Below are 56,403 nucleotides of genomic sequence, written 5' to 3'. Positions count from 1 at the left end.
ACCCGGGCGCGGACCTCGATGCCGTCGTCGGCGGCCTGCACGCCGACGACCAGCGTGCCCTTGACCTGCGGCAGCGCGACCGGATCGGCGGGGAGGTCCTCCTCGTCCAGGCCTTCGTCCTCCAGCGCGGAGGCAATGAACGCCTGCTGCAGCACGGTGGCGCGGGCCAGGTCGGCCCAGGTGAGGCCGGGCTGGCCGGCGGGCAGCTTCGCCACCGCCGAGGTGAACGCGGGCTCCTTCGACAGCGGGGCCTTCTTCGCGGCGGCGGCCGCCGCGGTGGCGACCTGCTGGAGGTCCTCGCCGCCGAATGCGAGCAGGACGTGCCCGTCGCCGGCGACGAAGCCGATCCTGTCGGTGCCGGCCCTGCGCTGGGCCGCGTCGAGCGCCGTGCGGGCCTTCTTGTCGTCGCGCGAGGACAGCACGGCGAGGGTGACGGCATTGCCGTCGCGGTCCGGGTCGGCCCACAGGGCGACGCCGGCCCGGTCGTCGAACCAGGCGGCGACGTCGTCGTAGCCGATCGGCGCGCCGAGGTCGGCGAAGATGTCGCGTTTCGTCTGGTCGAACGACGTGGGGGCGTTGCCGCCGGCCTTGCGCAGCAGGGCCTCCACCTTGACCCGCTGGCCGATGCCGGGGGAGAGGTCGATGCGGGCGAACGCGGCGACCGAGCCGGGCACGAGGTCCTCCGGCAGCGTGCCGACCGGGCCGTTCCACATCCGGGCCAGGGCGAACGCGCCGCCGCCGAGCAGGACCGCCAGCACCACCGCCACGGCGGTCAGTACGGCGGCGAGCGGACGGCGCGACCGCGGCGGCGACTCGATCACGTCACCGTCCGCGGCGGGCCCCTCCACCGCCGGATCCGCGTCCGCCAACCGGTCCGCCTCGACGGACAGTGCGACGGGTTCTGGTGCGAATTCTGGTGCGAATTCCGGCGCCGGTGCCGGCGTGCCGGTGCCGTCTGGCGGCAGGGTGCTTTCGGACATGGTTGACGGTCCTCCCCGTGAATGCTGGCGGCATCCTACGGGTCACGACGTCCTGCGCGGTGCCCTCCGGTCGCGCCGGAGGGCACCCGCGCCGGGTCAGAGCTGCGTTGCGATGCCGAGCAGCACGGCGAGCAGCATGAACACGCCGAGCACCATGCTCATGCAGCCGCCCCTTCCGCCGGCCGGGGCCGGATCGGCCGGCACGGTCGGTGCCGTGGGGGGCGTCGGCGGCGCGGGGCGCTGCGGGCCGTCGGGGCTGGGCGAGCCGGGGCCGTGCGTCGGCTTGTCGGGTGCGCCCGACGGGGCTTCGCCGACGCCGGACGCCTCACCCACGGGGGTTTCGGGTGCCTCGGAGATGCCGTCGTCAATCGGTTCCGGAGCGGCTGGGGTGGATTCAGGCACTGGCGTTCCCTCCAGTCAAGCGGGCTCGATGTGCCGCACGCTACAGGCCGGAGAGGCGTTGTCCAGCCCGCACCACGGCCATCGCGTGGCGGTCGCCGGGGCGCCGGCCGAGACGCTCGATGGGGCCCGAGACGCTGATGGCGGCGATGACCCGGCCGGTGCGGTCGCGGATGGGGGCGGAGACGCTGGCCACGCCGGCCTCGCGCTCGGCGACGCTCTGCGCCCAGCCGCGGCGACGGACCTCGGCGAGGGTGCGTCCGGTGAACTTGCAGCGGGGCAGGAGCGGCATGACGGCCTCCGGCGGCTCCCACGCGAGGAGCACCTGCGCGGCGGAGCCGGCGGTCATCGGCAGCACCGAGCCGATCGGCACCGTGTCGCGCAGGCCGCTGGCCCGCTCGGCGGCGGCCACGCAGAGCCGCTCGTCGGCGCGGCGGAGGTAGAGCTGCGCGCTCTCGCCGGTCGCGTCGCGCAGTGCGGTGAGCATCGGCTCGGCCGCGGTCAGCAGAACGTCGGGTGCCGCGTTGGCGAGTTCGCCGAGACGCGGGCCCGGCCGCCATCGCCCTTGCGCGTCACGAACGAGTAAGCGGTGGATTTCCAGGGCCTGTGCGAGCCGGTGCGCCGTTGCCCGGGGAAGCTTGGTCCGGTCCACCAGTTCGGCCAGGCTGGCGCCGTCGACACACGCGGCCAGAATGACCACCGCCTTGTCGAGCACGCCAACACCGCTCATACTGTGTCCCACAGACCGAAACATACCTCCCAAACTTTAGGATGTCCAGATGGTGGGAGAAGCACAACAACCGCGGACGCTCGCAGAGAAGGTGTGGGACGCGCACGTCGTGCGCGCCGCCGCCGGCGAGCCGGATCTGCTGTACATCGACCTGCACCTGGTGCACGAGGTCACCAGCCCGCAGGCGTTCGACGGGCTGCGGCTGAGTGGTCGTCCGGTGCGCCGTCCCGAGCTGACGATCGCGACGGAGGACCACAACACGCCGACCGACAACCTGCTGACGATCAGCGACCCGGTGTCGCGCACCCAGATCGAGACGCTGCGGCGCAACTGCGACGAGTTCGGCGTGCGCCGCCACTCGCTCGGCGACGCGCAGCAGGGCGTCGTCCACGTCATGGGACCGCAGCTGGGACTGACCCAGCCGGGCATGACGATCGTGTGCGGCGACTCGCACACCTCCACGCACGGCGCGTTCGGCGCGCTCGCGTTCGGCATCGGCACCAGTGAGGTCGAGCACGTCCTGGCGACCCAGACGCTGCCGCAGCCGCACCTCAAGACGATGGCGGTCAACGTCGTCGGCGAGCTCGCCCCGGGCGTCACGGCGAAGGACCTGGTGCTGGCGCTCATCACCCAGGTCGGCACCGGCGGCGGCCGCGGCCACGTGGTCGAATACCGCGGACCCGCGATCGAGAAGATGTCGATGGAGGGCCGCATGACGGTCTCCAACATGTCGATCGAGTGGGGCGCCAAGGCCGGCATGATCGCGCCGGACGAGACCACGTTCGCGTATGTCGAGGGCCGCGAGTACGCGCCGAAGGGCGAGGCCTGGGACCGCGCGAAGGCCTACTGGACCTCCCTGCGCACCGACGAGGGCGCGAAGTTCGACACCGAGGTCACCCTCGACATCACCCACCTCACGCCGTTCGTCACCTGGGGCACCAACCCGGGCCAGGGCGCGCCGCTGGGCGCGAGCGTGCCGGACCCGGCCGACTTCGCCGAGGACGCGGACCGGGTCGCCGCGCAGAAGGCCCTGGAATACATGGCGCTGACGCCGGGCACGCCGCTGCGCGACGTCGCGGTCGACGTGGTCTTCCTCGGTTCGTGCACGAACGGCCGGCTCGAGGACCTGCGGGCCGCCGCCGACGTGCTGCGCGGGCGCAAGGTCGCCGACTCCGTGCGCATGCTCGTCGTGCCCGGATCCGCGTCGGTCCGCGCCGCCGCCGAGGAGGAGGGGCTCAACGAGGTCTTCACCGCGGCCGGCGCCGAGTGGCGCTTCGCGGGCTGCTCGATGTGCCTGGGCATGAACCCGGACACGCTGAAGCCGGGCGAGCGCTCCGCCTCGACGTCCAACCGCAACTTCGAGGGCCGGCAGGGCCGTGGCGGCCGCACCCACCTGGTGTCGCCGCAGGTCGCCGCCGCCACCGCCGTCGTCGGCCGCCTCGCGGCCCCCGCGGACCTGAACTAGTCGAAGCCCGAAGCGAAGACAGGCAGAATCTGACATGGAGAAGTTCACCGTCCACACGGGCACGGCCGTCCCGCTGCGCCGGTCCAACGTGGACACCGACCAGATCATCCCCGCCGTGTATCTCAAGCGCGTCACCCGCACCGGGTTCGAGGACGGGCTGTTCAACGCATGGCGCTCGGATCCCGCATTCGTGCTCAACAATCCCGCCTACGCGGGCGCCTCGGTGCTCGTGGCCGGACCCGACTTCGGCACCGGATCGTCGCGCGAGCACGCCGTGTGGGCGTTGCAGAACTACGGCTTCAAGGCCGTCGTCGCCCCGCGTTTCGGCGACATCTTCCGGGGAAACGCGCTCAAGGCCGGGCTCCTGCCGATCGAGTTGGACCTGAAAGTCGTCGAGGAACTCTGGGCCGCGATCGAAGCGGATCCGCAGTTGTCGGTAACGGTCGATCTGCAGGACCGCCAGTTGCGTGCGGGGGCCGGCGAATGGGCCTTCCCGATCGACGATTTCAGCCGTTGGCGCCTGCTGGAGGGCCTGGACGACATCGGCCTGACACTGCGCCACGAGGAGTCCATCACGGCCTTCGAACAAGGCCGTCCGGAGTGGACACCCGTCGTTCACTAGGCACTAGCTGGGCGTCTCGATGGGCCTCCAGTCGGATCCGTTGCTCCACAACGATTTCTTTTCCGTCATATGTTTGTATCCTGTGTGCGTTGGGATACCTTGCCCACAGGGACTTCATTTCTGGTACGGGAGGAAACAACGTGAACAAGGCCGAGCTCATCGAGGCGCTCAGCGCTCGCCTGGGCGACAAGAAGTCGGCAAACGCGGCGCTGGACGCGGTGCTGGCCGAGATCCAGGCCGCCGTGACCAAGGGCGACAAGGTTGCCATCACTGGTTTCGGTGTCTTCGAGAAGCGCGTCCGCGGTGCGAGAACCGCCCGCAACCCGCGCACCGGTGAGGCCGTCAAGGTGAAGAAGACGTCGGTGCCCGCGTTCCGGGCCGGCGCCAGCTTCCGCGAGATGGTCGCCGCCGGCAAGGTGCCGAAGGTCGCGCCGGCCAAGAAGGCCGCCGCCGCCACCAAGACCGCCGCCGCGAAGGCGACGACCGCCAAGGCCACCACGGCCAAGGCCACCACCGCCAAGGCGACCACGGCCAAGGCCACCACCGCCAAGGCCACGACGGCGAAGGCCGCTCCGGCCAAGGCCGCCACGAAGGCGACCGCCACGAAGGCGACGGCGAAGGCCGCTCCGGCCAAGGCCGCCGCGACGAAGGCCGCCCCCGCCAAGAAGGCCGCCGCGAAGACCACGCGCGCCGCCGCCTCGACGACCGCGCGCAAGACCACCACGGCGTCCACCACGACGGCCGCCGCCAAGAAGGCGCCCGCCAAGAAGGCCGCCACCGCCAAGTGAGCCGGCCGCAAAGCCGGTAGGGCAACGCCGGCGGCACAACGCCGGTGAGGCAACGGAAAAGGGGCGGCGCCGCGAGTCATCGCGGCGCCGCCCCTTTCTGTCTGCCTAAACGGAAAGCGGGTGCAGCGGATCCCAGCCGAGGAGCCGGTCACCGCTGAAGGTGAGGATCCACCCGCTGCCCTTGCGGGTGTGGAAGTCCACATTGGTGCGACCGGTCAATGCGATCAGCAGCGGCGGCATCAGCTTGCCCTGGCTGCACACGACGCTCGTGCCACCCCGCGCCGCCATGCCCCGCAGGGCGTCCGCGGCGACGGCGGGCGGCCGTCCTTCGTCGAAGGCGCTGTCCAGGTCGTACGGCAGCCCCAGCGGCTCCACCGTCTGCCGGCACCGCAAGGGGGTGGCCGACACCACCCGCTCCGGCCGCAGCAGCCGCAGGAGGCCGCTGAGCGCCTCCGCGTCACGCGCGCCGGTGGCGTCCAGCGGCCGGGCCTCGTCCGGGCCGGCCCAGTCCTTGCGCTTGCCGGCGCGGGCGTGCCGCACCAGCGCCACCACCGCGGTCACCGGCGGCAGGTCCAGGAACGCCTTCACCACGCCCCGGTCGTGCGCGTAGCTCAGCAGCGCCGCTGCCTGCGTCACCGGCACCCACCGGGCCTCCTCGATCTCGTCGTCGGCCGGCCGGTCCTGCCATACCAGGGCCCGCATCGACCAGAACTCGACGACCTTCTCCACGCCCGGCGCGCCGGTCAGGTACCGGATCGAGGGCAGCCGCGTCTGCGGGACACCGTGCACGAGGGTCTCCTCGTGGACCTCCCGCACCGCCGCCGCCAGCTCGTGCTCGCCGGGGTCGACCTTGCCCTTGGGCAGGGACCAGTCGTCATACCGCGGGCGGTGCACCAGCACGATCTCGATGCCGTCCCTGGTCGGGCGCCACACCACCCCGCCCGCCGCGCGGACGACCGTGTTCACTTCAGCCATACTGTGGTGTTCTCCTCGACGACCGCGGCCCACACCGCCGGGAACGCGGCCCGTGCCCGGGTGACAGCCGCCCGCTCCCGTTCGAACAGTCTGCCCGCGGTCACGGCGAGACGGTGGTCGCCACGGTCGAGGAATCTCGCGACGAACAACCACGTGTCGGCGGCGGTCGCGGCGTCCTGGTGCTCGCCGAGGACCTTCTGCGCCTTCGCGATCCGCTTCGCCAGCACGGTTGCGTCGGGACCGACGATCCAGGCGACGGCGTCGGCGGCGTACCGGGCGCGCTTGGCCAGCTTCCGCACCTCGTGCCAGTCGTCGTCGGGCAGCCCCGGGGTCAGCGCCTCCGCGCCGGCCACGAGCTGGCGCCACGGCTTGCGGACCAGACCCGGCAGCACCCGGACGGCCGGGGCCGCGTGCCGGCCGGCCAGCCTCGGCGGCCGCACCAGCGCGTCGAGCAGCGGGACGTAGCGGGGGGAGCGCAGCGCCTCGTCGAGGGCCGACAGCGCCGTCTCCTGCCGCCCGGCAAGCGCGGCGTCGATGCGGCCCACGGCGTCCGCGTCCACCGGCACCAGGGGATCGGCGGCGGCGGTGACGTGCAGCCGCTCCCGCAGCACCTCGACGTCCCTGGCGCCGCCGAGCGCGCCGGCCAGCCGGCCCAGCTCCGTGCGCAGCGGCCGGCTCCAGGCGGGATCGAGCATCGCCTGGAACGTCTGCAGGTCGCTGCGCAGCCGCCGGGTGCCGACCCGCATCTGGTGCACCGGGGTGTCGCCGTTGGGCATCGTCTCGCGCAGCCGCGCGAAGGCGTCGTGCCGCAGGATCCGCGCGACCCCGGCCCGCAGCGCCCCGGCGACCACCGCGCCGGCGCTGCCCTCGGCATCGGCACCGCCGGAAGCACCGGCGGACCCGGACGCGGCCGGGTCGGGCACGGCACCGGCGGCGACCAGGTCGTCGGCGATGCGGGCGAGGTCGCCGGGCGCACCGTCGACCAGCGACACCTCGACGGCGCGAGGACGTCGGCCAGTCTCGCGCGCGGACAGGACGCGGACCTCCGCCAGTACACCACCGGCCGCGGAAAGCACGTGGACGGCCGCGCGGACCGTCCGCACCGCGGCCAGATCGTCGCCCCGGGCGAATGCGGTCACGGCGTCGAGCAGGTCCGGCGGGACGACCCCGGCGCCGGCGGCGGGGCGGTGCAGCTCGCGCCCGCGCCCCGGCAGCAGCAGCGACCAGGTGCCGTCGTGGTGCTGGCGCAGCGACACCCCGGCATGCGCGAGCGCGGTGTCCGGGGTGTCGTGGAAGGTCGCGTCGAGTGGGATGACGCTGCCCGGCCCGGCGAGGTCGGGCAGCGTGAAGCCGTCCTGGACGAGAAATCTCACGTGTTCGGCTCCGCCCGGTCCACCATCCGCCGCAGGAGCGCCTCCTGCGGGTTCTTGCCCGGCCGGCGGTGCCAGGTGCCGTCGCCGGCCAGCTCGAACGCGCCGGTCTCGTCGCTCATCATCAGCTTCAGCATCCGGTCGAGCTCGCCCGCCGCGGCCGGGTCGGTGACCTTGACGAGTGCTTCGACCCGCCGGTCGAGGTTGCGGTGCATGAGGTCGGCGGAGCCGATCCAGTATTCGGCGTCGGCGTCGCGGCCGAACCGGAACACCCGCGAGTGCTCCAGGAACCGGCCCAGCACCGAGCGGACCCGGATGTTGTCCGACAGGTCCGGCACGCCGGGACGCAGGGCGCAGATGCCGCGCACGATCAGGTCGACGCTCACCCCGGCCTGGCCGGCCCGGTAGAGCGAGTCGATGATCTCCTCGTCGACCAGCGAGTTGACCTTCAGCTGGATCAGGCCGCGCTCGCCGAGCGTGATCTCCCGGTCGATCCGGTCGATGATGCCGCGCCGCACCCCGTGCGGAGCGACCAGCAGCCTGCGGTAGGAGGTCTGGCGGCTGTACCCGGTCAGCACGTTGAACAGGTCGGTGAGATCCGCGCCGACCTCCGGGTCCGCGGTCAGCAGGCCGTAGTCCTCATACAGCCGGGCGGTCTTCGGGTGATAGTTACCGGTGCCGACGTGGCAGTACCGCCGGATGTGGTTACCCTCCTGCCGCACGACCAGCGCGGTCTTCGTGTGGGTCTTGAGCCCGACGAGCCCGTAGACGACATGGCAGCCGGCCCGCTCCAGGGTCCTGGCCCAGCCGATGTTGGCCTTCTCGTCGAACCGCGCCTTCACCTCGACCAGCACGACCACCTGCTTGCCGGCCTCGGCCGCGTCGACCAGGGCGTCCACGATCGGGGAGTCGCCGCTGGTCCGGTAGAGCGTGAGCTTGATGGCCAGCACGTTGGGGTCGGCGGCGGCCTGCTCGACGAAGCGCTGCACGCTGGTGGAGAAGGAGTGGTACGGGTGGTGCACCAGGATGTCGTGGTCGCGCAGGCGGGCGAAGACGCTGCGTGGGGTCTCACCCTCGGCGAAGTGCGGGTGGGTCGCCGGCACGAACGGCGGGTCCTTCAGCGCCGGGCGGTCGACGCCGTTGTAGATCTCCCACAGGGCGGTCAGGTCCAGCAGCCCCGGCACCCGCAGCACGTCGTGGGAGTCCATGTCCAGCTCGCGGACCAGCAGCTCCAGGACGTGGTCGGAGATCGAGGCGGCGACCTCCAGGCGCACCGGCGGGCCGAAGCGGCGCCGGGCCAGCTCCCGCTCCAGGGCCTGCAGCAGGTCCTCGTCACGGTCCTCGTCGAGCTCGACCTCGGCGTTGCGGGTCACCCGGAACAGATGGTGCTCCAGCACCTGCATGCCGGAGAACAGCTGCCCCAGGTGTGCCGCGATCAGCTCCTCGACCGGCAGGAACCGGACCGTGCGGACGCCGTCGCGGGTGACCCGGTCCAGCGCGTAGAAGCGCGGCACGTTGTTGGGCACCTTGATCCGGGCGAACAGCTCCGGGCCGCCGTCGCGCTCGCGGACCACGACCGCCAGGTTGAGCGACAGGCCGGAGATGTAGGGGAACGGGTGCGCCGGGTCGACCGCGAGTGGGGTCAGCACCGGGAAGATCTGCTCCCGGAACGACGTGCGCATCCGCTCCCGCTCGGCCGGGTCGAGCTCGCTCCAGCGCACGATGTGGATGTGCTCCTCGGCCATCGCCGGGGCGATCTCCTCGGCGAACACCCGCGACTGGCGCGACATCAGCGCGGTGGTGCGCTCCGCGATCTGCTCCAGCTGCTCCGTCGGCGGCAGGACTCCGGGGCGGCGCACCGGGATGCCGGTCTGCAGGCGCCGCTTCAGGCCGGCGACACGGACCATGTAGAACTCGTCGAGGTTGCTGGCGAAGATGGCGAGGAACTTCGCCCGCTCCAGCAGCGGCGTGCCCGCGTCCTCGGCCAGGGTCAGCACGCGGGCGTTGAAGTCGAGCCAGGACAGCTCGCGGTTGAGATAGCGGTCCTCCGGCAGCGGCTTCTCACTCGGCACGACCAGCGCGTCGTGCTCGGCGGACGGCTCGGCCGGCGGCTCAGCGGGGGACTTCTGGGTGGGGACCAGTGGGGTCTGCTCCGTCACCGCTTCGCTCATGGTGACCTCCTCGGGCTCGGCCTGGCTCGCCTGGGTGTCTTCACCGGTTGCTGGTGCCGCGGCCTTCGTCGCCCGCCGGACACGTGGCGTCGCACCCGCTGCCGGAGCAGCCCGCCGCGGCGCCGCCTTGCGCGGGGCGGCCTTGGGAGGCGCGCTCTGCGGGTCGGGGCGTTGTGCGGCGTTGCGGGGGCGGCTGCGACCGGTAGGCGTTTCGTCCACCGGATCATCATGGCCCGTTTGTGCCGGTCTGAACATGAACTTCCCGCTGCTTGGCCGCTACCGGAACGTCGGCAGTGTGACCTTCACGACGGTCCCGTCCTGATCATGTTCGATGCGGACCCGCTGGCCCAGACGGAGGTGTCGCAGCCCCGACGCGTCGAACGCGGCGGCGGGGAACTGCAGTTGTGCCCCGTCGTCGAGCAGCACCGTCCCGGTGCGGGTGTCCTCGTCGAACGTCGCCACGGTCCCCTGCATCAGTCCACGCTACCGCGCGTCGATGTCCCGACGTGTTTCGCGTGACTGCGTCCCCGCGTCATGTCTGTTACGCGCGGGTGCACAGGACCTCGCCGGTGTGCGCGCCGAGGCCGAGGTCGGCGGCGGCGTCCAGGTCGGCGGCGGTGTCCACGTCGCGGCGCAGGCTCGGCCAGTCGCCGTCGAGCCGGGCCGCGCCGGAGCGCAGGTGCGCCGCCGCGGAGCCGGGCCCGAAGTGCGGGTCGAGCGGCACCCCGGCGGGGGCGGCGAGCAGCACGGTGCCGCTGCCCTCCAGGTCCGGCACGAACACCCGGCGGCCCAGGCGGGCCGCCTCGGCCAGGACGACGGCCAGGTCTGCGGGGCGCATCGCCGGCAGGTCGGCGGTCAGCGCGACCACCGGAGCGCCGCCCGCGCCCCTCGCGCCGAAGGTCAGGGCGGCGTTGAGGCCATCGGCCGGGGTGTCGGGCAGGCAGGTGGCGCCGGCGGCGAGCAGCGCCGCCCGCACGAGCGGGTCGTCGCAGACCGCGACGACCCTGGCCACGGCCGGGCAGGCGAGCACCGCCGCGACCGTGTCACGGGCCATGGCCAGCACCAGCCCGGGGTGCGACGGCTGCGGGACAGCGCCGCGCAGCCGCGTCTTCGCCACACTGAGCGGCTTGACCGGCACCACGGCCACCCAGGTGCTGAGCATGACCCATCCTGACACGGCGCCACGGCGCCCGGCAGTGGCATGATTCGCAGCAGAACCGTGAGGGGAGGGTGAGATGACGCGCCGGAGGCTCGGATTTTGGCGGCGTTTCGCCGTCGCGACCGTGAAGCCCACGATGCAGGTGCTGACCCGCCGCACCTGGACGGGCATGGAGCACATCCCGGCCGAGGGCGGGGTGATCATCGTGGTCAACCACATCTCCCACGCCGACCCCCTTGCCGTCGCGCACTACATCTACGACGCCGGACGCTGGCCGTCGTTCCTGGCCAAGGCGAGCCTGTTCAGCGTGCCGGTCCTCGGCTACCTGCTGCGGGCCAACCACCAGATCCCGGTCCACCGCGGCACCACCGACGCGGTGAAGGCCCTGGAGTCCGCGCGGGCCGGCGTCCGCGACGGCGAGGCCGTGGTCATCTACCCCGAGGGCACCACCACCCGCGAGCCCGACCTGTGGCCGATGCGGGGCAAGACCGGCGCCGCGCGCCTATGGCTGGACACGCGCGCGCCGATGGTCCCGATCGTCATGTGGGGCCCCGAGCGGATCTACGATCCACGCACCAGCAAACTGCGGCTGCTGCCGCGCGCCGACGTGACGATCGTCGCGGGCGACCCGATCGACCTGTCCGCCTGGGACGACGCGCAGCCGAGCGCCCAGACGCTCAACGAGATCACCGACCACATCATGCTGCACCTCCGCGACATGCTCGTGGAGATCCGCGGGGGGACCCCGCCGCCGTTGTGGACACCGCGCAAGACGCTCGCATGAGTGATACGGAGAGCACATGAGCATTCGACGCGCCGCCGTGCTCGGGGCCGGTTCGTGGGGCACGGTCTTCGCGAAGCTGCTCGCCGACGCGGGCACGCCCGAGGTCACCGTCTGGGCCCGCCGCCCCGACGTGGCCGAGGCGATCCGCGAGCGGCACGTGAACCCGGACTACCTGCCCAACACCTGGCTGCCCCCGACGGTCACCGCGACCGGCGACGCCGCCGAGGCGATCGACGGCGCCGACCTGGTCGTGCTCGCCGTGCCATCGCAGACGCTGCGCGACAACCTGGGCGCCTGGGCCGGGGCGATCGGCTCCGACGCCACACTCGTGAGCCTGATGAAAGGCATCGAGCTGGGCACGTTGAAGCGGATGAGCGAGGTGATCGTCGACACCGCCGGCGTCGAGCCCGACCGCATCGCCGTCGTGACCGGCCCCAACCTGGCCCCGGAGATCGCCGCGGAGCAACCGGCGGCGACGGTCGTGGCGTGCACCGACATCCGCCGGGCCGAGCTCGTGCAGCGCGCGATCAGCACGCGGTACCTGCGGCCGTACACCAACGACGACGTCATCGGATGCGAGCTCGGCGGCGCGGTCAAGAACGCGATCGCGCTCGCCTACGGCATGGCCTCGGCGCTCGGCTTCGGCGACAACACCCGGGCGACGCTGATCACCCGTGGCCTCGCGGAGACCACCCGCCTCGGTGGGGCGCTCGGCGCCAACCTGATGACGTTCGCCGGGCTGGCCGGCCTCGGCGACCTGGTCGCGACCTGCTCATCGCCGCTGTCGCGCAACCGCACGTTCGGTGAGCACCTCGGCCGCGGCGAGACCCTGGAGCAGGCACAGGCCGCGACCAGGCAGACCGCCGAAGGGGTCAAGAGCTGCCTGTCGATCCGCGACCTGGCGCACAGCGTCGGCGTCGAGATGCCGATCACCGAGCAGGTCGAGCTGGTCTGCCACGAGGGCGTCGACCCGCTCAAGGCGCTCGCCGCGCTGATGGCCCGCGAGACGAAGCCCGAGCGGCCCGGCGTGCCGTCGACGGGGGAGCATCAGTAGGGTTTTTGGCATGACTGGTGATGGCACGCGGGTTGTGCACGCCGGCGTGCCGTTGGCTGTGCCGGGCCGCCCGTTCCTGCCGGGACCCGGCTTCGGTGCGCCGTACCATCTCGATCCGGTCCTCGGGCCGCAGCCCGGCGTCGACGGCTACGGGCGCACCGACAACGCGACCTGGCGCGCGCTGGAAGCGGCGATCGGCGGCCTCGAAGGCGGCGAGTGTGTGACCTTCGCCTCCGGCATGGCCGCGGTCAGCGCGGTGCTGCTCAGCGTCCTGCGCCCCGGCGACACCGTCGTGGTCCCCGCCGACGGCTACTACAAGACCAGGGCCTTCGCGTCCTCGCACCTCGCCGAGCGCGGCGTCACGGTGCTCGAGGCGCCGACCGCGGGACCCTATCCGGCGCTCGAAACCGTCCGGCTGCTGCTGCTCGAGACGCCGGCCAACCCGGGCCTGGACGTGTGCGACATCGCCGCGCTGGCCGCGCGGGTCCACGCCGGCGGCGGGCTCGTCGCCGTCGACAACACCACCGCGACCCCGCTCGGGCAGCGCCCCCTCGACCTGGGCGCCGACATCTCCGTCGCCTCCGGCACGAAGGCCCTGACCGGCCACTCCGACATCCTGCTCGGCTACGCGTGCACCCGTGACCCGGAGCTGGCCGCGGCCCTCACGGCGTGGCGGGGCTCCACCGGCGCCGTGCTCGGCCCGTTCGAGGCGTGGCTCGCACACCGTTCGATCGGCACGCTCGACCTGCGCCTGGCCCGGCAGACCACCAACGCCACGGCCGTCGCCGCGCTGCTCGCGGCGCACCCCGCGGTCTCCTCGGTGCGCTGGCCCGGGCGGCCGGAGGATCCGGCGTATGCCGTCGCGTCCCGGCAGATGCGGCGCGTCCCCGGCGTCGTGACCTTCACCCTCGCCGACAAGGCCGCCGTCGACCGGTTCCTGGAGGCCGCCGAGCTGGTGTTCGCGGCCACGTCCTTCGGCGGCTTGCACAGCTCCGCCGACCGGCGGGCGCAGTGGGGCGACGACACCCCCGACGGCCTGATCCGCTTCTCGTGCGGCATCGAGGACACCGATGACCTGGTCGCCGACGTGCGGCGGGCACTGGACGCGGTCGTCGCCTGACGCAGCGTGGGCGTGCCGACCGGCCGACAGCGCCCGCTTGACCGTGCGGTTAGGGTCGGCGCGTGGAAACGCCAGAAAAGACCCGGGTCGCCGTCGTGTTCGGCGGCGGCAGCACCGAGCACGCGGTGTCCAGCGTCGGCGCCGCCGACCTCCTTGACGCCCTCGACACCGACGAGTTCGAGATCGTGCCGATCGGGGTGACCCGGGAGGGTCGCTGGGTGCTCAGCGGGGCAGCGCGATCCGACGGGCCGTCCGCTGATCTGGTGCCGTCCGGCGCTGCCGTCACCGTCGTCGACGCCCGCGACGGGGTGGCCCGGCTCGGCGGCATCGACGTCGTCTTCCCCGTCCTGCAGGGCGTGTTCGGTGACGAGGGGACCCTCCAGGGTCTGCTAGAGATGGCCGACCTGCCGTATGTCGGCTCGGGGGTTCTCGCCGCCTCCGTCGCCATGGACCACGACTTCTCCCGCAAGCTCGTCGCCGCCGCGGGCCTGCCCGTCGCCCCGTATGTCGTGCTCAGTGGCACGCCGGACGTCGTCGCGGCCGACCGGGCGCGGCTCGGCCTGCCCGTCGTGGTCCGCCCCGCCCGCGGCACCGGTGGCATGACCGAGGTCACGGACTGGGCGGCGCTGCCGGAGGCGGTCGCCGCGGCCCGCGCCGTCGACGCGAAGGTCGTCGTCGCCGCCGCACCCGCCGGCCGGCGCATCACCGTCGGTGTCCTGGACACGGGCGCCACCGACGGCCCGGGTGCCACCGGCGGCTCAAGTGCCACCGGCGGCTCGGGCGCCACCGGGCGGCCGGAGGCCAGCGTGCCCGGCGAGGTCGGCGGCGACCGGGTCGTCGCGCCCGCCGACCTCGACCACGCGGTTGAGCGCCGGGTCCGGGACCTGGCCGTGGAGGCGTTCGTCACCCTCGACTGCGCCGGGCTGGCCATGGTCGAGTGCACCGTCACCCCGGACGGCGAGGTCTTCTTCGACAGGATCGACACGATGCCCGGCTTCGACCCCGGCGCGCCGTTCCCTGTGGTGTGGCAGGCCAGCGGCGTGGCGTACCAGATGCTGATCTCGAGACTGGTCAAGGCGGCCGTGCGGCGTGGGACCGGCCTGCACTAGCCGCTGTGCAGCTGCCCGCGCAGTGCGCCGTCGGGATAGGCCGAGGAGTGCACGTTGACGTAGTAGCGGCCGGGGTCCTCCCGCAGCCGCCGGGCGAGCCTGCCGCTGAGCTGGGTGCACGTGGCGACCGACCCGGACCAGGTCGGCGCCGTCAGCGCGACGCTGACCGGCCCGTTCTTCCCCGGTCGGCCGGTGTGGATGTGCGCGGCGTCGATGGCGCCGTCCACGTCGCGGACGCGGATCACGTAGCAGAGCCGGCCGTCGCGGTGCAGTTGGAGCAGCGCGACCCCGGTGGCGTCCGGGTCGCCCTTGCCCTTCGGGACCTCCTGCTTCCCGGTCAGGTAGGTGCCCAGGGACAGCGTCCGGGGTGCGGGAGCCGAGGCCGCCGGAGTGGCGAACGTCGTGGCACCGGCGATCAGGGCCGCCGTGGCGGCCAGCAGGGTACGCATGGATCTCCTCCTCGTTCGGGTGGTGCTACCGAGGGGAGATCGGTGTCTAGCAGTGGGTGGTGCCCGGATCGGCGAACGGCACGGTCGCGACGATCGGTGCCGAGAGGTTGACCAGCCACGCGCCGTCGGCCTTCGCCGGCACCACGACCCGCAGCGGGACCTGGCGGTCCACCGTCGTCCAGACGGTCTCGTCGCCTCGCTCCTCCGGATACCAACATACGTCCGACAGGCCCAGCAGCTGGGCGTCTTGCGGAATCGCCCGCTTGCCGACGGTTCCGCAGGACAGCACGATCGCCGGGTCGCCGAACGCCGCGTGCTGCTCGGCGCCCGCGCTGACGGGACGCCGGTGCAGCCCGCCGAGCGAGTCCGGCAGGCGCGCCACCAGCGCGCGGCAGGTTGCCGCCGTGGCTTCGTCCATCGGCGCCGCGTCGGTGTGCACCGTGCCGGTCGCCTCAGCCTTCGGGAAGCCTCCGAGCAGCCAGAACGCCAGGACGCCGACCACCAGCGCAGCGGGGAGCGCGGTGATGGTGGCGATCCTGGCGGGGCTCGTCGCCATCTATAAGTGCACCACCGAGCAGGTCAGCGTGCGGGTGATGCCCGGCACCAGCTGCACGTTGCTGACGATCAGCTTGCCCAGTTCGTCGACGCTCCGCGCCTCCGTGAGCACCACCACGTCATACGGCCCGGTGACGGCGTCGACCCGGACGACCCCGGCGAGCTCCTGGATGGCGGTCGCCACATCGCGTGCCTTGCCCACCTCTGTTTGGATCAGGATGTATGCCTGTACCACGACACGACTCCTTCCTGCGCCGCGCGAGCGCTGATCAGCGCTGAACCTACCGCACCATGGGAGGCAGCGAACCAGCAGCCGTGCGTGATCGTGCCACAACACGCTGCGTCAACCGCAACATCGCGCAATCAGTGTTCAATTTTTGGAGGACGGGTGACCGTTGCAACCGCCGGGGAGTTCGGGCTCATCTCACGGGTGACAGCTCGGCTCGGGGCGGCGTCGCCCCTGGTCCTGCTCGGACCCGGCGACGACGCGGCCCTGGTCGCGACGCCTGACGGCCGGGTCGTGGCCAGCACCGACGTGCTCGTGGACGGCCGGCACTTCCGCCGCGACTGGTCGACCGCCCGCGACGTCGGCCATCGGGCCGCCGCCGCCAATCTCGCCGACATCGCCGCCATGGGGGCCCGCCCGACGGCGCTGCTGGTAGCGCTCTGTACCCCCGCGGACCTTGAGATCACCTGGGCGGAGGAACTCGCGGACGGTCTCGCCGCCGAAGCGGGCAAGGTCGGGGCGATCGTCGTCGGCGGCGACATGTCCGCCAGCCCCACCCTGACCATCGCGGTGACCGCGCTGGGCAACCTGGAGGGGCGGGCGCCGCTGGTGCGCACCGGGGCGCGCCCCGGCGACGTCGTGGCAGTCTGCGGGCGGATCGGGTACGCGGCGGCCGGGTACACGATCCTCTCCCGTGGCTTCCGCTCCCCGAAACTGCTGGTGGAGGCACACCGCCGGCCGCAGGTGCCCTACGCCGCCGGCCCGTCCGGCGCCCGGCTCGGCGCCACCTCCATGATCGACGTGTCGGACGGCCTGCTGGCCGACCTCGGACACATCGCGACCGCCAGCGGCGTCGGGATCGACCTGCACCGCTCGGCGTTCGTGGTGCCCGAACAGATGCGCGACGCGGCGACCGCCCTGGGCGTCGACCCTTACGGCTGGATCCTGGCCGGCGGCGACGACCACGCGCTCGTGGCCACCTTCCCGCCCTCGATCGAGCTGCCGGACGACTGGCGGGTCGTCGGGGAGGTCCTGCCGGCCAGCCTGTTCACCGCCGGTGACGGTGTGACTGTGGACGGTCGCCGGTACACCGGTGGAGCCCCAGGATGGGACCACTTCCGGTAACGAGTGATCGTCTCTATACCCTTTACGCGTGACTGAGCTCGACATCCGACTGACCCGCTACGGCTCGCGGGTCGCCACCGAACTGATCAGCGCCACGCTCGCCGACCTGAGCCAGCGCTACGGCGGGGCGGGGGACACCACCCCCATCCAGCCGGGAGAGTTCGACCCGCCGCTGGGCGGCTTCTTCGTCGCCTACGTCGACCACGTGCCCGCCGGGTGCTGCGGCTGGCGGACCTTCGCCGACGACGAGAGCACCGCGGAGCTCAAGCGGCTCTACGTGGCGCCCTCGTTTCGCGGGCAAGGGGTCGCTCGGCGCCTGCTCGCGGCGGTGGAGGGGGCGGCGCGCGACGCCGGTCGGGAGCGGATCTGGCTGGAGACCGGCACCGCCCAGCCCGAGGCGATCGCCCTGTACGAGAACGCCGGCTACTCGCTGATCCCCGACTTCGGCCACTACAAGGGCTATCCGAGCGTGCGGTCGTTCGGCCGGACGCTCTAGGTGTTACGAAAGCCCCGCGACGATGCGTCGCGGGGCTTTCGCAATGCTGTGCTGGATGCAGGCGATCAGCCGCGAACGACCTTGCCGGCCTTGAGGCAGGAGGTGCATGCTTGCACCTTCCGCGTGGTGCCGCCACCGGCAGGGGTGCGCACCGTCTGAATGTTGGGGTTCCAACGGCGGTTGGTCCGCCGGTGCGAGTGGGACACGTTGTGGCCGAAGCCCGGTCCCTTGCCGCAGACGTCGCACACGCTAGCCACGGGGATCTCCTGGGATTGATTGCGTCTCGGGCTGGAGCCCTCCACCGGACGTGCCGGGGGCGGATTCCAGGTGTCACCGGCCGGCGAACCGGCGGGCAACCCCGCAAGGTTACCTGATGGGACCCGCCGACTCCCAATCGGCCCTTGTCGGGGTCCTGTCGGGGTCCAGTCGGGTCTGCTGCTTCTTCGGCGCGGTGACGCGCCGGTTCTACGGCGCGGTGGCGCGCGAGGAAAATGTCGGTGGTCGCCGATAGGCTCTGGCGCGTGCCAGAGAGTGGGGACGGTGCCGTCGTTCGCCGGTGGTGTGCCGCCGGTCTCGACGCGCTGCGTCGGCACCGGTCAGAGATCGACGCCCTCAATGTCTATCCCGTGCCCGACGGTGACACCGGGACCAACCTGGCGCTGACGATGGCGGCGGCGGTCTCCGCCGTGGACGCCGCGCCCGGCACGGCCGGCGCCGCGGAGCTGCTGGCGGTCGCCGCGAGGGGCGCGCTGCTGGGTGCCCGGGGCAATTCGGGGATCATCCTGGCGCAGCTGCTCAAGGGACTGGCCACCTCGCTGGCCTCGGTGCCGGTCGTGGGCGGCGCGGAGCTCGCGGTGGCCCTCGAGGGCGCCGCCAAGTCGGCGTATACGGCGGTGGCCGCCCCGGTGGAGGGCACGGTCCTGTCCGTCGCCACCGCCGCGGCGCGGGCCGCTTCGTCCGCTGTGGCGGAGGGCGCTTCCTCCGCTGCGGCGGAGACCGTTTCGTCTGTTGTGGCGGAGGGCGCTTCGTCCGCTGTGGTGGAGGCCGTTTCGTCTGCTGTCGCGGGGGGTGCTTCGTCTGCTGTGGCGGAGGCTTTCGCCGACGGCGACGGGGGGCCGGTGGGTGTGGTCGCGGTGGCGCGGGCGGCGGCCGAGGGGGCCCGGGTCGCGCTGGCCCGCACGCCGGAGCAACTGCCGGCGCTGGCGCGGGCGGGTGTCGTCGACGCCGGTGGGCGCGGGCTGGTCGTGCTGCTGGAGGCGTTCGTGACCTCGCTGACCGGGGAGGCGCCGCCGGTCTCCGGCCCGGTGCCCGCTGCTGCCGTCGCCGTGCCCGGTGGGGTCATGGAGCGCGAGGCCGGGTCGGTCGAGTTCGGCTATGAGGTGCAGTTCCTGCTCGACGCCCCGGAGTCGGCGATCGGGCCGCTGCGGGACACGCTCGGCGCGCTCGGCGACTCCCTCGTCGTCGTCGGCGACGATCCGACCTGGCACGTCCACGTGCACGTCAACGACGTCGGCGCGGCGATCGAGGCGGGGATCGTGGCGGGGCGGCCCAGCAGGATCGCCGTGACGAGGTTCGCCGAGCAGATCGCGGAGCGGCATTCGGCCGGCGCGCCCGACCCGGCCGACGTGTCGTCCGACCTCTGGGGCGGCGTGGCGCCGCCCGTCGCGGAGGCCCTCAGCTCGGGTGTGGTCGTCGTGTGCAGCGGCCGGGGGATCAGCGAGCTGCTCGCCGCCGAGGGTGCCACGGTGCTGACCGGCACGCCGTCGACGGGGGAGGTGCTCGCCGCGATCCAGGCGACCGGCGCGCCCAGGGTGGTGGTCCTGCCCAACGACGCCAACGTGCTGGCCGTCGCCAACACCGCCGCGGCCGAGGCCCGGGCCGCCGGGATCCGGGCCGGGGTCGTGCCGACGCGGTCGCCCGTGCAGGCCCTCGCCGCGATGGCCGTGCGGGACACCGGCCGGCGGTTCGAGGACGACGTGATCGCGATGGCGGAGGCCGCGGCCCGGTGCCGGTCGGCGGAGCTGACCGTCGCGGCCCGTGAGGCGCTCACCGTCGCCGGGCGATGCCAGCGGGGCGACGTGCTGGCGATCGTCGACGGGGAGGTCAACCTGATCGGGCAGGACCTGGAGCGCACCGCGTGCCTGCTGCTCGACCGGATGCTGCTGGCCGGCGGGGAGCTGGTCACCCTCATCGCCGGGCAGGGGGCGCCCGCGGGGCTGGGGGAGACGCTGCGCGGGCATGTCGCCGCGGCGTGGCCGTTCGTCGAAGTGCAGTGTTATGAGGGAGGCCAGCCGCACTATCCGCTGCTGGTCGGGGTGGAGTGAGCCGGTGACCGAGATCGACCTGACCACGCCGTTGCAGAAGGTGATCGGCAACGGCGCGAAGCTGCTGGCCGACAGCCTCAACTTGCACACCGTCGGTGACCTGGTCTATCACTTCCCCCGCCGCTATGAGGAGCGGGGCGAGCACACCGACATCCGGTCCCTGGAGATGGACACCGAGGTCACGGTGTTCGGCCAGGTCAAGCGGGTGTCGTCGCGGACGTTCATGCAGCAGCGGGGCAAGACGGCGGGCAAGCGCGGGTCGCTGCTGGAGGCGGTCGTCGGCGACGACAGCGGCGGCGAGCTGAGCGTCACCTTCTTCAACCAGCCCTGGCGGGAGTCGCAGCTGCGCCCCGGCCGGTGGGGCCTGTTCTCCGGCAAGGTCGGCCGGTTCCAGAACAAGCTGCAGCTCAACCAGCCCGACTACATCCTGCTCGACGGCGCGGAAGGGGAGGAGAGCGTCGAGGAGTTCGCCGGCGCCATCATCCCTGTCTACCCGGCGACCGCGAAGGTGCCGACGTGGCGGATCGCCGCCGCCGTGCGCACCGTCCTGGACGTGCTGCCGCCGACGCCCGACCCGGTGCCGGCAACCGTCCGCGCCAAGCGGAAGCTGTCGGCGCTCGACAAGGCGCTCCGCGAGATCCACCGGCCCGAGTCCCGCGAGTCGCTGCACTTCGCGAAGCGCCGGCTGAAGTGGGACGAGGCGTTCGCGCTGCAGCTGACCCTGGTGCAGCGCAAGCACCGCGCCGCCGACTGGCCGGCCCGGGCGCGGCCGTTGCGCGACGACGGGCTGCTGGCGAGCTTCGACGCCCGGCTGCCGTATGAGCTGACCCGCGGCCAGCGCGACGTCGGCGACGAGATCGCGGCCGACCTGGCCCGGCCGCACCCGATGCACCGCCTCCTGCAGGGCGAGGTCGGCTCCGGCAAGACCGTGTGCGCCCTGCGGGCCATGCTGCAGGTCGTCGACGCCGGCGGGCAGGCCGCCATGCTCGCCCCGACCGAGGTCCTCGCCGCGCAGCACCAGCGCAACGTGCTCGACCTGCTCGGCGGCATGGGCCGGGCCGGCGAGCTGGACGCCGCGCCCGACGCGACCCGGGTGGCGCTGCTGACCGGCTCGCTGGGCGCCGCGGCCAAGCGCAAGGTCCTCGACGAGATCGGCTCCGGCGCCGCCGGCATCATCGTCGGCACCCACGCCCTGCTCTATGAGGGCGTCGCGTTCAAGGATCTGGGCCTCATCGTCGTCGACGAGCAGCACCGCTTCGGCGTCGAGCAGCGCGACGCCCTGCGGGCCAAGGCCGACCAGCCGCCGCACGTGCTGGTCATGACCGCGACCCCGATCCCGCGGACCGTCGCGATGACGGTCTTCGGTGACCTGGAGACCTCGGTGCTCAGCCAGCTGCCCAACGGGCGCTCGCCGATCGCGTCGCACGTCGTGCCCGCCACGGACAAGCCGGCGTTCCTCGACCGGGCCTGGCGCCGCATCCGCGAAGAGGTCGCCGCCGGTCACCAGGTCTACATCGTCTGCCCGCGCATCGGTGACGCCAAGTCCGACGGCGAGGACCTGCCCCCCGGCGACGACGAGCGGCGGGCCCCTCTCGCCGTCCTGGACGTCGCGCCGCAGCTGGAGGAGGGTCCGCTGCACGGGCTGCGGATCGGCATCCTGCACGGCCGCCTCCCCGCCGACGAGAAGGACGCCGTGATGCGCTCCTTCGCCGCCGGCAAGCTCGACGTCCTGATCGCCACCACGGTCATCGAGGTCGGCGTCGACGTGCCCAACTCGACGATGATGGTGATCCTCGACGCGGACCGGTTCGGCGTCTCCCAGCTGCACCAGCTCCGCGGCCGGGTCGGCCGGGGCAGCGCACCGGGCCTGTGCCTGCTGGTCACCGAGTCCGGCGAGGGCACCGCCGCGAGGACCCGCCTCGACGCGGTCGCCTCGACCACCGACGGCTTCAAGCTCGCCGAGCTCGACCTCGAGCAACGCCGCGAGGGCGACGTCCTCGGCGCGACCCAGTCCGGCCGCCGCTCCCACCTGAAGCTGCTGTCGCTGCTCCGCGACGCCGACCTGATCGGCGACGCCCGCGCCGAGGCGATCGAGCTGCTGGAGGACGACCGCGAGCTGACCCGCCACCCAGGCCTCGCCGCCACCGTGTCCCAGCTCGTCGACGAGGAGCGCGCCGAATACCTGGAGAAGGGCTGACCCGAGACCCTGGGCCCATGCACGAAGGACGGCCCCGGTCATCCGTGCGACCAGGACTGTCTTTCGAAGATCGGCGGGTCCGGTCGGGCGAAGACCGGCGTGGCCGGCTGGGCCGGATCGGGCGACGACCGGCGGGGGGCGGTCGGGCGACGACCGGTCGGCCGGTCGGATGGCTCAGGCGGCGTGCCGGCCGCGGCGGGGACGGCGGCTGAGCAGGATCAGGCCGCCGCCGAAGGCGACCATGAACAGGGCGGTGCCGCCGAGGACGGTGGCGTTCGTGCCGGTGACCGGGAGGCTGGTCGACCCCGTGGCGACGGCGCCGACCGTGGAGGGCGTCACGACCTCGCCGTTGCTGTTCCCGCCGTTGTACCAGGCCCGCACCCCCGCCGGGCGCGGTGGTGTCGCCGACCTTGGTGGTGCCGTACCGGGGGCCGCCGTCGACGATGGGGTTGATCACACCGGTGCCGAAGATCGTGTCGACCTGGGTGTAGCAGCCGGGCACGTCCACGCGCAGGGTCACCGAAGGCTGCGACGCCGTGACGGTCGCGGTGTGCGTGGCGTAGACGAACTGGGGGTTGCCGAAGGACTTCGCCGGCGTGGTGTACGACACCAGCGTGAACGCCTGCTGCTCGCCATCGCGCAGCGGCGCGGACGAGGTGATCGTCGCGGTGCCGCCGGGCCCGTCGAAGGTGTGCCGGTAGGTCGCCGCGGAAGCGCTCACGCAAGAAGCGGAGGCGGAGGTGGCGGCCGAGGCGTACGCGGTGCCGATGAAGGCACCCCCGAACAGCATCGTGGCACCGAAAACGAGCATGGCCTTGCGCAAGACGTGCCCCCAAGTTGGCGTCTCGTCTGGGGGCGGTCTCACCACTGACTCCCCGGGCCGCAAAGCGGTGACCGATTGATGCTCGGCCCGGTTCAACGTCTCCCCATTTTCTGGGTAGTCGTGACGGTTGAATGCCAGTACAACAGGAAAATTCGGAAATGTCCGCATCGAGAGTGGTGCAGGTCACTCGCTGGGCGCGCCTAGGCTGGATGGCGTGACACGCATCGTGGCCGGCACCCTCGGCGGCCGGCGCCTCACGGTCCCCGCGGGCCAGGGCACCCGGCCGACCTCCGACCGGGTCCGGGAGGCCCTGTTCAGCAGCCTGGAGGCCATGGTCGACCTCGACGGGGCCAGGTTCGCCGACCTCTATGCGGGCTCCGGCGCCGTCGGCTTCGAGGCCTGCTCGCGCGGCGCGGCGCACGTCCTGCTCGCCGAGTCCGACCCGAAGGCCGCCAGGATCGTGCGGGCCAACATCGCCACGCTGGGCGTCGGCGCCACCGTCAGGCTGGTCGCGGACAAGGTCGAGCGGCTGCTCCAGCAGGAGCCGGACCGGCCGTTCGACGTGGTGTTCGCCGACCCGCCGTATGCCGTGACCGACGAGCGGGTCGGCGCGGTCCTTGAGGCGTTGGTCACCCGCTGGCTCGCCGACGGCGCGGTCGTCGTGGTCGAGCGCAGCAGCCGGGGCGCCCCGATGCGCTGGCCCGAGGGCCTCGTCCAGCGCGCGGAGCGGCGCTACGGCGAGACGACGCTGTGGTATGCCGAACGCGACGCGGGCGTGTGACGCGGGCCCCCTCAGCCTCTTTGGTACGGTCCCCGCTCATGAGGCTTGGGCTGGTGCAATGAGGCGCGCGGTGTGTCCGGGTTCGTTCGATCCGGTCACCAACGGACACCTGGACATCGTCGGACGCGCGTCGAAAATGTTCGATGAAGTCGTCGTCGCGGTGCTGATCAACACGAGCAAGGCCGGGCTGTTCACGGTCGAGGAGCGGCAGGAGATGCTCGCGGAGGTGACGGCGCCGTACACCAACGTGCGGGTCGACGCGTTCCAGGGCCTGCTGGTCGACTTCTGCCAGGCCAACGACATCAGCGCCATCGTCAAGGGTGTCCGGGTCGCGGGCGACTTCGACTACGAGCTGCAGATGGCGCAGATGAACTACGGGCTCGGCGCCATCGAGACGCTCTTCATGCCGACCAACCCGAAGTACTCCTTCGTCTCGTCGAGCCTCATCAAAGAGGTTGCGAAATGGGGCGGCGACGTTTCGCCGCATGTGCCCGATCTTGTGGCAAACCTGCTGCGAGAACGGCTCGTGAAACCCTGAAACTGAGGACTTCCCGTGTGGCGATGGAGCGGCATCATGGTTTGGGCCGCATGATGGTGACGTTGTTTGCCGTGGGGACAGGGAGTGACCGCAAGTGGATCCGCTCGAGAGCATCGACCAGATCATCGCGCTGGTCGAGGGTGCACGGTCGGCACCGATGTCGCGGAGCAACTTCGTGGCCGACCGCGCCGAGATGATCAACCTGCTTGACCAGCTGCGCGCCGACCTGCCGGGTGAACTTCGGCGGGCCAGTGCGCTGCTCGACGAGCGGGACAAGATCGTCGACGCGGGTCGCCGCGAGGCCGAGCGCATCATCACGGAGGCCGAGGCGGAGCACAACCGGCTCGTGTCGATCAACGAGATCGTCGTGTCCGCCGAGCATGAGGCGTCCCGCACGATCAACGAGGCGCGGGCCGAGACCCAGCGCCTCCGCGATGAGGTGGACGACTATGTCGACACGGCCCTGGCCAACTTCGAGCAGTTCCTCACCCGCTCTCTCGCCTCGATCGAGCGTGGCCGCGACAAGATGCACGCGCTGCGCGAGATAGGCTCCTTCACACCGTCCGGCGACGACGACCGGCCGCTGCCGTTCTAAGAGAACGCAGGGGCGATTCGACGGGAGATCTGCCGCTCGGGTAGCCTTGTCCGTCGGCCCTGCCTGGCCGGAGTCTGAAGATGCCACATCAGCCGCACCCGCACCTGGATCCCCGAAAGCCACTGGTCCTCGAGACGAGAGACCTGCCCCGGCGACCGGGCGCTCTGCATGCGGTTTCGCGTCAAGTGCCGGCACCGACGGACCTCGGTCTGGAGCTGATCGGCGTGCCTGTCGGCGCCGAGCTCGACCTCCAGCTGCGGATGGAGTCGGTGTCAGAAGGCGTTCTCGTCTCCGGCACCGTCACCGGCCCGCTGGTGGGCGAGTGCGGACGCTGCCTGCGCCCGATCAGTGCCACGTTGGACGTCCCGATCCAAGAGTTCTATGCCTATGAGCACAGCACCACGGACGAGACGACCGACGAGGACGAGGTCGGACGGCTGCAGGGCGACCTGATCGACCTGGAGCCGGCACTGCGGGACGCGGTGGTGCTCTCCCTGGCCGCCAACCCCGTGTGCCGTGAAGACTGCCCAGGGCTGTGCCCCGACTGCGGGGTGCCGCTGGATGAGCTGCCCGCCGGTCACAACCACGAGCAGGTCGACCCGCGCTGGGCCGCCCTGACCCAGATCCAGCACTCAGAGGAGTAAGACCCGTGGCCGTTCCGAAGCGGAAGATGTCGCGCAGCAACACCCGGTCGCGCCGGAGCCAGTGGAAAGCCGTCGCGGTGCAGACGCAGCCGTGCCCGCAGTGCCGCTCTCCGAAGCTGTCCCACGCTGCCTGCTCGGTCTGCGGCACGTACAACGGCCGTCAGGTCATCGAGGTCTGATTTCCGGATCCGGGTGACGCGATCCGACAGGTCGCCGCACGGCGGGCAGCCCCCGTCCGGCACCGCGCGGATCGCCGTCGACCTCCTCGGCGGGGACAGTGCTCCCGCCGTCGTGGTTGACGGCGCTCTGCGCGCGTGCAGCGCCGATCCAGACCTGCATCTCCTCCTCGTAGGGCCGCGTGAGACGGCCGACGAGGTCCTTGGCGCGCTCGCGGTCCATGACCGCGAGCGCGTCAGTGTCAGCGTGGTCGACCGCGCCGTCGGCATGGGCGACTCCCCGTTGCGCCATGTCCGGCGGGAGTCCACCGTGCGCGCCGCCGCCGAGGCGGTCTACGGCGGCCGCGTCGACGCGATGGTCTCGGCGGGCGCCAGCGGCGCCGTCGTCGCCGCGTCCGCCCACGTCCTGGGCCGGCTCCCCGGCGTGCGCCGGCCCGGCCTCGCCGCGCACGTGCCCACCCCGCACGGCCCGGTGGTGCTGCTCGACGTCGGCGTGACGATCGACGGCACCATGCTGGAGCTGGTGCAGCACGCGGTCCTCGGCGCCGCGTACGCCGCCGCCGCCTTCGGCGTCGCCGAGCCCCGCATCGGCCTGCTGTCCATCGGCAGCGAGCCGGGCAAGGGCGACCGGCTCCGCCGGGCCGTCGCGGTCGCGCTGTCCGACACCGTCCTGCCCGCCGGCGGGCGCTACATCGGCCTCGTCGAGGGCCACGACGTGCCGCAGGGAGGCCCGGCCGACGTGGTGGTCACCGACGGTTTCACCGGCAACATCCTGCTCAAGGGCATCGAAGGTGCCACCGGCAGCCACCGGCCCGGCCCGGCCGAGCAGGGCGCGGCCCTGCTCGGCGTCGCCGGCACCGTCGTGGTCTGCCACGGCTCCGCCGACGGCTCCGACATCGCCTCCGGCATCGCCCTCGCCGCCCGCCTGCACCGCGCGGGGGTCATCCCCGCCGTGGCCGGACTGGCCGACGACCTGCTGACCGAACTCTCCTCGGCCGGCGGCCTCACCATCCGTGACGCACTAGGAGAGCGCTCGTGACGAACCCGACCCCACTCGAGACCGCCTTCGAGGTGGACTTCGAGCCCGACATGCTCCGGCGGGCGCTGACCCACCGGTCCTTCGCCTACGAGAACGGCGGCCTGCCCACCAACGAGCGGCTCGAGTTCCTCGGCGACGCCGTGCTCGGTGTGGTGATCACCACCGCGCTGTTCAACAACCACCCCGACCTCGCCGAGGGGCAGCTGGCGAAGCTGCGCGCGAGCGTGGTCAACATGCGCGCCCTCGCCGACGTCGCCCGGCGCCTCGGCCCCGAGGGCATCGGCCCCTACCTGTTGCTCGGCAAGGGCGAGGAGGCCACCGGCGGGCGCAACAAGGCCAGCATCCTGGCCGACACGCTCGAGGCGCTCATCGGCGCGATCTACCTCCAGTACGGCCTGGACACCGCCGCCACGGTGATCCACAAGCTGTTCGACGAGCTGATGGCCGAGGCGGCCCTGCGCGGCGCCGGCCTCGACTGGAAGACCAGCCTGCAGGAGCTCACCGCCGGTCGCGGCCTCGGCGTCCCGGAGTACCGCATCGACGAGGAGGGCCCCGATCACGCCAAGCGGTTCACCGCCTGGGTGATCGTCGCCAAGCGCCGCTACGGCGGTGCGCAGGGCGGCAGCAAGAAGGAGGCCGAGCAGCGCGCCGCGGAGGCGGCCTGGCGGGAGCTGTCCGCGCGGTCACCGGAGAAGGGCGACGATGGCCACCGTGATTGAGGTGGCCCGGCGCCGGGGCACGCAGATCCAGTGGGCACTTCCGCTGGCGGTCTATGCGCTGAGCCGCCTGCTGCAGCTGACGTTCGTCTGGTGGATGGCGGACAACGGCGAGGTCCGCAGCCGGCTGCTCGCCTGGGACGGCGGCCACTTCGTCCGCCTCGCCGAGGAGGGGTACCCGACCGGGTACAGCTACACGACCGAGGGCGCGCTGACCGGTAACGGGCTGGCGTTCTTCCCCGGATACCCGATGCTGGTGCGGATCGTGCACCTCGCGACCGGCCTGGAGGTCGGCACCGCCGCGATCACCGTGGCGTGGATCGCCGGCGCGTTCGCCGCCGTGCTGCTGTGCGCGCTCGGCACCCGCCTGTACGACGAGCGGGTCGGCGTGGCGCTCACCGCCCTGTTCTGCACCCAGCCGATGTCGATGGCGCTGTCGATGGCGTACTCCGAGGCGCTGTTCGTCGCGATGGTCGCCGGCATGTTCCTCTTCGCGCACCGCGGCGACTGGCTCCTCGCCGGCGTGTTCGGCCTCGGCGCCGCACTGACCCGGCCGACCGGCGCCGCCGCCGCGCTCGGGCTCGCGGTCGCCGCCGCCATGGCCGTGCACCAAAGCCGCCGCGCGGCCCGCGATCCCGACGAGAGCGACCCGCCGAAGCCCATCTGGCAGCCGATCGCCGCGGCCGCCCTCGCGCTCGCCGGGGTCCCCGGATACCTGCTGTGGGTCGGCCTGCGGGTCGGCGACCTCGGCGCCTGGTTCGACATCCAGACCGCCGGCTGGGGCACCACGTTCGACTACGGCAGGTCCACGTTCGAGTTCGTCCGCACCGCGCTGCGCACCGGCGACGGCTGGATCCAGGTGAGCATCGCCTGGATGGTCATCGGCGTGGTCGTGCTGGCCGCCGTGGCCGTGGCGAAGAAGGTGTGGATCCCGCTGCAGGTGTACGGCCTGATCGCGCTCGTCATGGTCCTCGGCCAGGGCGGCTACTACCACTCCAAGCCGCGGCTGCTGGTCCCGGTGCTGCTGATCCTGGTCCCGCCGGCGATCGCCCTGGGACGGGCCAAGCCCCGCACGGCGGCGCTAGTGTTGTCGGGCTGCGCGGCGTTCGGGTTGTGGTATGGCTCCTACCTGATCACCGTCTGGCATTACGCGATCTGACCTGATCGCTTTCTGGCACTCCGCGATCTGACCCCCATTGGAGACCGATGCCTGAGCTTCCCGAGGTCGAGACCGTCCGCCGCGGCCTCGACAAGTGGGTCTCCGGCCGGCGCATCGCCACCGTCGAGGTGCTGCACCCGCGGGCGATCCGCCGCCACCTGCCCGGCGCCGTCCACTTCGCCGACGTGCTCGCCGGCCGGCTCGTCGGCGCGGTCCAGCGCCGCGGCAAGTACCTGTGGCTGCCGCTCGACGACGAGGACGCCCTCGTCGGCCACCTCGGCATGTCCGGCCAGCTGCTCATGCAGCCGGTCGAGGCGCCGGCCGAGATCCACCTGCGGGTCCGGTTCACCTTCGCCGACGACGGCCCCGAGCTGCGCTTCGTCGACCAGCGCACGTTCGGCGGCCTGGCGGTGTCCGCCGGCGGCGCGATCCTGCCGGCCGAGCTGGTGCACATCGCGCTCGACCCGGTCGACCCGTCGTTCTCCGACGACGCGTTCGTGGAAAGCCTGCGCCGCCGCCGGACCGACGTCAAGCGGGCGCTGCTGGATCAGACCCTGATCTCCGGCGTCGGCAACATCTACGCCGACGAGGCCCTGTGGCGGGCGAAGCTGCACGGCGCCCGGCAGACCGACCAGCTGTCCCGCCCGGTGGTGCGGCGGCTGCTCGGGCACGTCCGCGACGTGCTCAACGAGGCGATCGGGCAGGGCGGCACCAGCTTCGATGCGCTGTATGTCAACGTCAACGGCGAAAGCGGCTACTTCGACCGCTCGCTCAACGCCTACGGCCGCGAGGGCGAGCCGTGCGGGCGCTGCGGCAGCCCGATCCGCCGTGAGTCGTTCATGAACCGGTCGTCCTACTCCTGCCCACGCTGCCAGCCGCGGCCGCGGATCCCGGGAGTGGCCCGGAGCCCGCGTTGATCACCCGGTGCGGGCGGGGCCGGCGCGGCAGCGGGGTCGGCGGGTTGAGCTCGGCGAGCCCCGGCACCTGACCGCACCAGGCGGGCAGGTCAGAATACGGATCCGGGGCGCCGAGGTCGGTCACCATGCCGAAGCCGGCGCCCCGCGAGACCTGCAACCGGGCCGCCTCGTCGAGCTCCCACGGCGGCACGGCGTGCACGAGGTGCCCGTCGCCGGGGAGCGCGCCCACGCCGTTCCACCGGCGGTAGTCGCGCCAGCTGCCGTCGAAGACGCAGATCGGCAGCCCGAGGTCACGGTAGGTCTGGTCGGGCGGGCCGCCCGGGTTGAGCACGACGTCGGGCAGGTCGGCCCGCTGGGCGAGCCGGGCCGCGATAGCGACCGGGCCGATCGAGTGCGGGCTGAGCGGCACCTTGTCGAGGAACACTCCCTGCACAGGGTAACCGGCCCACCGGTACACGTCGGCCCGGATCTGCTCGACCGGCCGGGTGGACAGGTCCATGTCGACGTAGCCGAGCAGCCGCACGCCGGCGGTGGCGAGCCTGCCCAGGGCAGCCGTGTACGCCGGGTCGCGCCCGCTGCCGGGGCCCCCCGCGACGTCGACGACGACGGTGAACGCGGCACCGTGTCCCGCGACGATCTCCCATGCGTGTGGCCGGGCGAGGGGATGCGCCCGCAGTGGCAGGAGCGTCGGAACCCGGTCCACGACCGGACTAACGATGCTGGGCCCCCTCAAGCACGGCCGGTGTCCACGGTCCAGTAGGGCGTCTTGCCGCGCATCGCGGCGCCGACCCCGATGGACTTCGTGGCGCAGTCCAGCAGGACGTCGCGGTCGCCGCCGTCGCGCAGCCAGCCCTTGACGACGTCGCCGGCGTCGCCGCCCTTGGCGACCAGCTCGTCGGAGAAGCCGGTGTAGCCGGCCTTGCTGACCCGGTCCTGGGCGGAGCTGCCGTCGCTGCCCTGGGTGCGGCTGAAGTCGTGGGTGAGCATGTCGGCGCTGTGTGCCCTGGCCGCCGCCCGCAGCTGCGGGTGCATCCGCACCGCCTCGCACTTGGCCTTGCGGCGCTCGCTGTTGACCAGCTGCACGACCCGGTCCTCGTAGCCGCTGTTGAAACTGGCGTTGACCGTGGGGCTGGCCTTGCCGGTGGTGGCGGCGGTGCTCGGCGGGGCGGCACTGGACGCCGGCGCCTCGGTGGGTTCGGGCGTGTCGGCGGGGGCCGGCGCGGCGGCCGCGGCGGCGGCCGAGGGCTCGTCACCGCCGTCGGTCAGCGCGGGCACGATCATCGCGCCGATGCCGAAGAGGATGAGGACCGCTGTGGCGATCGCGGCGACCCCGGTCGGTCCTCCGAGCCGGGCGATCAAGCCGGGCTGGGGCGCCGTCATCGCGGGTCTCCTCGGGCTCAGAATTTCTTCGGCACGACGCTACTTTGCTGTGGCGCTTGCGGGCAACCGGTGGCACACTGCCACGATCGGCTACAGGGGTGTGATCACGCACCCGGGTGAGTGAGAACACCCTGGCCAGGACGTTTGGCATGCCGGTCGGCTTGACTAAGTCGCCGCCCGGGCTGAACATAGAGAGGTCGCCAGTCGCGCCCAATCATGCCCTAGTGCTTCGGTCGCGGGTGCTGGGCGCGCGTTTGCCGGAATCCGACCGGCTGCGCTTATCAAGGAGACGATATGGCTAAGGCCCTCTTCGGCCACGTAGGCGGCGCGCCCGATCGGCGCCTCGTAGACGAGGTCACCCAACTGCGTGCCAAGGTTCGGGCGCTCGAGTTCGAGGTCGTCCGGCTGCGCGCCGAGAATGACCGGCTCGCTGCGGCGGCTGCCGAGACGGATCACCTGATCCGGCTCGCTGAGCCGGCGATGGCCTGACTCTAGGCCCTCGCACGAAAGAAGAACGCCGGCAGATCCGGCGCTCTTTACTGGAACCTACGCAGAACTGAATAGCAAACCCGCGCGCCGACATCCTCTGGGTATCGGCGCGCAGTCATGTCCGCCCCAGGCATGGGCTTTTGCGGTCACGTCCTCACGCGCCGTCAACGCGATGCTTGGCGGCGTGCAATCGTCTAACGACGCAGCGTCGACAATGGTTGCGAATGGCTCTTGGGTGGCCATTCAAGGGGCCCGGACACGCGCATTATGGTGTGCGGCGCTGCCGCATTGGGTATCCTGCCGGGCGGTAGTCTGCCTGGTACCGCACCCACCTCGACCCGTGGAGATCCGTGCATCTCAAGAGCCTGACGGTCAAGGGCTTCAAGTCCTTCGCGTCCGCGACCACGCTGCGACTCGAGCCGGGCATCACGTGCGTTGTCGGGCCCAACGGCTCGGGCAAGTCCAACGTGGTCGACGCGATCTCGTGGGTGCTGGGCGAGCAGGGCGCCAAGGCGTTGCGCGGCGGCAAGATGGAGGATGTCATCTTCGCCGGGACCTCCGGCCGGGCCCCGCTGGGCCGCGCCGAGGTCACCCTCACGATCGACAACACCGACGGCGCGCTGCCGATCGACTACACCGAGGTGTCGATCACCCGGCGGATGTTCCGCTCCGGTGAGAGCGAATACGAGATCAACGGCAACCAGTGCCGCCTGCTCGACATCCAGGAGCTGCTGTCCGACTCCGGCATCGGCCGCGAGATGCACGTGATCGTCGGCCAGGGCCGGCTCGACGGCGTGCTGCACGCCCGGCCGGAGGACCGCCGCTCGTTCATCGAGGAGGCCGCCGGCGTCCTGAAGCACCGCAAGCGCAAAGAGAAGGCGATCCGCAAGCTCGACGCGATGGCCGCCAACCTCAACCGCCTCGGTGACCTCACCACCGAGCTGCGCCGCCAGCTCAAGCCGCTCGGCCGGCAGGCCGAGGTCGCCCGCCGGGCCGCCGGCATCCAGGCCGACCTGCGCGACGCCCGGCTGCGGCTGATCGCCGACGACCTCGCCACGCTGCGCACCACCCTCGACAAGGAGATCGCCGACGAGACCGCGCTGCGGGCCCGCCGCGAGGAGGTCGAGGCGGAGGTCGAGTCGATCAACGAGCGGCTCGCCGTGCTGGAGGCCGAGCACGCCGCCGACGCGCCGGTGCTCGCCGAGGCGCAGGACACCTGGTTCCAGCTCTCCACGCTGCAGGAGCGCTACCGCTCGCTGCACCAGCTCGCCGCCGAGCGGCACCGCAACCTGTCGGCCGCCCCGGTCGACGAGCGCCCCGGCCGCGACCCCGACCAGCTGACCGCCGAGGCGGAGAAGGTCCGGGAGCAGGAGGACGAGCTGCGCGCCGCCCTCGAGGCCAGCCAGGAGCGGCTCGCCGACGCCGTCGACCGGCGCCAGGACCTGGAGCGGCGCCTCGCGTTCGCGGAGAAGGCGATCGTCGCGGCGCACAAGGCCATCGCCGACCGGCGGGAGGGCCTGGCGAAGCTCGCCGGCCAGGTCGAGTCCGCCCGCAGCCGCGCGACCGCCGCCGCCGACGAGATCGAGCGCCTGTCGGTGCAGCTCGCCGAGGCCGAGGTGCGCTCCGAGCACGCCCAGGGGCTCTACGAGGAGGCGAGCGCCGGCGCGACCGTCGCCGACCACGCCAACGCCGACCTGGAGATGCGCCACCAGGAGGCGACCCGCGAGCTCGACACGATCAACAACGAGGTCAAGCTGCACAGCGACGCCGAGCGCGCGGCCGAGAAGGACGCCGCCCAGTGGAAGGCCCGCGAGGAGGCTCTCGCCACCGGGCTGCGCCGCAAGGACGGCGCCGGCACGCTGCTCGCCCGCGCCGACCGGATCCCGGGCATGCTCGGCAGCGTCGCGGCGCTGCTGTCGGTGCAGGCCGGGCACGAGGCGGCGCTGGCCGCCGCGCTCGGCGCGCTCGCCGACGCCGTCGCGGTCGCCAACATCGACGGCGCCACGGCCTCGGTGGAGATGCTCAAGCAGGACGACGCCGGCCGGGCCGCACTGCTGATCGCGTCCGCGCCGACGAGCACGGCACCGCCGGTCGAGCGGGTGCCGCTGCCGCCCGGCGCCGCCTGGGCCCTCGACCTGGTCCGCGCCCCCGACGAGCTGCGGCCGGCCCTGGAGCGGGCGATCGGTGACGTGGTCTTCGCGCCGGACCTCACCGTCGCGAAGCGGATCGTGTCGTATGCGCCCAACCTGCGGGCCGTCACCCCGGAGGGCGACGTCCTCGGCGCGTATGCGGCGGCCGGCGGCTCCGGCAAGCAGCACAGCTACATCGAGGTCCAGGCCGCCGTCGAGGAGGCCCGCCAGCAGAAGGTCGACGCCGAGCGGCGCGTCGCCGAGGCCCGCGAGCTGCTCGCGCTCGCCCGGCACGCGGCCACCGGCGCCAAGCAGCAGGTCGCCGAGGCCGCCGCGGCGAAGAAGGAGGCCGACAGCGCGCGCAACGCCGCCGCCCGCCGCCTTGCCGAGTTCGGCGCCGCCGCCAAGTCCGCCAAGGCCGAGGTCGAGCGGCACGCCGCCGCGCGGGCGAAGGCGGAGGCGGCCCGCGAGTCGGGAGTGACGAGCCTCGCCGACCTGGAGGAGCGGCTCGCGCTGGCCGAGGAGACCCCGATCGACGAGGACCCCTCGACGATGGAGCGCGACGACCTCGCCGAGGAGGTGCCCGTCGCCCGCCAGCAGGAGATGGAGGTCCGCCTCGCGGTCCGCACCGCCGAGGAGCGGGTCGGCGCCCTCGCCGGCCGGGCCGACGGGCTGCTGCGCCAGGCGGCGCAGGAGCGGGCCGCCCGCGAGCGGGCCGCCGCGCGCAAGGCCACCCGGGCCCGCGGCGCGAAGGTCGCGGAGACCGTCGCGTCCGCCGCGCAACTGGCGCTGGACAACCTCGCCGCCTCGATCGCCGAGGCGCAGGAGACCCGGGACCTGCTCGCCGAGACCCGCGCCGAGCGGGAGTCGACGCTGACCGAGGTCCGGGGCCGGGCCAAGCAGTTCACCGGTGAGCTGGACCGGCTCACCAACGCCGTGCACCGCGACGAGGTCGCGCGGGCCGAGCAGCGGATGCGCATCGAGCAGCTGGAGGCCCGCTCGGCCGAGGAGTTCGGCCTGGACGCCGACACCCTCGTCGCCGAATACGGCCCTGACCTGGACGTGCCGCCGACCGCGCCCGAGGTCGCCGCCGCCGAGGCCGAGGGCCGGCCGGTGCCCGCGCCGGTGCCGTTCGACCGGGCCACCCAGGAGAAGCGCGCCGCGAAGGCCGAGCGCGAGCTCAACCTCCTCGGCAAGGTCAACCCCCTGGCGCTGGAGGAGTTCGCGGCGATGGAGGAGCGGTTCAAGTTCCTCTCCGACCAGCTCGAGGACCTCAAGGCCACCCGCCGCGACCTGCTCACCGTCGTCAAGGACGTCGACGACCGGATCCTCGAGGTCTTCACCAGCGCCTACCACGACACGGCGCGGGAGTTCGAGCAGGTCTTCGCGGTGCTGTTCCCGGGCGGCGAGGGCCGCCTCGTCCTCACCGACCCCGACGACATGCTCACCACCGGCATCGAGGTCGAGGCCCGCCCGCCGGGCAAGAAGATCAAGCGGCTGTCGCTGCTGTCCGGCGGCGAGCGGTCCCTGACCGCGGTCGCGCTGCTGTGCGCGATCTTCCGGGCCCGCCCCTCGCCGTTCTACATCATGGACGAGGTCGAGGCGGCCCTCGACGACGTCAACCTCGGCCGCCTGATCACGCTCTTCGAGCAGCTCCGCGAGAAGAGCCAGCTGATCATCATCACGCACCAGAAGCGCACGATGGAGGTCGCCGACGCCCTGTACGGCGTCACCATGCGCCAGGGCGTGACCGAGGTCATCTCCCAGCGCCTCCGCACGGAAGAAGCGGCATGATCCAGCGCCCCACCGCCCTGTTGATCGACTTCGACGGGGTGCTGCGCCGCCATGACCCGTCGATCGCCGCCGCGATCGAGGCCCGGCACGGCCTGGAGCCGGGCGCGATCCTCGCCGCCGGCCTCGAATGGGACCGGCAGCTGCCGGCCATCACCGGGCAGATCACGCGTGAGGAGTGGCTCGAGTCGATCGCCGAGGCCCTGAAGGTCGACGAGGCTGTCGTCGCGGAGTGGGACACCGACAAGGGCGAGATCGTGCCTGAAGTGCTGAAGTTCGTCCGGGATGTCCGCAAAGCCGGGATCAAGGTCGGCCTGGCCACGAACGCCATGGACGACCTCGCCGACGTCCTCGCCCTGCACGGGCTCACCGCCCAGTTCGACGCGGTGGCCAACTCCTCGGAGATCGGGGTGCACAAGCCGGCCCCCGGTTACTTCCGAGCCGCCTGCGCCCTCATCGGCGCGCTGCCGAAGCAGTGCCTCTTCATCGACGACACCGACCGCAACATCCGCGCGGCGCGAGCGGCAGGCCTCTCGGCCTACCGCTACACGCCCGGCGACGATCTGACCTACGCGCGCAAGGCGCTCAACATCTAGAGCGCGGACTCGATCGCCTTGACGACCTCGTCCGACTTGGGGGTGGCCCGGGGCGAGAACCGCGCCGCGACCGTGCCGTCGGCGGCGACCAGGAACTTCTCGAAGTTCCACCGGATGTCGCCGGTGTGGCCCTCGGCGTCCGGGGTGTCGACCAGCTGCTGGTAGAGCGGGTGGCGGGCGTCGCCGTTGACCTCGACCTTCTCCGTCATCGGGAAGGTCACGCCATAGGTGGTGCTGCAGAACTCGGCGATCTCCTCGGTGGTGCCCGGCTCCTGGCCGCCGAACTGGTTGCACGGCACGCCGAGCACGGTGAAGCCGCGGTCCGAGTACTCCTTCTGCAGCGCCTCCAGCTCGGCATACTGCGGGGTCAGCCCGCACCGCGAGGCAACGTTGACGACCAGCACGGGGTGGCCGCGGAACCGGCCGAGGTCCAAGGGATCGCCCTGCAGGTCCGCGATCTCGACGTCGTAGAAGCTCATGCCGTCACCTCCGCTGCGCTCCGGTGCCAGCCTGAGCTCCACCCTGCACTCATGATTCGCACTCCTCCGCTTCGCTCCGGATCGTTCATGCCCTGATCGTATCCACGCTTGACTTCGGAGGTTCGTTCGGTAGATTAACAAAGACCGATTTCGGTGAGCCCACCCTCACTCACCGCGGTCTTGCCTTCATCCTCGCCGGACGGCGCCGGCGGACCTGCCCTGCGCGCAACATGCGCCCCGGGCACGCCCGCGACCGCCGTCTTCGAGGAGGGCTCAGCCATCATGGCCGTTGTCACCGTGCGCAATCCCGGCACCGCGGAAGTGCTGGGGGAAGTGCCGGCGACCGACGCCGCACAGGTCGCCGCGACCGTCGAGCGGGCCCTGCGGGCCCAGCGCGCGATGGCCGCCACCCCCGCGCACGAGCGCGCCGACCTGCTCCGCCGCGTCGCCGACCGGATCGAAGCCGAGCGCGACGACCTCGCCCGGCTGCTCGCCGCCGAGAACGGCAAACCGATCCAGCAGACCCGCGGCGAGATCGACGCCGCCGTCCGCATCTTCCGCGGCACCGCGGCGGAGGCGACCAGGCTCTTCGGCCGGCAGATCCCCCTGGACGCCGTGCCGGGGCTGGAGCGGCACCTGGCGGTCACGATGCGCGAGCCGCTCGGCGTCGTCGCCGCGCTCGTGCCGTTCAACTACCCCGTCGAGCTCTACGCGCACAAGGCCGCCGCCGCGCTCGCCGCCGGCAACGCGGTCGTGGTCCAGCCGCCGGCCCGGTGCCCCCTCACCGTGCTGCGGATCGCCGCGATGGTCGAGGCCGCCGGCGCGCCCCAGGACGCGCACCAGGTCGTCATCGGCGGCGCGGAGGTCTCCCAGCTGCTCGCCGAGCTGCCCGGGATCGCCGCGGTGACCCTCACCGGCAGCACCGCCGCCGGCCGGGAGATCGCCCGCCGCGCCGCCGGCACGCTGAAGAAGGTCTGCCTCGAGCTCGGCGGCAACGACGCCCTGATCGTCTGCGCCGACGCCGACGTCGAGGACGCCGCCCGCGCCGTCGTCCTCGGCCGGCTGGCCCGCGGCAACGGCCAGATCTGCTGCGCGGTGAAGCGGGTGTACGTGCAGGCCCCCGTCCACGACGCGTTCGTCGACGCTCTGGTCGCGCAGACCGCGAAACTGTCGGTCGGCGACCAGCTCCTGGAGTCCACCGACGTCGGCCCGCTCATCGCCGAGGAGGCCGCGGGCCGGGTGCTCGACGCCGTCCGCACGCTCGTCACCGACGGCGCCCGGCTCGTCGCCGGCGGGATCCGCACCCGGGCGTTCATGGACCCGACGGTCCTCGTCGACGTGCCCGCGGACAGTCCCGCGTTCGCCGAGGAGATCTTCGGGCCGGTGGCGCCCGTCGCCCGCTTCGACGACCCGCAGGAGGCGGTCCGGCTCGCCAACGCCTCGCCGTACGGGCTGCACGCCGCCGTCTTCACCCGCGACATCTCCCGCGCGCTGAGCATCGCCAAGCAGCTGGACGTCGGCGGCGTCGTCGTCAACGGCTCGACCGCGCTGCGGGCGGAGAACCTGCCGTTCGGCGGCACCAAGGACACCGGCGGCTACCGGGAGGGCATCCACGACACCGTCCTGGACTTCACCCGGCAGAAGACGGTCGTGGTCATGGACGCCTTCCGATGACGCTGCGACTGCAGGACGTGCACAAGTCCTACGCCGGCGTCGAGGTCCTGCACGGCGTGTCGCTGGACGCCGCGCCCGGCGAGGTCCTCGCGATCGTGGGTGCCAACGGCGCCGGCAAGTCCACCCTGATCAAGATCCTGTCGGGTGCCGTGCCGATGAGCTCCGGCACCCTGTCGTTCGACGGCACCGACCTCGACCTGCGCTCACCGCACGACGCCCACGCGCACGGCATCCGCACCGTGCACCAGGAGCTCTCCCTCGTGCCCGAGCTGTCGGTCACGGAGAACCTGCTGATGGGCAACTTCCCGCGGCGGCTCGGCCTGATCGACTGGCCGGCCGCCCACCGCCGGGCCCGGGAGCTGCTGCAGGAGGCGGGCTTCGGCGTGATCGACCCGCGGACCAGGGCTGGACGGCTGTCCGTGGCGCGGCAGCAGATGGTCGAGATCGCCAAGGCGCTCGTCAGCGAACCGCGGGTGCTCGTGCTGGACGAGCCGTCCGCCGTCCTCGCCGGCGCCGACCTCGACGCGCTGTTCGCGCTGATCCGGCGCCTGCAGGCACGCGGGGTCCTGGTGGTGTACGTGTCGCACCGCCTCGCCGAGGTCCTGGAGCTCGCCACCCGGATCGTCGTCGTCAAGGACGGCCGGGTGGTGGCGACGACCACGCCCGGCGCCACCGACGAGGGCTCGCTCATCAGGCTCATGGCGGGCCGGACCCTGGACCGCATCTACCCGGAACGCCGGCCCACGCCGGGGGAGCCGCTGCTGACCGTCAACGGACTCGGCAGGACGGGGGAGTTCGACGGCGTGTCGTTCACGCTGCGGGCCGGCGAGATCGTCGGGCTGTTCGGCCTGGTCGGCTCGGGCCGCACCGAGCTCGCGGCGTGCGTCTTCGGCGCGACCCGGCCCACCACCGGCACGGCGTTCCGGACCCCGGGCGAGGCGATCCGCGCCGGCACCGCGATGGTCACCGAGGACCGGGCCGGCAGTGGCCTGGTCCTCGGGATGACCGTCCGGGACAACATCGGGCTCACCACCTGGCGGTCCACCGCCCGCGGGCCGCTCATCGACCGCCGGCGACAGCGGGCCGACGCGGCCGCCATGATCCAGGAGCTGGCCATCGCGCCCCAGGGCTGCGCCAACATGCCGGTCGTACACCTGAGCGGCGGCAACCAGCAGAAGGTCGTGCTCGCGAAATGGCTGCTCACCGGCCCGCGGGTGCTGATCCTCGACGAACCCACCCGCGGCGTCGACATGGCCACCCGGGTCGACATCTACCGCATGGTCGACCGCCTGGCCCGCGACGGGCTCGCGGTGCTGCTCATCTCCTCCGATCTGACCGAGGTGCTCGGCGCCACCGACCGGGTCCTCGTCATGCGGCAGGGCCGGCTCACCGGCGAACTGCCCTCCGCCGGCACCACCGAGGAACAGGTCCTGGAAAGGGCGATCGCATGACAACGTTGGCTGTCCGGGTGAGGGGGCGGGACGTGACCGTGGAGGTCGCGTTCACGCTGCTGATCGCGGCCCTGATCGTCGTGGCCGCCACCACGTCGGAAAGCTTCCTCACCCAGACCAACATCACCAACCTGCTCAAGCAGATGGTGAGCACCGGGCTGCTCGCCTTCGGCATGCTCGTCGTCATCCTCACCGGCGGCATCGACCTGTCCGTCGGCTCGGTCGTCGCGTTCGCCGGGATCGTCACCGCCGGGCTCGTCGCCGACCTGCCGATCCCCCTCGCCATGCTGGTCGGCGTCGCGAGCGGGGTCGCGTTCGGGGCGATCAACGGCATACTCGTGGCCCGGTTCGCGCTCGCGCCGTTCGTCGTCACCCTCGCGGCCCTCACCACGATCCGCGGGCTCGCGTTCGTTTACTCCGAGGTGCCGATCGCACCGGCCGACCCGGCGTTCCTCACGCTGGGCTCGGCCATGATCGGCCCCGTTCCCCTGATCACGCTGATCATGCTGGCCGTCTTCGGGATCGGCGGCGTGTTCCTGGCCCGGACGCCACCCGGGCGCTCGATCATCGCCATCGGTGGCAACGCCGAGACGGTCCGCCTCGCGGGCATCGACGTGCGGCGGCACATCGTGCTCGCCTACTGCATCAGCGGCTTCTGTGCCGGACTCGCCGGAATCATCCTCACCAGCAGAGTCGGCATCGCACAACCCAGCGTCGGGGTCGCTTTCGAGCTCGACGCGATCGCGGCCTGCGTCATCGGCGGCGCGAGCCTGTCCGGCGGCCGGGGCTCGGCGAAGGGTGCCTTCGGCGGGGTGCTCGTCCTGGTCCTGATCAACAACCTGCTCAACCTCTACGGCGTGCAGTCGTTCTGGCAGCAGGTGCTCAAGGGACTGATCATCATCGCGGTCATCCTCGTGCAGCGCTCGAGGTTGCCGCGTTCTGACTCTGTGAAGGGACGCGCATGAGAAAAGCTTTATCCCTGCTGCTGGTGGCGGCGCTCGGGCTGGCCGGCTGCAGTGAGGACAAGACGTCCGGTGGCGACCAGCCGAAGAGCTACACGGTGGGCGTCGCCAACTTCCTGCTCAGCGGGCCGTACTTCAGTGGCATGGACACCGCCATCGCCGCGCAGGCCAAGGCCAAGGGCAACGTGAAGATCATCAGCAACGACGCCGGGGGCGACGCCGCCAAGCTCGCCGCCAACGTCGAGGACCTGCTGAGCAAGAACGTCGACGCGATCATTATCTCCGGCGGGCCCCTCGAATCCGCGCCGGCCGCGCTCAACGCGATCAAGGCGGCGAAGAAGCCCGTCATCCTCGTCGACCGAAAGTTCGCCACCGGCGAGTACACCAGCTGGATCGGGCCTGACAACGAGGCCATCGGCAAGCAGGACGGCGAGTTCCTGGCGGCCCGCGTCAAGGGCAAGGTCGCGATCATCAAGGGCGGCCCGGCCGACAACTCGATCGGTCTCGCCCGCACCAACGGGTTGAAGTCGGTCCTCGGCAGCAAGTCCGAGATCACCCTGGTCGAGGCCCCCGACTTCGGCAACTGGGGCTCCGATGGCGGGCTCACCGTCATGGAGGGCCTCCTGGCCAAGCACCCCGACCTCGTCGCCGTCTTCTGCGAGAACGACGCCATGTGCCTCGGCGCGCAGCGGGCGATCGCCGCCGCGAACAAGACCAACCAGATCGTCCTGGCCGGCGTCGACGGGCAGGCCGAGGCGCTCAAGGCGATCCTCGACGGCACCAACTACGTGGTGACCGGCCTCAACAGCCCCAACGTCATCGGCAAGCTCGCCCTGGACCGCACCGTCGAGGTGCTCGGCGGCGCCAAGGTCGAGAAGGACACCGTCGTGCCGTCGCCGCAGATCACCAAGGACAACGCGTCCCAATATCTCTAGGAGCCTGCTGTGAGACGACTGCTCACCGGGGTCTTGATCGCCGGGTCGCTGGTCGCGATCCCGTCCGCCCCCGCCGCCGCGGCGCCGACCTGGCGCCTGCTCTACTCGGAGAACTTCTCCCAGCCCATCAACTCCGGCAACGCCCCGTGGGTCCGTGAGACCTACGCCAACCCGTTCGACACCATCACCGACGACGCCGGGCAGTGGTACCGCAACGACTACGGCCCCGCCTGGACGACGCAGTTCAACTCGTTCAACACGTACCGCAAAGAGTTCACCGTCGGCCAGAACGGCTGGCTGACCGCCTCCCTGTCCGCCCGCGACTTCAACAAGGACGGCGTGCTGGAGGCGCCACCGTCGATCACCACCGCCACGGTCGGCGGCACCAGCGCCGCGGTCCTCAACGTCCCCGAGAGCACCGGCGGGGCGATCTTCCGGCCGACGCAGGCGCTGCCCGACCAGTACCGCATCGAATACAAACTCAAGACGATCGACTTCGGCGGCAAGCGCAACGGCACCATCAACTACAACGGCAAGGTCAACGGCTACAGCACCGCCGGCTGCAAGACCCAGCACCCGTGGGGCGAGGGCTCCAACAGCCCCGGCTGGAGCGGCAACGCCGCCGTGCCCTACTGCGAGTGGCAGGACGTGCGGGCCGGACCGTACGGGTACAACGGCTTCCACTTCCTGTCCATCGTGGACTTCGCGAACCCGGCGCCGCGCAACAACCACTTCTGGCACTACCACCGCAAGGTGCTGATGGACTCCTTCTCCCAGCACCCCGACCGGGTCGGCACCGGCACCGGCGGCCGGGTCTGCAACGCCGCCAACAACACCTACTACAACTACCGCGACGGCAACTTCAACACCGTCAACATGTGGATGTCCGGCATGCCGAACTGGAACCCCGGCGCCGGCGGCCTGCCCGGCAACTCCCAGTGGTTCATGACCAGCTGCTCCGGCGGCGCGGCCGAGAACCAGCTCTCCAGCGCCGCCGAACTGCAGCCTGAGCTGATGCCGAACGAGTTCTACACGTTCGCGATCGAGCGCGACGCGACCGGCTACACCCTCGAGGCGAGCGGCAACTTCGCCCGCTCCGGCCAGCGGACCCTGCGCTTCCACCGCGACTTCGTGGTCAACAACGTGCCGATCTGGCACTACAACACCACGTCGGCCGGGTACAACGGCCAGTTCAACGGCAACCTGGTCCAGAACGACGACTTCGGCAGCACCACCTGGCCGAACCAGTGGCCGGCCGGGTCGGCGTACCCCGACTCGTTCGTCATCGGTGACCTCTACACCAACGTCTACGAGGGCAGCGCCAGCCTCACCGACATCAAGCTGTTCGTCCCGGAGACCACCCCGCCGGTCACGAACCTGGCCCTGAACAAGCCGGCGACCGCGTCGTCGCAGTGCGCCGCCGCCGAGGCGCCCGCGAAGGCCGTCAACGGCAGCTGGACCGCCGGCCTTGCCGACAAATGGTGCGCACTGGGCACCGGGAAGTGGCTGCGGGTCGACCTCGGCTCGAACCAGCAGGTCGGCAAGATCGTCCTGCGCCATGCGGGCGCCGGCGGCGAGAAGACCAGCTGGAACACGAAGGACTACGACCTGCAGACCAGCCTCGACGGCAACACGTGGACCACGGTCGCCCAGATCAGGGGCAACACCGCCAGCACGACCACGCACACGTTCACGCCGGTGACCGCCCGACATCTGCGCCTCAACGTGATCACCCCGACGAACGACACGGACACCGCCGCCCGCATCTTCGAACTGGAGGCGTATTCGAGCTGACCCGGTATTGACCTTGGAGACTTTGACACGCTGGAGTGTGCCAAAGTCTCCAAGGTCAACTGAAAGCTGTGACAGATCATCCTTCTTGCTCCGGTCCGTCGTGGGCACGCGCCGCCGCTCCCGTCAGCCACCGGTCGGCCGTGAACGGCCTCCCTGCCACCTCCGCGGACAGTTGCGGTGACGCGACCTGACGGCCGCGACAAGCACGCGGCCGTGGCCGGCCGCGACGCGACCTGACGGCCGCGACAAACGCGCGGCCGCGACCGACCGGTCTAGGTTTGGGCTGTGGCGGAGCAGCTGGCGGTGGGCGCGGTCGTGCGGCGGGGCAAGGACGTCCTGCTGGTCAGCGAGCAGTCCGACGATGACACCGTTTGGGCGCTGCCCGGTGGCGCGGTCGAGGCGGGCGAGCCGCTGCTGGAGCGGGTCGCGCAGGAGGCCGGGTACGCGGCGGTGACGGCCGAGCGGCTGCTGTGGGTAGCCAGGTACACCGCCGCCGGCGCCCGCTACGAGATGCTCGGCTTCGAGGTGACCGGCGTCGGCCCGCACGACGGGTCGGGGGAGTGGGTCCACCTCGCGGCGGCGGTCGAACGCCTGGGGCAGATGTGGTTCGCGCCGATCCGGGAGCCCGCTGTGGGGTATCTCACCGGACGGGCGAGGGTCGCGACGGTGTGGACGTGGGCGGCGCTGGACGCGGCCCCGGTGACCGTGCCCCGTGTCGGCCCCTGAACAGGCCAGGAGCCGGCACGACGGCGGCGGCCGGCGGTGCGGCGGGGGCAGGCCAGGCCAGGTCAGGTCAGGTCAGGTCAGGTCAGCTTGAGGGAGGCGACCTGGCCGAGGGTCTTGTCGGGGCGGGTGCCCTCGATCATCACGTGGGCGGAGCGGCCGTCGAGCAGGAGCACGCCGACGGCGTTGCCGAAGTACGGGTCGGCGGTCTTGTCCCAGCGGACCGGGGGCCTGGGCAGCCCGACGGTGCGGGCAAGGGCGCGCATGAGCTTCGCCGCGGGCGGGTTCCAGCCGAACTTCATCGCGGGCCGGATGTATTTCGGCATGTCGTTGTGGACCGGGGAGCAGGTCAGCTGGTGGACCGGGCTGACCACCGAAGGGCCCAGGTCGGCGCGGGCGGCATAAGAGTGGTGCACATCACCGGAGAGCACGCTGATGGACGCCGGCGGCGGTGAGACGCCGCCCTGGCCGGCGCCGACCTTGCTGAGCAGCGCGGTGAGGGCGTCGAACGAGCGCTTGAAGGCGGCCCAGTGCTCCAGGTCGACGGCCTGGCGGAGCTTCTCGCCGAACTTGGAGACCCAGTCGCGGGGTGACTCGGCCAGCCGCTCGGTCGCGGCCTCCAGGTGGTGGATCGCCGGGGGCAGCAGCCACGGCAGCGAGGAGCCGATCAGCAGGTGGTCGTAGTCGCCGGGGATCTGCTCGGTGAACCAGGTCCACTCCGACTCCGCCAGCATCGCCCGGTGGCCGCGGGCCAGCACGCGGGCGGCGCGGTTGTCGACGACGACCAGGCGGGTGCGGTCGATGTCGATGACGTAGCTCCACCGGTAGGCGGTGGGTTCGTGGTCGGCGCTGGTGCCGAACGCGTCCAGGACCTCGGTGGCGTCGCCGGCGGCGGCAATCACGGCGGCGTAGATCCGGTCGTCGGCCAGGGCGCTCGGCGCGATGTTGCCGAGGTGCTGGTAGACCCAGTAGGAGGACAGACCGGCCTGGATGCGCTCCTCCCACCAGGACAGCGCGGACATGGCGGTGCGCCAGCGGTCGGAGGTGTTCCAGTCGTCGATGATCTCGTGGTCGTCGAAGATCATCACGCTGGGCACGGTGGACAGCAGCCAGCGGATCTCGGGGTCGCCCCACGAGTCGAGATACAGCTTTGTGTACTCGTGGAAGTCCACTACCTGCTTTTTCGGCGCGTCGGCGCGGCGCTTGCGGCGGCGGAGCCACTTCTGGATCTTCTCGGGGGTCTCGTCGGCGTACACCTGGTCGCCGAGCAGCACGAGCATGTCGGGCCACTCGGTCGGCGCGGCGGCGTTGATCGACTCGATGAGCCGGCCCGCGTAGGCGTCCAGCGCGTCGGGCGGGAAGCGGGTCACGCTCAGCGGGCTCGACTCGCGGCACGAGCCGAAGATCAGCCGGACGGGTGCGTCGCCGGGCCTCGTGCGGATGGCCGAGGGCGGCGAGGTCGAATCCGGCAGCGGCCAGACCTCATTGCCGTCGATCTTCACCGTGTACGGCGTGACCGCGTCGTCCGGCAGCCCCGACACCACGACCAGGGCGTAGTGGTGCCCGTGGACGGTGAAGGTGCGGGCGGATCCGCCGGCAGGGGCGGCGTCGACCTCGACCGTTGCCGGGTGTGACGTCTCCACCCAGATCGTCGCGCGGTCGCCCTCGACGCGGCGCAGCACGGGGCCCAGGACCAGCGGCCCGCGGTCCTCGTCGAGGGTCTGGGATGTGTCGTCCGGCATGTCATGGACCTCCAGGACGGTAGGGGGTGGTGCTCTGAAGATGATCCTGCGTGGGCGGACCTGGCGCCACTTCGGGTCCCGCCGCACGTCGTCTGGGAGGATTCCTGCCATGGAGTCGTACATCGTCTTCGGCCTGGTGCTGCTCGTCGTGGTGATCGGGGCGACCCTCGCGCTGGTAGCGCCCCGTTTCCGCAAGCCACCGACCCTCCCACCGGCACAGAAGCCGACCGCTCCGCCTGCGAAGCAGGCACCGACCAAGCAGGCACCGTCCGTACCGACGAAACCGGCGCCGAAAAAGCAGGTGCCGCCGACCGTCGCGCCGCCACCGGTCAAGGCACCGCCGCCCGTGGTGGAGGCGCCCCCGCCGGTCGTGGAGGCGCCGCCGCCGGTCGTCGAGGTGCCGCCGGTCGAGACGCCCGAGCCGACCGCGGGGCGCCTGGTGCGGCTGCGGGCCCGGCTGTCGCGGTCGCAGAACGTCTTCGGCAAGGGGCTGCTCGCCCTGCTGTCGCGGGACAAGCTCGACGACGACACCTGGGACGAGATCGAGGAGACCCTCATCGGCGCCGACGTCGGGGTCGCCGCGACCACCGAGATCGTCGGCAAGCTCCGCGACCGGGCCCGGGTCCACGGCACCGCCACCGCCTCCGAGCTGCGTGGCATGCTCGCCGACGAGCTCGTCGCCGCGCTGGCGCCGGAGATGGACCGCAGCCTGGCCGCGTCCCAGCGCGAGGGCCGCCCGGCGGTCCTGCTGGTCGTCGGCGTCAACGGCGCCGGGAAGACGACCACCTGCGGCAAGATCGCCCGGGTGCTGATCGCCGACGGTCACACCGTGCTCATGGGCGCCGCCGACACCTTCCGGGCGGCCGCCGCCGAGCAGCTCATCACCTGGGGAAGCCGGGTGGGCGCGGAGGTGGTCCGCGGCCCCGAGGGAGCGGATCCGGCGTCGGTGGCGTTCGACGCGGTCAAACGGGGTATCGAAGCCGGTGTGGACACCGTTCTGATCGACACGGCCGGCCGGCTGCAGAACAAGATCGGCCTGATGGACGAGCTGGGCAAGGTCAAACGGGTGGTCGAGAAGCACGGGCCGGTCGACGAGACCCTGCTGATCCTCGACGCGACCACCGGCCAGAACGGCCTGGAGCAGGCACGGGTCTTCACCGAGGTGGTCGACGTCACGGGCGTCGTGCTCACCAAGCTCGACGGCACGGCCAAGGGCGGGATCGTCATCGCCGTCCAGCGCAAACTGGGCATTCCCGTGAAGCTGGTCGGCCTCGGCGAGGGCCCCGACGACCTGGCTCCGTTCGATGCCCGACAGTTCGTCGACGCACTCATTGGCACGGACGCGTAACCTCGGACGGTAGCTTGGCACGGTAACGACGAAGCTGATGAAGGACGACACGTGACGCAGCAGGAGATCCCCCTCCACGGCGGAAACACCTCCGTCGTGGTGCGCTCGGGAGACACCGTGCGCCGCAACGCCGGCCCCTGGACGCCGGCGGTGCATGCGCTGCTGCGGCACCTGGAGTATGTCGGGTTCACCGGCGCACCACGGGCGTTCGGCATCGACGAGCGGGGCCGCGAGGTGCTGTCCTACCTGGAGGGCGAGTCGGGCGGCTATCCGCTCGCCCCGCACTGGGTGACCGACGAGGCGATGGTGACCGTGGCCACGATGCTGCGGATGTTCCACGACGCGCAGGCCGGGTTCCGCCCGCCGCCCAACGCGGTGTGGCGCTCCTTCGGCCCGCCGCCGCCGGACACCGAGGTGATCTGTCACCACGACGCGGCCCCGCACAACGTCATCTGGCGGCCCGACGGGACGTTGTCGCTGATCGACTTCGACCTCGCCTCGCCGGGCGCCAGGATCTACGACGTGGCGTATGCGGCCTGGACGTGGGTGCCGCTCTTCTCCGACCGGGACTCCTACACGCTGGGCTGGAAGCGGCCGAACCGGCCGCGGCGGCTGCGCATGTTCGCTGACGCGTACGGGCTGACCCCGCGCGACCGGCACCGCCTCGTGCGTGTGATCCGGAAACGCATCGTTGACCACATCGAGGGGATTCGACGGATGGCGGCCGCCGGCGACCCGGCCTTCGTGCGCATCGTGCACAAGGGGCATCTCCGCCGTCCGGTCCGTGACCTGCGGCTCATCGACTATGAACGGCACACGCTCGAATACGCCCTTCGATAGGGCTTGCCCGACGTGTGAAGGTTTCTTCACACGCTGGAAACATGACGTGACGCCTTAGAAACCGCTCAGCGCCGGTGCGCGAAACGTGAGCCCTGGAAGCTCTCGCCCAACCGGCTGACAGGGCGACGCTGCCTCGAAGGTCGGGAGGGAGGATCTCGACTACTAGGAGGCCAGCGTGCCTGAAGTGACTATCGACACCGGCAATACCGCCTGGTTGCTGGTTTCGACAGCGCTCGTGCTGCTCATGACGCCGGGTCTGGCACTGTTCTACGGTGGCCTGAACCGTTCCAAAGGCGTCCTCAACATGATGATGATGAGCTTCTCGACCATCGGGCTCGTCAGCATTCTGTGGCTGTTCTACGGCTTCTCGGCGTCGTTCGGCACCGACACGGCCGGTGGTCTCTTCGGCGACCTCGGGCAGTACTTCGGCTCCAAGACCTATATCGACCAGATGTGGCTGTCGACCGACGACAACGCCAGCGGCATCGGCATCCCCACCTATGTCTTCATGGTGTTCCAGATGACGTTCGCCGTCATCACGGTCGCCCTGATCAGCGGCGCGATCGCCGACCGGGCCAAGTTCGCCGGCTGGCTGCTCTTCGCGTTCGGCTGGGCCACGCTGGTGTACTTCCCGGTCGCCCACAACGTGTGGGGCGGCGGCTGGATCTGGCAGAAGCTGCACCCGCTCGACTTCGCCGGTGGCACGGCAGTGCACATCAACGCCGGTGCGGCAGCACTCGGCGTGGCGTTGGTCCTCGGCAAGCGCATCGGCTGGCCGCGGGAGAGCATGAAGCCGCACAACGTGCCGTTCGTCGCCCTCGGCGCCGGTCTGCTGTGGTTCGGCTGGTTCGGCTTCAACGCTGGCTCCGAGCTCACGGTCGACGGCGTGACCGGTCTTGCGTTCGTCAACACCCAGGTCGCCACCGCCGCGGCCGTGCTCGGCTGGGTCATCGTCGAGTGGATCCGTGACCGCAAGCCGACCCTGGTCGGTGCCTCGTCCGGTGCCATCGCCGGCCTGGTCGCGATCACCCCCGCCTGTGGCTTCATCGACTCGTGGGCCGCCGTCATCCTCGGCCTCGTGGCCGGCATCGTCTGTGCCCTCGCGGTGAGCCTCAAGTACCGCTTCGGCTTCGACGACTCGCTCGACGTCGTGGGCGTCCACTTCGTCGGTGGCTGGATCGGCTCCCTGTCGCTGGGCTTCTTCGCCAACGACGCGCTCAACTCGGCCATCACCGGTGGCCTCGGCTCCAAGAACGGCCTGTTCAACGGCGGCGGTGCGGATCAGCTCCTCGCACAGGCCGGGGCAAGCGGTATCGTGACGGTCTACTCCTTCGCGATCGCGTTCGTCCTCGCCTTCGTCATCGAGAAGACGGTCGGCTTCCGGGTCAGCACGGAGGCGGAGGTCGAGGGCATCGACATCTCGGAGCACGCCGAGAGTGGCTACGACCTGAACAACCCGGGCAGCAGCGGTTCGGCCGGCGGGTTCGCCATGGCCGGGATCGGTGGAAGTGCATCAGCGGCTCCGGCGGCGCAAGCCCCGGCGTCGGAATCAGTTGCCGGTTAGCGTCGAGGGATGACGGAGGGAATGGGCATGAAGCTGGTGACCGCGGTCATCAAGCCGTACCAGCTCGACGCGGTGAAAGAGGCCCTGCACGCACTTGGTGTGGCCGGCCTGACCGTGAGCGAGGTTCAGGGGTACGGGCGTCAGAAGGGCCACACCGAGGTCTACCGCGGTGCGGAGTACACGGTGGAGTTCGTCCCGAAGATCCGCGTCGAGATCGTCACCGACGAGCTGGACTTCGAGAAGGTCGTCGACGCCATCGTCACCGCCGCTCGCACCGGCAAGATCGGTGACGGCAAGGTGTGGGTCACCTCGGTCGACGAGGTCATCCGGGTCCGCACCGGCGAGCGCGGCCTCGACGCCCTGTAGTCGAACGCTGATCTTTACCTGAATACTGATCGCATGACGCAACCGTCGGCGCCCGTTCCGGTCCTTTCCACCGGGGCGGGCGCCGTCGCGCGTGCCGGGCGTTCCGCGGTGCTGGACGCCTGGCTGGCCGCCGTCTACACGTCGACGGGCGGACCCGCGACCGGGGTGGCGCTCGTCGCGGTGGGTGGGCTCGGGCGGCGCGAGTGCGCCCCACGCAGCGACCTCGACCTGGTGCTGCTGCACGACGCCGAGGATCCGGCCGCCGCTTCCGGCGATTCGGCTTCCGGGGATCCGGCTTCCGCTTCGGCTGAGGCGCTCGGCACCCGGATCTGGTATCAGATCTGGGACGCGAAATTCGCCCTCGACCATTCCACCCGCACCCCCGAGCAGGCCCTGGCGCTGGCCCGGGAGGACCTCAAGGTCGCCCTCGGCCTGCTCGACGCGCGGCTGATCGCCGGCGACGCCGCCCTGCTGGCCCGCCTGCACACCGACGCCGTCGCGCAGTGGCGCCGCGAGGCCAGGCACCTGCTGCCCACGCTGCGGACGCTCACCCAGGCCCGCTGGGACTCCCACGGCGAGCTGGCGTTCCTGCTCGAGGGCGACGTCAAGGAGTCCCGCGGCGGCCTGCGCGACGTGGGCGTGCTGCGCGGCATCGGCTTCGCCGGCGTCGCCGACGGCCCCCGCCCGGCGGTCCGCGGCGCCCACCGGACCCTGCTCGACGTCCGCGACGCGCTGCACGCCGTGCGCGGTCGCCGGGTCGACCGGCTCCTCGCCCAGGACCGCGATGAGGTCGCCGAGCTGCTCGACCTCGGCGACCGCGACGAGGTGCTGCGGCGCATCGCCGAGGCGGCCCGCACCATCGCGTATGCCAGCGACGACGCCTGGCGCGCGGTGGAGCGCTGGTCCGCCCCCGGCATGCGCGGCCACGCCGAGCGCAAACCCCTGGCCCGCGACGTCGTCGAGCAGCACGGCGAGGTGGTCCTCGCCCGGGCGGCGGTGACCCCGCGGCCCGACCCGACCCTGCCGCTGCGCGTCGCCGCCGCGGCGGCCCGCGCCGAGCTGCCGATCGCGCACGCGACCCTGGAGTGGCTCGGCGGGTTCGCCGCGCCGATGCCCCAGCCGTGGCCGGCGCCGGCGCGGGACGCCCTGCTCACGCTGCTCGGCAGCGGACCGTCGATGATCTCGATCTGGGAGGCCTGCGACCGGTACGGGCTGGTCGTGAACTGGCTGCCGGAGTGGGCCCGGGTCCGCAGCCTGCCGCAGCACAGCCCGGTGCACCTGTTCACCGTGGACCGGCACCTGGTCGAGACGGCCCGGCACGCGGCGAAGCTGTCCCGCGACGTCGACCGCCCGGACCTGCTGGTGCTCTGCGGGCTGCTGCACGACGTCGGCAAGGGGCTGCCCGGCGACCACAGCACCGTCGGCGCGCCGATCGCCGCCGACATCGCCTCCCGGCTCGGGCTGCCTCCCGGCGACGTCGCGCAGGTCGAGAAGGTCGTCCGGCTGCACCTGCTGCTGCCGGACACGGCGACCCGCCGCGACCTCAGCGACCCGCAGACCATCGGCACCGTCGCCGCCGCCGTCGGTGACGCCTCGACCCTCGCGGTGCTGCACGCGCTCGCCCGCGCCGACGCCGCCGCCACCGGGCCCGGCGCCTGGTCGGACTGGAAGGGCCGGCTCATCGCCGAGCTGGTCCGGCACGTCGAGCGGGCCCTGGACACCGGTGTCGTCGCCCCGCCGCCGTCGCCGGCCGCGGCGCTGCCCTCACCGGACAAGCTGCCGGCGGTGCGCATCGACACCGACACCGTGTCGGTGACCGCCGAGGACCGGCGCGGGCTGCTCGCGGCGGTGGCCGGCTGCCTGTCGCTGCACCGGCTCGACGTGGTGACCGCCGACACGATCAGCGCCGGTGGCCTGGCCCGGATGGTCTGCGCGGTCCAGCCACGATACGGCGGGGAGGTCGACAAGGAGGCGGTCGCCAGCGACCTGCGCCGCGCCGTGCTCGGCGAGCTGCCCGTCGCCGAGCGGCTCGCCGCCCGCGAGCGTTCCGCCAGGCACCGCAGCGTGGTCCCGCCGCGGGTGGTGTGGCAGCCGGCCAGCGCCGCGACCGCCGCCACCGTCCTGGAGCTGCGCGCCTCCGACACCCCCGGCCTGCTCTTCCGGGTGGCGCAGGCCCTGGAGGACGTGGGCGCGGACGTGCGTTCCGCACGCATCTCGACGCTCGGCGGCGAGGTCGTCGACGCCTTCTACCTGGCCGGTGAGCTCTCCGCCGACGACCGCGCCCGGGTGCAGGACGCTGTACTGCAGGCGGCAGCGCCCGCCTAGCTTCGGTTACCCTTTGCTGCAGCGCCTACATCGAGGACGGATTCGTCGTGTTTGACACCCTGAGTGACCGGCTCTCCGGCATCTTCTCGAAGCTGAAGAGCAAGGGCAGGCTCACCGACGCGGACGTCGACGCCACCGCCCGGGAGATCCGCCTCGCGCTGCTCGAGGCCGACGTGGCGCTGCCGGTGGTGAAGGACTTCATCGCCCGGCTCAAGGAGCGCGCCCGCGGCGCCGAGGTGTCCAAGGCCCTCAACCCGGCCCAGCAGGTCATCAAGATCGTGCACGAGGAGCTGGTCGCGACGCTCGGCGGCGAGGCCCGCCGGCTCCAGTTCGCCAAGACCGCGCCGACCGTGATCATGCTCGCCGGCCTCCAGGGCTCCGGCAAGACGACCCTGGCGGGCAAGCTCGCCCGCTGGCTCAAGGGCCAGGGGCACCAGCCGCTGCTCGTCGCCTGTGACCTCCAGCGCCCCAACGCCGTCAACCAGCTGCAGGTCCTCGGTGGCCGCGCCGGCGTCGAGGTCTACGCGCCGCAGCCCGGCAATGGCGTCGGCGACCCGGTCAGCGTCGCCCGCGAGTCGATCGAGCACGCCCGGCGCCAGATGCGCGACATCGTCATCGTCGACACCGCCGGCCGGCTCGGCATCGACGCCGAGATGATGCAGCAGGCCGCCGACATCCGTGACGCGGTCGACCCCGACGAGGTCATCTTCGTCATCGACGCGATGGTCGGCCAGGACGCGGTCACCACCGCCCAGGCGTTCCGCGACGGCGTCGGGATCACCGGCGTGGTGCTGTCCAAGCTCGACGGCGACGCCCGCGGTGGTGCCGCGCTCTCCGTCCGGCACGTCACCGGCCAGCCGATCATGTTCGCGTCGACCGGTGAGAAGCTCGAGGACTTCGACGTCTTCCACCCCGACCGGATGGCCTCGCGCATCCTCGGCATGGGTGACGTGCTCACCCTGATCGAGCAGGCCGAGCTGGCGTTCGAGGACGACCAGAAGGAGCGGATGGCCGCCAAGCTCATGGGCGGCGAGTCGTTCACCCTGGAGGACTTCCTCGAGCAGCTGCAGGCGGTGCGGCGGATGGGCCCGATCGCCAACGTGCTGGCGATGATGCCCGGCATGGGGCAGATGAAGGACCAGCTCGCCGAGATCGACGACAAGCATTTCGACAAGGTCACCGCGATCATCCGCTCGATGACCCCGGGCGAGCGCACCAACCCCAAGATCCTCAACGCGTCCCGCCGGGTCCGCATCGCCAACGGCTCCGGCGTCACCGTCACTGACGTCAACCAGCTGCTCAACCGCTTCGCCGACGCGCAGAAGATGATGAAGCAGATGGGCGGCATGATGGGCCTGCCCGGCGGCCGCCGCAAGGCCACCAAGTCGCCGAAGAACAAGCGCAAGGGCAGCAAGAGCGGCGGCGGCGCCCGGCAGCCCCGGCTCGGCGGCGGCATGCCGCAGCTGCCGGCGGGGTTCGACCCGGCGTCCATGGACCCCAACGCGGCGGGTCTGCCGGCCGGGTTCAAGCTGCCGAAGCTCGACTTCTCGAAGCTGCAGAAGCGTGACAAGGACGCCTGACGCGCTGCACGTCCGGGGCGTGCTGCTCCCGGACGACGCGACCACCGACCTCTGGCTGGTCGGCGACCGGGTGACGCTGTCGCCCGTGCCGGGCGCGGTCACCGTCGCCGACGGCGGGTTCGTGCTGCCCGGGCTGGTCGACGCGCACTGCCACCTGGGCATCGCGCCCGGCGGCCACCCGTCGGCCGGGGTCGACGCGGCCCGGGACCTGGCCATGATCGACCGGGACGCGGGCGTCCTGGCGATCCGCGACGCGGGCTCGCCCATCGCCTATCCGATGCTCGACGACGACCCGGAAATGCCCCGGCTGGCCAGGGCGGGCCGGCACGTCGCGCCGCCCAAGCGCTACCTGCGCGACATCGGCGTCGAGGTCGGCGCCGCCGCGCTCGCCGAGGAGATCACCCGGCAGGCCGGGCTCGGCAACGGCTGGGTCAAGCTCGTCGGCGACTGGATCGACCGGGGCGTCGGCGACCTCGCGCCCGCCTGGGACCTGGAGGCGATGGCCGGCGCGGTCGCCGCGGCCCACGCCGCCGGCGCCAGGGTCGCGGTGCACACCTTCGCCGAGGAGTCCGTGGCCGCGCTCGTGCGCGCCGGCGTCGACTCCGTCGAGCACGGCACCGGCCTGTCCGACGACGACATCGCCGTGATGGCCGGCCGCGGCACCGCGCTGGTCCCGACGATGATCAACATCGCCACGTTCGGCGGGATCGCGGCCGCCGCCGCCGACAAGTTCCCCGGCTATGCCCGGCACGTGCTGGCGCTGCGCGACCGGTTCCCGTCGGTGGTGCGGCACGCGCACGAGGCCGGGGTCGCGATCTACGTCGGCAGCGACGCCGGCGGCGGCATCGAGCACGGCCTCGCCGCCCAGGAGATGCTGCTGCTGCACCGCGAGGCGGGCATGCCGGCGCTGGACGTGCTGCGGGCCGGCTCGTGGGGGGCCAGGGAGTGGCTCGGCTTCCCCGGGCTGGTCGAAGGTGGCCTCGCCGACCTGGTCGTGTATGACGGCGACCCGCGGCTCGACCTGACCGAGCTGCTCCGCCCGAAGCGGATCATCCTCAAAGGCCGGGTCCTGAAGGGCGCGGTGTGACGCTGAGCTCCGGACGGGCGGTCCTGCACCGGCACTTCGCCCGTGACACGCTCGTCTGGGCGCCCCTGACCCGGGTCGTGGCCGACGACGAGCTCGGCCTGCGCCTCTGGATGGCGACCGGCAGCCCCCTCATCCGCGAGGTCACCGTCGACGGCCGAGGGCCCCGTGAAATGCCGTTCGCGGAATGGGTACAGACGCCGAAAAAGGTCATCCAAGACGTCTATCGCGGGCCGAGCACCCTGAAATTCAACCCGCGCGGCGCGGCGTATTCGGTGTGGTGGCTGTTCGACCCGGCCGGCCGCTTCCGCGCGTGGTACGTCAACCTTGAGGAGCCGTCGGTCACCTGGGACGACGGTGCCGTGGCCGGCGTCGACCTGACCGACCAGGACCTGGACATCTGGGTCTGGCCGGACCGGCGCTGGGACTGGAAGGACGAGGACGAGCTCAACGAGCGCCTCGCCTTTCCCGAGCACTACTGGGTCGGCGACGCCGAGGCGGTGTGGGAGCAGGGACGGCGGGTCGTGCCGGCGATCGAGGCCGGCGCGTGGCCGTTCGACGGCACCTGGACCGACTTCCGGCCGCCGGCCGACTGGAGCGTCCCGCCGCCCGTCACCGAGGGCTGGGACCGACCGAGGGAGCGTCGTTGAGCGTCCGGTTTGTGCCTGGGCAGGTCGTCATGCACCGCAACGTGCGGCGCGGCAGGCTCGGCTGGGTCCGCCCGGCCAGGGTGGTCTCCGACGACGAGCGTGGGCTGCTGCTGTGGGTCGCGCGGGGCACGCCGGTCGTCAACGAGGTCTCCGGCGACGGCTTCGGCATGCGCACGATGCCGTTCGCGGAGTTCGTGACCCGTGGCACGGCGCTGCAGCACGGCACCTGGAACGGGCCTGGAGTGCTCAAGCTGCACCGGCCCGGCGACCCGTCGCACTCGGTGTGGTGGTTCCACGACGACGCGGGGTGCTTCACCAACTGGTACGTCAACCTGGAGCAGCCCGCGATCCGCTGGAGCGACGAGACGGGCACCTCCGGCGTCGACGTCACCGACTGGGACCTCGACATCGTGGTGGCCCCGGACCGGTCATGGCACTGGAAGGACGAGGAGGAGTTCCTGGAGCGCCTCGCGCTGCCGGAGCACTACTGGGTGCCGGACGAGGCGTTCGTCCGCGCCGAGGGCGAGCGGGTCGTGAAGGAGATCGAGGCGGGTGTGTTCCCGTTCGACGGCACCTGGACGGATTTCACCCCGCCCGCCGACTGGACGCTGCCTGGTCTCGAGCCGGGCTGGGACCGCGGTTTTTGCGCTGGGTAGTGGGTCTGGCACAATGGACTGCTGGTATCAGGTTTCGCGTCGAGCCCTCTAACCCGGCGTCGGGTCCTTTCCATCAGAGCAGAGCCGAAGGCGCCAATCCCCACGGTGTCCGGACGTTCGCTCGGCTTCCACACAGATCCAGGAGCGAGCAAACAAAGTGGCCGTCAAGATCCGGCTCCTGCGGATGGGCAAGATCCGCAACCCGCAGTACCGCATCGTCGTCGCCGACTCGCGCACCAAGCGTGACGGTCGGGCGATCGAATTCGTCGGGCTCTACCACCCGAAGGAGGAGCCCTCGCGCATCGAGGTCAACTCCGAGCGCGTGCAGCACTGGCTCTCGGTCGGCGCGCAGCCGAGCG

57 protein-coding genes (2 of these 57 cut by a window edge) are annotated in these 56,403 nt (G+C 71.9%); 40 read left to right on the top strand and 17 right to left on the bottom strand.

All coding sequences use genetic code 11. The features are described from left to right. From AB0K00_RS21105 to AB0K00_RS21095, 3 genes are all read right to left on the bottom strand, one after another. On the bottom strand, window positions 1-980 hold the 5' portion of the coding sequence (locus AB0K00_RS21105) for a hypothetical protein (RefSeq protein WP_363523056.1). Its footprint begins 826 nt before the window's first position; 980 of the gene's 1,806 nt are visible here — the first part of the coding sequence; its start codon is at window positions 978-980; its stop codon lies beyond the left edge, outside the window. A 96-nt stretch (window positions 981-1,076) separates the two neighbouring features. Further along, window positions 1,077-1,382 (bottom strand): hypothetical protein, encoded by a 306-nt coding sequence (locus AB0K00_RS21100; RefSeq protein WP_363523054.1) that lies wholly within the window; start codon window positions 1,380-1,382, stop codon window positions 1,077-1,079. A 40-nt stretch (window positions 1,383-1,422) separates the two neighbouring features. Beyond that, the gene (locus tag AB0K00_RS21095; protein ID WP_033357786.1) at window positions 1,423-2,109 is read right to left on the bottom strand and encodes an IclR family transcriptional regulator; all 687 of its coding nucleotides are present in this window, start codon (window positions 2,107-2,109) and stop codon (window positions 1,423-1,425) included. A 49-nt stretch (window positions 2,110-2,158) separates the two neighbouring features. Between AB0K00_RS21095 and leuC the strand changes: the two genes are divergently transcribed. From leuC to AB0K00_RS21080, 3 genes are all read left to right on the top strand, one after another. Then, window positions 2,159-3,574 carry a 3-isopropylmalate dehydratase large subunit gene (leuC, locus tag AB0K00_RS21090; RefSeq protein WP_363523052.1) on the top strand — a complete coding sequence of 472 codons (1,416 nt, stop codon included), beginning with the start codon at window positions 2,159-2,161 and terminating at the stop codon, window positions 3,572-3,574. A gap of 34 nt (window positions 3,575-3,608) precedes the next feature. Further along, on the top strand, window positions 3,609-4,196 hold the full coding sequence (leuD, locus tag AB0K00_RS21085; RefSeq protein WP_363523051.1) for a 3-isopropylmalate dehydratase small subunit: 588 nt from the start codon (window positions 3,609-3,611) through the stop codon (window positions 4,194-4,196). 140 nt (window positions 4,197-4,336) lie between these two features. Continuing rightward, window positions 4,337-4,984, top strand: a complete 648-nt coding sequence (locus AB0K00_RS21080; RefSeq protein ID WP_363523049.1) for an HU family DNA-binding protein — start codon at window positions 4,337-4,339, stop codon at window positions 4,982-4,984. Window positions 4,985-5,089: 105 nt separating this feature from the next. Here AB0K00_RS21080 and AB0K00_RS21075 read toward each other — a convergent pair whose 3' ends face one another. The 5 genes from AB0K00_RS21075 to cofC form a co-directional block, all read right to left on the bottom strand. Next, on the bottom strand, window positions 5,090-5,959 hold the full coding sequence (locus tag AB0K00_RS21075) for an NUDIX domain-containing protein (RefSeq protein WP_363523048.1): 870 nt from the start codon (window positions 5,957-5,959) through the stop codon (window positions 5,090-5,092). Further along, window positions 5,947-7,332, bottom strand: coding sequence for a CHAD domain-containing protein (locus AB0K00_RS21070; protein WP_363523047.1), 1,386 nt, complete (start codon window positions 7,330-7,332; stop codon window positions 5,947-5,949). The genes AB0K00_RS21075 and AB0K00_RS21070 overlap by 13 nt, the downstream gene beginning before the upstream one ends. After that, window positions 7,329-9,500, bottom strand: coding sequence for an RNA degradosome polyphosphate kinase (locus tag AB0K00_RS21065; protein WP_363523045.1), 2,172 nt, complete (start codon window positions 9,498-9,500; stop codon window positions 7,329-7,331). The genes AB0K00_RS21070 and AB0K00_RS21065 overlap by 4 nt, the downstream gene beginning before the upstream one ends. Before the next feature lie 276 nt (window positions 9,501-9,776). Beyond that, the gene (locus tag AB0K00_RS21060; protein WP_363523044.1) at window positions 9,777-9,974 is read right to left on the bottom strand and encodes a cold-shock protein; all 198 of its coding nucleotides are present in this window, start codon (window positions 9,972-9,974) and stop codon (window positions 9,777-9,779) included. 67 nt (window positions 9,975-10,041) lie between these two features. Beyond that, window positions 10,042-10,662, bottom strand: coding sequence for a 2-phospho-L-lactate guanylyltransferase (gene cofC / locus AB0K00_RS21055; protein WP_363523042.1), 621 nt, complete (start codon window positions 10,660-10,662; stop codon window positions 10,042-10,044). 73 nt (window positions 10,663-10,735) lie between these two features. Between cofC and AB0K00_RS21050 the strand changes: the two genes are divergently transcribed. The 4 genes from AB0K00_RS21050 (at window position 10,736) to AB0K00_RS21035 (ending at window position 14,726) form a co-directional block, all read left to right on the top strand. Further along, entirely contained in the window at window positions 10,736-11,443 is a 708-nt protein-coding gene (locus tag AB0K00_RS21050) for a lysophospholipid acyltransferase family protein (RefSeq protein WP_363523040.1), read from the top strand. 16 nt (window positions 11,444-11,459) lie between these two features. Beyond that, window positions 11,460-12,497: an NAD(P)H-dependent glycerol-3-phosphate dehydrogenase gene (locus AB0K00_RS21045; RefSeq protein ID WP_363523038.1), complete on the top strand. Its 1,038-nt coding sequence runs from the start codon at window positions 11,460-11,462 to the stop codon at window positions 12,495-12,497. 10 nt (window positions 12,498-12,507) lie between these two features. Further along, entirely contained in the window at window positions 12,508-13,617 is a 1,110-nt protein-coding gene (locus tag AB0K00_RS21040) for a cystathionine gamma-lyase (RefSeq protein WP_363523036.1), read from the top strand. A gap of 62 nt (window positions 13,618-13,679) precedes the next feature. After that, window positions 13,680-14,726, top strand: coding sequence for a D-alanine--D-alanine ligase A (locus AB0K00_RS21035; RefSeq protein ID WP_363523034.1), 1,047 nt, complete (start codon window positions 13,680-13,682; stop codon window positions 14,724-14,726). Here the strand turns inward: AB0K00_RS21035 and AB0K00_RS21030 are convergent. Genes AB0K00_RS21030 through AB0K00_RS21020 form a run of 3 tightly spaced genes read right to left on the bottom strand, consistent with a single transcriptional unit; the run spans window position 14,723 to window position 15,965 of the window. Next, entirely contained in the window at window positions 14,723-15,175 is a 453-nt protein-coding gene (locus tag AB0K00_RS21030; RefSeq protein WP_363523032.1) for a CHRD domain-containing protein, read from the bottom strand. The genes AB0K00_RS21035 and AB0K00_RS21030 overlap by 4 nt on opposite strands. 46 nt (window positions 15,176-15,221) lie before the next feature. Further along, on the bottom strand, window positions 15,222-15,731 hold the full coding sequence (locus AB0K00_RS21025; protein ID WP_363523030.1) for a DUF3515 domain-containing protein: 510 nt from the start codon (window positions 15,729-15,731) through the stop codon (window positions 15,222-15,224). After that, the gene (locus tag AB0K00_RS21020; protein ID WP_033357797.1) at window positions 15,732-15,965 is read right to left on the bottom strand and encodes an Lrp/AsnC ligand binding domain-containing protein; all 234 of its coding nucleotides are present in this window, start codon (window positions 15,963-15,965) and stop codon (window positions 15,732-15,734) included. It lies immediately after the preceding gene. A gap of 153 nt (window positions 15,966-16,118) precedes the next feature. On the opposite strand from AB0K00_RS21020, the gene AB0K00_RS21015 reads away from it, so the two are divergent. Both AB0K00_RS21015 and AB0K00_RS21010 read left to right on the top strand, forming a co-directional pair. Beyond that, window positions 16,119-17,081 (top strand): thiamine-phosphate kinase, encoded by a 963-nt coding sequence (locus AB0K00_RS21015; protein WP_363523028.1) that lies wholly within the window; start codon window positions 16,119-16,121, stop codon window positions 17,079-17,081. A 28-nt stretch (window positions 17,082-17,109) separates the two neighbouring features. Continuing rightward, window positions 17,110-17,577: a GNAT family N-acetyltransferase gene (locus AB0K00_RS21010; RefSeq protein ID WP_363523026.1), complete on the top strand. Its 468-nt coding sequence runs from the start codon at window positions 17,110-17,112 to the stop codon at window positions 17,575-17,577. Between the two features lie 65 nt (window positions 17,578-17,642). Here AB0K00_RS21010 and rpmB read toward each other — a convergent pair whose 3' ends face one another. Then, window positions 17,643-17,834 (bottom strand): 50S ribosomal protein L28, encoded by a 192-nt coding sequence (gene rpmB, locus AB0K00_RS21005; RefSeq protein ID WP_033357799.1) that lies wholly within the window; start codon window positions 17,832-17,834, stop codon window positions 17,643-17,645. 264 nt (window positions 17,835-18,098) lie between these two features. On the opposite strand from rpmB, the gene AB0K00_RS21000 reads away from it, so the two are divergent. Further along, window positions 18,099-19,901, top strand: coding sequence for a DAK2 domain-containing protein (locus AB0K00_RS21000; protein WP_363523024.1), 1,803 nt, complete (start codon window positions 18,099-18,101; stop codon window positions 19,899-19,901). Next, entirely contained in the window at window positions 19,855-22,098 is a 2,244-nt protein-coding gene (recG, locus tag AB0K00_RS20995) for an ATP-dependent DNA helicase RecG (protein ID WP_363523022.1), read from the top strand. Before AB0K00_RS21000 ends, recG begins: the two co-directional genes overlap by 47 nt. A gap of 174 nt (window positions 22,099-22,272) precedes the next feature. Here recG and AB0K00_RS20990 read toward each other — a convergent pair whose 3' ends face one another. Continuing rightward, a complete protein-coding gene (locus tag AB0K00_RS20990) occupies window positions 22,273-22,437 on the bottom strand; it encodes a hypothetical protein (protein WP_363523020.1) in 165 nt (54 codons plus the stop codon). A gap of 236 nt (window positions 22,438-22,673) precedes the next feature. Between AB0K00_RS20990 and AB0K00_RS20985 the strand changes: the two genes are divergently transcribed. The 10 genes from AB0K00_RS20985 to mutM all read left to right on the top strand — a co-directional run bounded on the left by AB0K00_RS20985 (window position 22,674) and on the right by mutM (window position 29,486). Further along, window positions 22,674-22,799, top strand: coding sequence for a hypothetical protein (locus AB0K00_RS20985; RefSeq protein ID WP_363523018.1), 126 nt, complete (start codon window positions 22,674-22,676; stop codon window positions 22,797-22,799). A 336-nt stretch (window positions 22,800-23,135) separates the two neighbouring features. Beyond that, the gene (rsmD, locus tag AB0K00_RS20980; RefSeq protein WP_363523016.1) at window positions 23,136-23,702 is read left to right on the top strand and encodes a 16S rRNA (guanine(966)-N(2))-methyltransferase RsmD; all 567 of its coding nucleotides are present in this window, start codon (window positions 23,136-23,138) and stop codon (window positions 23,700-23,702) included. A gap of 58 nt (window positions 23,703-23,760) precedes the next feature. Continuing rightward, entirely contained in the window at window positions 23,761-24,240 is a 480-nt protein-coding gene (coaD, locus tag AB0K00_RS20975; protein ID WP_327005840.1) for a pantetheine-phosphate adenylyltransferase, read from the top strand. Window positions 24,241-24,334: 94 nt separating this feature from the next. Then, complete coding sequence (locus AB0K00_RS20970; RefSeq protein ID WP_363523014.1) at window positions 24,335-24,835, top strand: hypothetical protein; 501 nt, start codon at window positions 24,335-24,337, stop codon at window positions 24,833-24,835. An 80-nt stretch (window positions 24,836-24,915) separates the two neighbouring features. Further along, a complete protein-coding gene (locus tag AB0K00_RS20965) occupies window positions 24,916-25,479 on the top strand; it encodes a YceD family protein (protein WP_363523012.1) in 564 nt (187 codons plus the stop codon). 5 nt (window positions 25,480-25,484) lie between these two features. Beyond that, on the top strand, window positions 25,485-25,658 hold the full coding sequence (gene rpmF / locus AB0K00_RS20960) for a 50S ribosomal protein L32 (protein ID WP_327005838.1): 174 nt from the start codon (window positions 25,485-25,487) through the stop codon (window positions 25,656-25,658). Between the two features lie 13 nt (window positions 25,659-25,671). After that, complete coding sequence (locus AB0K00_RS20955) at window positions 25,672-26,694, top strand: phosphate acyltransferase PlsX (protein ID WP_363523006.1); 1,023 nt, start codon at window positions 25,672-25,674, stop codon at window positions 26,692-26,694. Between the two features lie 50 nt (window positions 26,695-26,744). Continuing rightward, the gene (gene rnc, locus AB0K00_RS20950; RefSeq protein WP_363523141.1) at window positions 26,745-27,413 is read left to right on the top strand and encodes a ribonuclease III; all 669 of its coding nucleotides are present in this window, start codon (window positions 26,745-26,747) and stop codon (window positions 27,411-27,413) included. Beyond that, a complete protein-coding gene (locus AB0K00_RS20945) occupies window positions 27,397-28,569 on the top strand; it encodes a mannosyltransferase family protein (protein ID WP_363523004.1) in 1,173 nt (390 codons plus the stop codon). Before rnc ends, AB0K00_RS20945 begins: the two co-directional genes overlap by 17 nt. 47 nt (window positions 28,570-28,616) lie before the next feature. After that, window positions 28,617-29,486 (top strand): bifunctional DNA-formamidopyrimidine glycosylase/DNA-(apurinic or apyrimidinic site) lyase, encoded by an 870-nt coding sequence (mutM, locus tag AB0K00_RS20940; protein ID WP_363523002.1) that lies wholly within the window; start codon window positions 28,617-28,619, stop codon window positions 29,484-29,486. On the opposite strand, the gene AB0K00_RS20935 is transcribed toward mutM, so the two are convergent. Beyond that, window positions 29,407-30,189, bottom strand: coding sequence for a spherulation-specific family 4 protein (locus tag AB0K00_RS20935; RefSeq protein WP_363523000.1), 783 nt, complete (start codon window positions 30,187-30,189; stop codon window positions 29,407-29,409). The two genes, mutM and AB0K00_RS20935, sit on opposite strands and share 80 nt — an antisense overlap. A gap of 26 nt (window positions 30,190-30,215) precedes the next feature. Then, entirely contained in the window at window positions 30,216-30,866 is a 651-nt protein-coding gene (locus AB0K00_RS20930) for a CAP domain-containing protein (RefSeq protein WP_363522998.1), read from the bottom strand. A 294-nt stretch (window positions 30,867-31,160) separates the two neighbouring features. Here AB0K00_RS20930 and AB0K00_RS20925 point away from each other — a divergent pair, with 294 nt between their 5' ends. The 3 genes from AB0K00_RS20925 to AB0K00_RS20915 all read left to right on the top strand — a co-directional run bounded on the left by AB0K00_RS20925 (window position 31,161) and on the right by AB0K00_RS20915 (window position 35,871). Next, window positions 31,161-31,355, top strand: a complete 195-nt coding sequence (locus tag AB0K00_RS20925; RefSeq protein ID WP_203846253.1) for a hypothetical protein — start codon at window positions 31,161-31,163, stop codon at window positions 31,353-31,355. Between the two features lie 350 nt (window positions 31,356-31,705). Beyond that, the gene (gene smc, locus AB0K00_RS20920; RefSeq protein WP_363522996.1) at window positions 31,706-35,278 is read left to right on the top strand and encodes a chromosome segregation protein SMC; all 3,573 of its coding nucleotides are present in this window, start codon (window positions 31,706-31,708) and stop codon (window positions 35,276-35,278) included. Beyond that, window positions 35,275-35,871 (top strand): HAD family phosphatase, encoded by a 597-nt coding sequence (locus AB0K00_RS20915; protein WP_363522995.1) that lies wholly within the window; start codon window positions 35,275-35,277, stop codon window positions 35,869-35,871. Before smc ends, AB0K00_RS20915 begins: the two co-directional genes overlap by 4 nt. Here the strand turns inward: AB0K00_RS20915 and AB0K00_RS20910 are convergent. Beyond that, on the bottom strand, window positions 35,868-36,350 hold the full coding sequence (locus AB0K00_RS20910; protein WP_363522993.1) for a glutathione peroxidase: 483 nt from the start codon (window positions 36,348-36,350) through the stop codon (window positions 35,868-35,870). The genes AB0K00_RS20915 and AB0K00_RS20910 overlap by 4 nt on opposite strands. Before the next feature lie 282 nt (window positions 36,351-36,632). Here AB0K00_RS20910 and AB0K00_RS20905 point away from each other — a divergent pair, with 282 nt between their 5' ends. The 6 genes from AB0K00_RS20905 (at window position 36,633) to AB0K00_RS20880 (ending at window position 43,892) form a co-directional block, all read left to right on the top strand. Next, window positions 36,633-38,024: an aldehyde dehydrogenase family protein gene (locus tag AB0K00_RS20905; protein ID WP_363522992.1), complete on the top strand. Its 1,392-nt coding sequence runs from the start codon at window positions 36,633-36,635 to the stop codon at window positions 38,022-38,024. Beyond that, window positions 38,021-39,475 carry a sugar ABC transporter ATP-binding protein gene (locus AB0K00_RS20900; RefSeq protein ID WP_363522990.1) on the top strand — a complete coding sequence of 485 codons (1,455 nt, stop codon included), beginning with the start codon at window positions 38,021-38,023 and terminating at the stop codon, window positions 39,473-39,475. The genes AB0K00_RS20905 and AB0K00_RS20900 overlap by 4 nt, the downstream gene beginning before the upstream one ends. Then, window positions 39,472-40,440: an ABC transporter permease gene (locus tag AB0K00_RS20895; protein ID WP_363522989.1), complete on the top strand. Its 969-nt coding sequence runs from the start codon at window positions 39,472-39,474 to the stop codon at window positions 40,438-40,440. The genes AB0K00_RS20900 and AB0K00_RS20895 overlap by 4 nt, the downstream gene beginning before the upstream one ends. Beyond that, a complete protein-coding gene (locus tag AB0K00_RS20890; RefSeq protein WP_363522988.1) occupies window positions 40,437-41,372 on the top strand; it encodes a substrate-binding domain-containing protein in 936 nt (311 codons plus the stop codon). The genes AB0K00_RS20895 and AB0K00_RS20890 overlap by 4 nt, the downstream gene beginning before the upstream one ends. Window positions 41,373-41,381: 9 nt before the next feature. Then, window positions 41,382-43,166, top strand: a complete 1,785-nt coding sequence (locus AB0K00_RS20885) for a discoidin domain-containing protein (RefSeq protein WP_363522987.1) — start codon at window positions 41,382-41,384, stop codon at window positions 43,164-43,166. A gap of 285 nt (window positions 43,167-43,451) precedes the next feature. Next, on the top strand, window positions 43,452-43,892 hold the full coding sequence (locus AB0K00_RS20880) for an NUDIX hydrolase (protein ID WP_363522985.1): 441 nt from the start codon (window positions 43,452-43,454) through the stop codon (window positions 43,890-43,892). A 77-nt stretch (window positions 43,893-43,969) separates the two neighbouring features. On the opposite strand, the gene AB0K00_RS20875 is transcribed toward AB0K00_RS20880, so the two are convergent. Then, complete coding sequence (locus tag AB0K00_RS20875; RefSeq protein WP_363522984.1) at window positions 43,970-45,631, bottom strand: alkaline phosphatase D family protein; 1,662 nt, start codon at window positions 45,629-45,631, stop codon at window positions 43,970-43,972. 109 nt (window positions 45,632-45,740) lie between these two features. Between AB0K00_RS20875 and ftsY the strand changes: the two genes are divergently transcribed. The 10 genes from ftsY to rpsP all read left to right on the top strand — a co-directional run. After that, window positions 45,741-46,979: a signal recognition particle-docking protein FtsY gene (ftsY, locus tag AB0K00_RS20870; RefSeq protein ID WP_363522982.1), complete on the top strand. Its 1,239-nt coding sequence runs from the start codon at window positions 45,741-45,743 to the stop codon at window positions 46,977-46,979. Between the two features lie 51 nt (window positions 46,980-47,030). Next, window positions 47,031-47,819, top strand: a complete 789-nt coding sequence (locus AB0K00_RS20865; RefSeq protein WP_033357818.1) for an aminoglycoside phosphotransferase family protein — start codon at window positions 47,031-47,033, stop codon at window positions 47,817-47,819. Between the two features lie 175 nt (window positions 47,820-47,994). Next, entirely contained in the window at window positions 47,995-49,383 is a 1,389-nt protein-coding gene (locus AB0K00_RS20860; RefSeq protein ID WP_363522981.1) for an ammonium transporter, read from the top strand. 27 nt (window positions 49,384-49,410) lie between these two features. Next, on the top strand, window positions 49,411-49,749 hold the full coding sequence (locus tag AB0K00_RS20855) for a P-II family nitrogen regulator (protein ID WP_033358035.1): 339 nt from the start codon (window positions 49,411-49,413) through the stop codon (window positions 49,747-49,749). Between the two features lie 33 nt (window positions 49,750-49,782). Further along, the gene (locus tag AB0K00_RS20850; RefSeq protein ID WP_363522979.1) at window positions 49,783-52,074 is read left to right on the top strand and encodes a [protein-PII] uridylyltransferase; all 2,292 of its coding nucleotides are present in this window, start codon (window positions 49,783-49,785) and stop codon (window positions 52,072-52,074) included. Window positions 52,075-52,121: 47 nt separating this feature from the next. After that, window positions 52,122-53,654, top strand: a complete 1,533-nt coding sequence (gene ffh / locus AB0K00_RS20845; RefSeq protein ID WP_363522977.1) for a signal recognition particle protein — start codon at window positions 52,122-52,124, stop codon at window positions 53,652-53,654. Next, complete coding sequence (locus AB0K00_RS20840; protein WP_363522975.1) at window positions 53,638-54,741, top strand: amidohydrolase family protein; 1,104 nt, start codon at window positions 53,638-53,640, stop codon at window positions 54,739-54,741. Before ffh ends, AB0K00_RS20840 begins: the two co-directional genes overlap by 17 nt. Next, on the top strand, window positions 54,738-55,388 hold the full coding sequence (locus AB0K00_RS20835) for a DUF402 domain-containing protein (protein ID WP_363522973.1): 651 nt from the start codon (window positions 54,738-54,740) through the stop codon (window positions 55,386-55,388). Before AB0K00_RS20840 ends, AB0K00_RS20835 begins: the two co-directional genes overlap by 4 nt. Before the next feature lie 29 nt (window positions 55,389-55,417). Beyond that, window positions 55,418-56,044: a DUF402 domain-containing protein gene (locus AB0K00_RS20830; RefSeq protein WP_363523139.1), complete on the top strand. Its 627-nt coding sequence runs from the start codon at window positions 55,418-55,420 to the stop codon at window positions 56,042-56,044. Window positions 56,045-56,201: 157 nt separating this feature from the next. Continuing rightward, window positions 56,202-56,403: the start of a 30S ribosomal protein S16 gene (rpsP, locus tag AB0K00_RS20825; protein ID WP_363522971.1), read on the top strand. It continues 278 nt past the right edge of the window; 202 of the gene's 480 nt are visible here — the first part of the coding sequence; its start codon is at window positions 56,202-56,204; the stop codon falls past the right edge of the window.

Origin of the sequence: Dactylosporangium sp. NPDC049525, from assembly GCF_040676755.1 — a bacterium.
GTDB lineage: Bacteria > Actinomycetota > Actinomycetes > Mycobacteriales > Micromonosporaceae > Dactylosporangium.
The sequence above is the reverse complement of the archived record's forward strand: the minus strand, read 5'-3'. Positions and strand labels throughout refer to the sequence as shown.

Coding starts and splice junctions, on each gene's coding strand:
- AB0K00_RS21050 (WP_363523040.1), top strand. CDS start 10,736: ATGACGCGCCGGAGGCTCGGATTTTGGCGGCGTTTCGCCGTCGCGACC.
- AB0K00_RS21065 (WP_363523045.1), bottom strand. CDS start 9,500: ATGAGCGAAGCGGTGACGGAGCAGACCCCACTGGTCCCCACCCAGAAG.
- rnc (WP_363523141.1), top strand. CDS start 26,745: ATGCTCCGGCGGGCGCTGACCCACCGGTCCTTCGCCTACGAGAACGGC.
- AB0K00_RS21045 (WP_363523038.1), top strand. CDS start 11,460: ATGAGCATTCGACGCGCCGCCGTGCTCGGGGCCGGTTCGTGGGGCACG.
- AB0K00_RS20910 (WP_363522993.1), bottom strand. CDS start 36,350: ATGAGCTTCTACGACGTCGAGATCGCGGACCTGCAGGGCGATCCCTTG.
- cofC (WP_363523042.1), bottom strand. CDS start 10,662: ATGCTCAGCACCTGGGTGGCCGTGGTGCCGGTCAAGCCGCTCAGTGTG.
- AB0K00_RS20875 (WP_363522984.1), bottom strand. CDS start 45,631: ATGCCGGACGACACATCCCAGACCCTCGACGAGGACCGCGGGCCGCTG.
- AB0K00_RS21095 (WP_033357786.1), bottom strand. CDS start 2,109: ATGAGCGGTGTTGGCGTGCTCGACAAGGCGGTGGTCATTCTGGCCGCG.
- AB0K00_RS21030 (WP_363523032.1), bottom strand. CDS start 15,175: ATGCGTACCCTGCTGGCCGCCACGGCGGCCCTGATCGCCGGTGCCACG.
- AB0K00_RS20900 (WP_363522990.1), top strand. CDS start 38,021: ATGACGCTGCGACTGCAGGACGTGCACAAGTCCTACGCCGGCGTCGAG.
- leuD (WP_363523051.1), top strand. CDS start 3,609: ATGGAGAAGTTCACCGTCCACACGGGCACGGCCGTCCCGCTGCGCCGG.
- AB0K00_RS21040 (WP_363523036.1), top strand. CDS start 12,508: ATGACTGGTGATGGCACGCGGGTTGTGCACGCCGGCGTGCCGTTGGCT.
- AB0K00_RS20925 (WP_203846253.1), top strand. CDS start 31,161: ATGGCTAAGGCCCTCTTCGGCCACGTAGGCGGCGCGCCCGATCGGCGC.
- AB0K00_RS20830 (WP_363523139.1), top strand. CDS start 55,418: ATGCACCGCAACGTGCGGCGCGGCAGGCTCGGCTGGGTCCGCCCGGCC.
- AB0K00_RS21075 (WP_363523048.1), bottom strand. CDS start 5,959: ATGGCTGAAGTGAACACGGTCGTCCGCGCGGCGGGCGGGGTGGTGTGG.
- AB0K00_RS20945 (WP_363523004.1), top strand. CDS start 27,397: ATGGCCACCGTGATTGAGGTGGCCCGGCGCCGGGGCACGCAGATCCAG.
- AB0K00_RS21025 (WP_363523030.1), bottom strand. CDS start 15,731: ATGGCGACGAGCCCCGCCAGGATCGCCACCATCACCGCGCTCCCCGCT.
- AB0K00_RS20850 (WP_363522979.1), top strand. CDS start 49,783: ATGACGCAACCGTCGGCGCCCGTTCCGGTCCTTTCCACCGGGGCGGGC.
- AB0K00_RS20905 (WP_363522992.1), top strand. CDS start 36,633: ATGGCCGTTGTCACCGTGCGCAATCCCGGCACCGCGGAAGTGCTGGGG.
- AB0K00_RS20965 (WP_363523012.1), top strand. CDS start 24,916: ATGCCACATCAGCCGCACCCGCACCTGGATCCCCGAAAGCCACTGGTC.
- AB0K00_RS20855 (WP_033358035.1), top strand. CDS start 49,411: ATGAAGCTGGTGACCGCGGTCATCAAGCCGTACCAGCTCGACGCGGTG.
- coaD (WP_327005840.1), top strand. CDS start 23,761: ATGAGGCGCGCGGTGTGTCCGGGTTCGTTCGATCCGGTCACCAACGGA.
- AB0K00_RS20930 (WP_363522998.1), bottom strand. CDS start 30,866: ATGACGGCGCCCCAGCCCGGCTTGATCGCCCGGCTCGGAGGACCGACC.
- ftsY (WP_363522982.1), top strand. CDS start 45,741: ATGGAGTCGTACATCGTCTTCGGCCTGGTGCTGCTCGTCGTGGTGATC.
- mutM (WP_363523002.1), top strand. CDS start 28,617: ATGCCTGAGCTTCCCGAGGTCGAGACCGTCCGCCGCGGCCTCGACAAG.
- AB0K00_RS20890 (WP_363522988.1), top strand. CDS start 40,437: ATGAGAAAAGCTTTATCCCTGCTGCTGGTGGCGGCGCTCGGGCTGGCC.
- AB0K00_RS20915 (WP_363522995.1), top strand. CDS start 35,275: ATGATCCAGCGCCCCACCGCCCTGTTGATCGACTTCGACGGGGTGCTG.
- recG (WP_363523022.1), top strand. CDS start 19,855: ATGAGGGAGGCCAGCCGCACTATCCGCTGCTGGTCGGGGTGGAGTGAG.
- AB0K00_RS21060 (WP_363523044.1), bottom strand. CDS start 9,974: ATGCAGGGGACCGTGGCGACGTTCGACGAGGACACCCGCACCGGGACG.
- AB0K00_RS20895 (WP_363522989.1), top strand. CDS start 39,472: ATGACAACGTTGGCTGTCCGGGTGAGGGGGCGGGACGTGACCGTGGAG.
- leuC (WP_363523052.1), top strand. CDS start 2,159: ATGGTGGGAGAAGCACAACAACCGCGGACGCTCGCAGAGAAGGTGTGG.